The 55,788-nt window shown below is 73.2% G+C and carries 54 protein-coding genes, 1 pseudogene and 1 riboswitch (2 of these 56 running past the window's edge); of the genes and pseudogenes, 15 read left to right on the top strand and 40 right to left on the bottom strand.

Features of this window, described 5'->3' with window-relative positions; all coding sequences use genetic code 11:
• Positions 1–173: the beginning of an SDR family NAD(P)-dependent oxidoreductase gene (locus ACGFZL_RS18945; RefSeq protein ID WP_393693035.1), read on the bottom strand. The gene continues 565 nt to the left of window position 1, outside the view; 173 of the gene's 738 nt are visible here — the first part of the coding sequence; it begins with the start codon at positions 171–173; its stop codon lies off the left edge, out of view.
• Positions 174–265: 92 nt separating this feature from the next.
• Between ACGFZL_RS18945 and ACGFZL_RS18950 the strand changes: the two genes are divergently transcribed.
• Positions 266–883, top strand: coding sequence for a TetR/AcrR family transcriptional regulator (locus ACGFZL_RS18950; protein WP_393693037.1), 618 nt, complete (start codon positions 266–268; stop codon positions 881–883).
• Here the strand turns inward: ACGFZL_RS18950 and ACGFZL_RS18955 are convergent.
• On the bottom strand, positions 873–1,595 hold the full coding sequence (locus ACGFZL_RS18955) for a DUF4190 domain-containing protein (RefSeq protein WP_393693039.1): 723 nt from the start codon (positions 1,593–1,595) through the stop codon (positions 873–875). The genes ACGFZL_RS18950 and ACGFZL_RS18955 overlap by 11 nt on opposite strands.
• A gap of 3 nt (positions 1,596–1,598) precedes the next feature.
• Between ACGFZL_RS18955 and ACGFZL_RS18960 the strand changes: the two genes are divergently transcribed.
• Both ACGFZL_RS18960 and ACGFZL_RS18965 read left to right on the top strand, forming a co-directional pair.
• A complete protein-coding gene (locus ACGFZL_RS18960) occupies positions 1,599–2,759 on the top strand; it encodes an adenosine deaminase (RefSeq protein WP_393693041.1) in 1,161 nt (386 codons plus the stop codon).
• 14 nt (positions 2,760–2,773) lie between these two features.
• On the top strand, positions 2,774–3,466 hold the full coding sequence (locus ACGFZL_RS18965; protein WP_393693043.1) for a glycerophosphodiester phosphodiesterase: 693 nt from the start codon (positions 2,774–2,776) through the stop codon (positions 3,464–3,466).
• Here the strand turns inward: ACGFZL_RS18965 and ACGFZL_RS18970 are convergent.
• The 4 genes from ACGFZL_RS18970 to ACGFZL_RS18985 all read right to left on the bottom strand — a co-directional run bounded on the left by ACGFZL_RS18970 (position 3,411) and on the right by ACGFZL_RS18985 (position 8,130).
• Positions 3,411–3,992: an HXXEE domain-containing protein gene (locus ACGFZL_RS18970; protein ID WP_393693045.1), complete on the bottom strand. Its 582-nt coding sequence runs from the start codon at positions 3,990–3,992 to the stop codon at positions 3,411–3,413. The genes ACGFZL_RS18965 and ACGFZL_RS18970 overlap by 56 nt on opposite strands.
• Positions 3,993–4,006: 14 nt before the next feature.
• Complete coding sequence (locus tag ACGFZL_RS18975) at positions 4,007–5,122, bottom strand: acetyl-CoA carboxylase biotin carboxylase subunit family protein (protein WP_393693047.1); 1,116 nt, start codon at positions 5,120–5,122, stop codon at positions 4,007–4,009.
• 219 nt (positions 5,123–5,341) lie between these two features.
• A complete protein-coding gene (locus ACGFZL_RS18980; protein ID WP_393693049.1) occupies positions 5,342–6,535 on the bottom strand; it encodes a PotD/PotF family extracellular solute-binding protein in 1,194 nt (397 codons plus the stop codon).
• 155 nt (positions 6,536–6,690) lie between these two features.
• The gene (locus tag ACGFZL_RS18985; protein ID WP_355175182.1) at positions 6,691–8,130 is read right to left on the bottom strand and encodes a gamma-aminobutyraldehyde dehydrogenase; all 1,440 of its coding nucleotides are present in this window, start codon (positions 8,128–8,130) and stop codon (positions 6,691–6,693) included.
• Between the two features lie 165 nt (positions 8,131–8,295).
• Between ACGFZL_RS18985 and ACGFZL_RS18990 the strand changes: the two genes are divergently transcribed.
• The 7 genes from ACGFZL_RS18990 to ACGFZL_RS19020 all read left to right on the top strand — a co-directional run bounded on the left by ACGFZL_RS18990 (position 8,296) and on the right by ACGFZL_RS19020 (position 15,085).
• The gene (locus ACGFZL_RS18990) at positions 8,296–8,811 is read left to right on the top strand and encodes an Lrp/AsnC family transcriptional regulator (protein WP_355175184.1); all 516 of its coding nucleotides are present in this window, start codon (positions 8,296–8,298) and stop codon (positions 8,809–8,811) included.
• Positions 8,812–8,813: 2 nt separating this feature from the next.
• Complete coding sequence (locus ACGFZL_RS18995) at positions 8,814–10,181, top strand: aspartate aminotransferase family protein (RefSeq protein WP_355175186.1); 1,368 nt, start codon at positions 8,814–8,816, stop codon at positions 10,179–10,181.
• Positions 10,182–10,376: 195 nt separating this feature from the next.
• The gene (locus tag ACGFZL_RS19000; RefSeq protein ID WP_393693052.1) at positions 10,377–11,162 is read left to right on the top strand and encodes an ABC transporter ATP-binding protein; all 786 of its coding nucleotides are present in this window, start codon (positions 10,377–10,379) and stop codon (positions 11,160–11,162) included.
• Positions 11,144–12,520, top strand: a complete 1,377-nt coding sequence (locus tag ACGFZL_RS19005) for a hypothetical protein (protein WP_393693054.1) — start codon at positions 11,144–11,146, stop codon at positions 12,518–12,520. Before ACGFZL_RS19000 ends, ACGFZL_RS19005 begins: the two co-directional genes overlap by 19 nt.
• A 114-nt stretch (positions 12,521–12,634) precedes the next feature.
• Positions 12,635–13,042 carry a VOC family protein gene (locus ACGFZL_RS19010; RefSeq protein ID WP_355175193.1) on the top strand — a complete coding sequence of 136 codons (408 nt, stop codon included), beginning with the start codon at positions 12,635–12,637 and terminating at the stop codon, positions 13,040–13,042.
• Between the two features lie 29 nt (positions 13,043–13,071).
• The gene (locus ACGFZL_RS19015) at positions 13,072–14,205 is read left to right on the top strand and encodes an LOG family protein (RefSeq protein WP_393693056.1); all 1,134 of its coding nucleotides are present in this window, start codon (positions 13,072–13,074) and stop codon (positions 14,203–14,205) included.
• Positions 14,206–14,350: 145 nt separating this feature from the next.
• The gene (locus ACGFZL_RS19020) at positions 14,351–15,085 is read left to right on the top strand and encodes an LAETG motif-containing sortase-dependent surface protein (protein WP_393693058.1); all 735 of its coding nucleotides are present in this window, start codon (positions 14,351–14,353) and stop codon (positions 15,083–15,085) included.
• Between the two features lie 80 nt (positions 15,086–15,165).
• Here ACGFZL_RS19020 and ACGFZL_RS19025 read toward each other — a convergent pair whose 3' ends face one another.
• From ACGFZL_RS19025 to rlmN, 5 genes are all read right to left on the bottom strand, one after another.
• Positions 15,166–15,960 carry a maleylpyruvate isomerase family mycothiol-dependent enzyme gene (locus ACGFZL_RS19025; RefSeq protein ID WP_393693060.1) on the bottom strand — a complete coding sequence of 265 codons (795 nt, stop codon included), beginning with the start codon at positions 15,958–15,960 and terminating at the stop codon, positions 15,166–15,168.
• 24 nt (positions 15,961–15,984) lie between these two features.
• Positions 15,985–17,004 (bottom strand): ABC transporter ATP-binding protein, encoded by a 1,020-nt coding sequence (locus ACGFZL_RS19030; RefSeq protein WP_355175201.1) that lies wholly within the window; start codon positions 17,002–17,004, stop codon positions 15,985–15,987.
• A 55-nt stretch (positions 17,005–17,059) separates the two neighbouring features.
• Entirely contained in the window at positions 17,060–18,661 is a 1,602-nt protein-coding gene (locus ACGFZL_RS19035) for an ABC transporter permease (protein WP_393693063.1), read from the bottom strand.
• Positions 18,662–18,705: 44 nt separating this feature from the next.
• A complete protein-coding gene (locus tag ACGFZL_RS19040; RefSeq protein WP_393693065.1) occupies positions 18,706–19,788 on the bottom strand; it encodes a thiamine ABC transporter substrate binding subunit in 1,083 nt (360 codons plus the stop codon).
• Between the two features lie 75 nt (positions 19,789–19,863).
• Positions 19,864–19,971: riboswitch (TPP riboswitch) on the bottom strand.
• Between the two features lie 33 nt (positions 19,972–20,004).
• Positions 20,005–21,111 carry a 23S rRNA (adenine(2503)-C(2))-methyltransferase RlmN gene (gene rlmN / locus ACGFZL_RS19045; protein WP_393693067.1) on the bottom strand — a complete coding sequence of 369 codons (1,107 nt, stop codon included), beginning with the start codon at positions 21,109–21,111 and terminating at the stop codon, positions 20,005–20,007.
• Between the two features lie 125 nt (positions 21,112–21,236).
• On the opposite strand from rlmN, the gene ACGFZL_RS19050 reads away from it, so the two are divergent.
• The gene (locus ACGFZL_RS19050; protein WP_393693069.1) at positions 21,237–22,436 is read left to right on the top strand and encodes a cytochrome P450; all 1,200 of its coding nucleotides are present in this window, start codon (positions 21,237–21,239) and stop codon (positions 22,434–22,436) included.
• A 90-nt stretch (positions 22,437–22,526) separates the two neighbouring features.
• Here ACGFZL_RS19050 and ACGFZL_RS19055 read toward each other — a convergent pair whose 3' ends face one another.
• From ACGFZL_RS19055 to rpsB, 5 genes are all read right to left on the bottom strand, one after another.
• Entirely contained in the window at positions 22,527–23,639 is a 1,113-nt protein-coding gene (locus ACGFZL_RS19055; protein WP_355175209.1) for a phosphatidate cytidylyltransferase, read from the bottom strand.
• Positions 23,639–24,196 carry a ribosome recycling factor gene (frr, locus tag ACGFZL_RS19060; protein ID WP_145867003.1) on the bottom strand — a complete coding sequence of 186 codons (558 nt, stop codon included), beginning with the start codon at positions 24,194–24,196 and terminating at the stop codon, positions 23,639–23,641. Before frr ends, ACGFZL_RS19055 begins: the two co-directional genes overlap by 1 nt.
• 139 nt (positions 24,197–24,335) lie before the next feature.
• Entirely contained in the window at positions 24,336–25,094 is a 759-nt protein-coding gene (gene pyrH, locus ACGFZL_RS19065; protein ID WP_393693337.1) for a UMP kinase, read from the bottom strand.
• A 155-nt stretch (positions 25,095–25,249) separates the two neighbouring features.
• The gene (gene tsf, locus ACGFZL_RS19070; protein WP_355175211.1) at positions 25,250–26,086 is read right to left on the bottom strand and encodes a translation elongation factor Ts; all 837 of its coding nucleotides are present in this window, start codon (positions 26,084–26,086) and stop codon (positions 25,250–25,252) included.
• Between the two features lie 92 nt (positions 26,087–26,178).
• The gene (gene rpsB / locus ACGFZL_RS19075) at positions 26,179–27,129 is read right to left on the bottom strand and encodes a 30S ribosomal protein S2 (RefSeq protein WP_393693072.1); all 951 of its coding nucleotides are present in this window, start codon (positions 27,127–27,129) and stop codon (positions 26,179–26,181) included.
• Between the two features lie 326 nt (positions 27,130–27,455).
• Here rpsB and ACGFZL_RS19080 point away from each other — a divergent pair, with 326 nt between their 5' ends.
• The gene (locus ACGFZL_RS19080) at positions 27,456–27,992 is read left to right on the top strand and encodes a peptidoglycan DD-metalloendopeptidase family protein (protein ID WP_393693339.1); all 537 of its coding nucleotides are present in this window, start codon (positions 27,456–27,458) and stop codon (positions 27,990–27,992) included.
• A 22-nt stretch (positions 27,993–28,014) separates the two neighbouring features.
• On the opposite strand, the gene ACGFZL_RS19085 is transcribed toward ACGFZL_RS19080, so the two are convergent.
• The 17 genes and pseudogenes from ACGFZL_RS19085 to ACGFZL_RS19165 form a co-directional block, all read right to left on the bottom strand.
• Positions 28,015–28,572: a helix-turn-helix domain-containing protein gene (locus tag ACGFZL_RS19085; RefSeq protein WP_355175355.1), complete on the bottom strand. Its 558-nt coding sequence runs from the start codon at positions 28,570–28,572 to the stop codon at positions 28,015–28,017.
• Positions 28,573–28,626: 54 nt separating this feature from the next.
• Positions 28,627–29,469, bottom strand: a complete 843-nt coding sequence (gene whiG, locus ACGFZL_RS19090; protein ID WP_393693074.1) for an RNA polymerase sigma factor WhiG — start codon at positions 29,467–29,469, stop codon at positions 28,627–28,629.
• Positions 29,470–29,754: 285 nt separating this feature from the next.
• Entirely contained in the window at positions 29,755–30,897 is a 1,143-nt protein-coding gene (dprA, locus tag ACGFZL_RS19095; protein WP_393693076.1) for a DNA-processing protein DprA, read from the bottom strand.
• Positions 30,898–31,235: 338 nt separating this feature from the next.
• Entirely contained in the window at positions 31,236–32,861 is a 1,626-nt protein-coding gene (locus ACGFZL_RS19100; protein WP_393693078.1) for a YifB family Mg chelatase-like AAA ATPase, read from the bottom strand.
• The gene (locus tag ACGFZL_RS19105) at positions 32,861–33,223 is read right to left on the bottom strand and encodes a YraN family protein (RefSeq protein ID WP_393693081.1); all 363 of its coding nucleotides are present in this window, start codon (positions 33,221–33,223) and stop codon (positions 32,861–32,863) included. The genes ACGFZL_RS19100 and ACGFZL_RS19105 overlap by 1 nt, the downstream gene beginning before the upstream one ends.
• Positions 33,224–33,329: 106 nt before the next feature.
• Positions 33,330–33,638 (bottom strand): DUF2469 domain-containing protein, encoded by a 309-nt coding sequence (locus ACGFZL_RS19110; RefSeq protein ID WP_014675276.1) that lies wholly within the window; start codon positions 33,636–33,638, stop codon positions 33,330–33,332.
• Between the two features lie 56 nt (positions 33,639–33,694).
• The gene (locus ACGFZL_RS19115; RefSeq protein WP_393693342.1) at positions 33,695–34,198 is read right to left on the bottom strand and encodes an NUDIX hydrolase; all 504 of its coding nucleotides are present in this window, start codon (positions 34,196–34,198) and stop codon (positions 33,695–33,697) included.
• 16 nt (positions 34,199–34,214) lie between these two features.
• Positions 34,215–34,967 (bottom strand): signal peptidase I, encoded by a 753-nt coding sequence (gene lepB / locus ACGFZL_RS19120; RefSeq protein ID WP_393693083.1) that lies wholly within the window; start codon positions 34,965–34,967, stop codon positions 34,215–34,217.
• A 61-nt stretch (positions 34,968–35,028) separates the two neighbouring features.
• Complete coding sequence (lepB, locus tag ACGFZL_RS19125; RefSeq protein ID WP_393693085.1) at positions 35,029–36,042, bottom strand: signal peptidase I; 1,014 nt, start codon at positions 36,040–36,042, stop codon at positions 35,029–35,031.
• A pseudogene (lepB, locus tag ACGFZL_RS19130) lies at positions 35,933–37,033 on the bottom strand (signal peptidase I); the annotation flags it as partial. The gene lepB (ACGFZL_RS19125) and the pseudogene lepB (ACGFZL_RS19130), both read right to left, overlap by 110 nt.
• On the bottom strand, positions 37,026–37,757 hold the full coding sequence (gene lepB, locus ACGFZL_RS19135) for a signal peptidase I (protein ID WP_393693087.1): 732 nt from the start codon (positions 37,755–37,757) through the stop codon (positions 37,026–37,028). The pseudogene lepB (ACGFZL_RS19130) and the gene lepB (ACGFZL_RS19135), both read right to left, overlap by 8 nt.
• Positions 37,758–37,802: 45 nt before the next feature.
• A complete protein-coding gene (gene rplS / locus ACGFZL_RS19140; RefSeq protein ID WP_393693089.1) occupies positions 37,803–38,153 on the bottom strand; it encodes a 50S ribosomal protein L19 in 351 nt (116 codons plus the stop codon).
• A 136-nt stretch (positions 38,154–38,289) separates the two neighbouring features.
• Entirely contained in the window at positions 38,290–39,123 is an 834-nt protein-coding gene (gene trmD, locus ACGFZL_RS19145; protein ID WP_393693091.1) for a tRNA (guanosine(37)-N1)-methyltransferase TrmD, read from the bottom strand.
• Positions 39,120–39,680 (bottom strand): ribosome maturation factor RimM, encoded by a 561-nt coding sequence (rimM, locus tag ACGFZL_RS19150; protein WP_393693093.1) that lies wholly within the window; start codon positions 39,678–39,680, stop codon positions 39,120–39,122. The genes trmD and rimM overlap by 4 nt, the downstream gene beginning before the upstream one ends.
• Positions 39,681–39,781: 101 nt before the next feature.
• Positions 39,782–40,021 carry an RNA-binding protein gene (locus tag ACGFZL_RS19155; protein WP_005479813.1) on the bottom strand — a complete coding sequence of 80 codons (240 nt, stop codon included), beginning with the start codon at positions 40,019–40,021 and terminating at the stop codon, positions 39,782–39,784.
• A 1-nt stretch (position 40,022) separates the two neighbouring features.
• The gene (gene rpsP, locus ACGFZL_RS19160) at positions 40,023–40,442 is read right to left on the bottom strand and encodes a 30S ribosomal protein S16 (RefSeq protein WP_355175235.1); all 420 of its coding nucleotides are present in this window, start codon (positions 40,440–40,442) and stop codon (positions 40,023–40,025) included.
• Positions 40,443–40,648: 206 nt separating this feature from the next.
• Positions 40,649–41,245 (bottom strand): hypothetical protein, encoded by a 597-nt coding sequence (locus tag ACGFZL_RS19165; protein WP_355175237.1) that lies wholly within the window; start codon positions 41,243–41,245, stop codon positions 40,649–40,651.
• 458 nt (positions 41,246–41,703) lie between these two features.
• Here ACGFZL_RS19165 and ACGFZL_RS19170 point away from each other — a divergent pair, with 458 nt between their 5' ends.
• On the top strand, positions 41,704–42,546 hold the full coding sequence (locus tag ACGFZL_RS19170) for an SAM-dependent methyltransferase (RefSeq protein ID WP_393693096.1): 843 nt from the start codon (positions 41,704–41,706) through the stop codon (positions 42,544–42,546).
• Between the two features lie 31 nt (positions 42,547–42,577).
• On the opposite strand, the gene ftsH is transcribed toward ACGFZL_RS19170, so the two are convergent.
• The 6 genes from ftsH to ACGFZL_RS19200 all read right to left on the bottom strand — a co-directional run bounded on the left by ftsH (position 42,578) and on the right by ACGFZL_RS19200 (position 52,254).
• A complete protein-coding gene (ftsH, locus tag ACGFZL_RS19175; RefSeq protein ID WP_393693098.1) occupies positions 42,578–44,524 on the bottom strand; it encodes an ATP-dependent zinc metalloprotease FtsH in 1,947 nt (648 codons plus the stop codon).
• A 103-nt stretch (positions 44,525–44,627) separates the two neighbouring features.
• The gene (gene ffh / locus ACGFZL_RS19180) at positions 44,628–46,190 is read right to left on the bottom strand and encodes a signal recognition particle protein (RefSeq protein ID WP_393693100.1); all 1,563 of its coding nucleotides are present in this window, start codon (positions 46,188–46,190) and stop codon (positions 44,628–44,630) included.
• A gap of 108 nt (positions 46,191–46,298) precedes the next feature.
• Entirely contained in the window at positions 46,299–48,764 is a 2,466-nt protein-coding gene (locus ACGFZL_RS19185; RefSeq protein ID WP_393693102.1) for a [protein-PII] uridylyltransferase, read from the bottom strand.
• A 26-nt stretch (positions 48,765–48,790) separates the two neighbouring features.
• Positions 48,791–49,129 (bottom strand): P-II family nitrogen regulator, encoded by a 339-nt coding sequence (locus ACGFZL_RS19190; protein ID WP_355175247.1) that lies wholly within the window; start codon positions 49,127–49,129, stop codon positions 48,791–48,793.
• Complete coding sequence (locus ACGFZL_RS19195; protein WP_355175249.1) at positions 49,126–50,469, bottom strand: ammonium transporter; 1,344 nt, start codon at positions 50,467–50,469, stop codon at positions 49,126–49,128. Before ACGFZL_RS19195 ends, ACGFZL_RS19190 begins: the two co-directional genes overlap by 4 nt.
• 309 nt (positions 50,470–50,778) lie before the next feature.
• Positions 50,779–52,254 (bottom strand): hypothetical protein, encoded by a 1,476-nt coding sequence (locus tag ACGFZL_RS19200; RefSeq protein WP_393693344.1) that lies wholly within the window; start codon positions 52,252–52,254, stop codon positions 50,779–50,781.
• Positions 52,255–52,702: 448 nt separating this feature from the next.
• Between ACGFZL_RS19200 and ACGFZL_RS19205 the strand changes: the two genes are divergently transcribed.
• On the top strand, positions 52,703–53,374 hold the full coding sequence (locus tag ACGFZL_RS19205; protein WP_355175253.1) for a bifunctional DNA primase/polymerase: 672 nt from the start codon (positions 52,703–52,705) through the stop codon (positions 53,372–53,374).
• Between the two features lie 116 nt (positions 53,375–53,490).
• Here ACGFZL_RS19205 and ftsY read toward each other — a convergent pair whose 3' ends face one another.
• Positions 53,491–54,705: a signal recognition particle-docking protein FtsY gene (ftsY, locus tag ACGFZL_RS19210; RefSeq protein ID WP_393693105.1), complete on the bottom strand. Its 1,215-nt coding sequence runs from the start codon at positions 54,703–54,705 to the stop codon at positions 53,491–53,493.
• Positions 54,706–54,879: 174 nt separating this feature from the next.
• Here ftsY and ACGFZL_RS19215 point away from each other — a divergent pair, with 174 nt between their 5' ends.
• On the top strand, positions 54,880–55,788 hold the 5' portion of the coding sequence (locus ACGFZL_RS19215; protein WP_393693107.1) for a cytosine permease. 546 nt of this gene lie beyond the right edge of the window; only the first 909 of its 1,455 coding nucleotides appear in the window; it begins with the start codon at positions 54,880–54,882; the stop codon falls past the right edge of the window.

Here is a 55,788-nt window from a genome sequence, read left to right on the forward strand (position 1 = left end):
ACGCCGGTGGCCGCGGGGCCCAACTCCTTGACCGCCGCTTCGAGTCGGTCGGCGTCCCGGCCGGTCACGAAGACCCGGGCACCCTCCTGGACGAAGCGGTGGGCCGCGGCCAGACCGATCCCGCTGGTCCCGCCGGTGATCACGGCCACCTTCCCGTGCAGCACGCCTGTCATGTCGAACCCCTTCGGTCAGTTGTGGAACGGATCGTCCAGAACCTAGGCAAGCAGTAATGGACGATCGAGTCAAGAATCAGTACGCTGAGGTCATGGCTAGACCACGCGCGTTCGACGAACGCCACGTCCTGGAGCGGGCCCGGGAGCAGTTCTGGGCGACCGGCTACGCGGGCACCCGGATGGACGACATCGCGGCGGCGACGGGCCTGGGCAAGGGCAGCCTCTACGGCGCGTTCGGCGACAAGAACAAGCTGTTCCACCGCGTGTTCGGCGACTGGTGCACCGCGGTCGTCGAGGTGGCCGAGGATCAGCTGGCAGGGGGCCCGGACGCCGAGGCGCTGGCCCGGCTGTCCGGGTACGTGCGTCTCATGGCGGAGAACACCGCCGCCGACACCGAGCGCCGCGGGTGCCTGCTGGCCAAGGGCGCGGCGGAACTCTCCGGGCAGGACCCGACGGTGGCCGCGCGCTCGGCCGAGACCATGACGGCGCTGCTGACCGTGTTGCGGACGGAGATCAGCGCCGCCCAGCGCCACGGCGACATCGACGGCGCCGCGGATCCGGAGCGGCTGGCGGCACTGCTGCTGACGGTGGTCCGCGGCATCGAGGCGGTGGGCAAGGCCGGCCTGGCCCCGAAGGCGCTGCGGGACGTGGCGGACACCGCGCTGGCGGTGCTGCCCGTACCCGAGGGGCGCGGACGCCTCACGCCGTGAGCATCAGCACCCCGAACCCCACCCCCAGCACGATGCCCGCGATCCCGCAGATGAGGCCGGCCAGGGCCTGGCCCGGGTTGGTGGCCTCCTGGCGGGTCGCCTTCGCGCGGCCGACGGCGCCGAAGACCACCGCGAGGACGCCCAGGACGATGGCGAGCGGCCAGAGGCAGAAGACGGCCGCGGCGATGATGCCGAGGATGAGGGCGGCGGTGCCCAGGCCGTTGCTCGGGACGGGGCCGACGCCGGGCCAGCCGTAGTAGCCCTGGGGCTGGGGCGAGGGGCCGTAGCCGCCGGGGTAGCCGTAGGGGACGACGCCGGGGCCGTCGGGGGCGACCGGGGGCGGCGGGACCGCCTCCGGCGGGCCGGCGTGGGCCGGCGGCGGGGCGAAGGGGTCGGTCGTGCCGTACGCCGGCGCCGCCCAGGGCTGCGGCGTGGGCATCGACGTGACCGTCTGCTGGTCGTGGACGGAAGGGGCCGCCCAGCCGATCACCGTCGGGGTGGGACCCGTACCGGCGGCGTCCGCGGGCGGGGCCCACGGGTCGGCGGGGGTGGCGGCTGCGACGCCGTGCGCCGGCTTGCCGAGGTCCACCGGACCGGGCACGGCGTCGGTGACGCCCTCGTCCCCCAGGTCCCCACCGGGTGCCGGCCACGCCCGCGCGTCGTCCGTCATGCCCTGGATCCCCCTCGTGCCGAGCGTGCGGTAGAACGTCACGTCATGCTACGGCCGTCCGCCCGCCCCGGGGCCCGGGCCTACGATGATCCCCGGACCACCGATCAGCCGATCACCCGCGCCTCCGGGGAGGAAGCACCCTTGACCGAGCCCCTCGTCACTCCCGACGTCCCGCGCGACCTGCACGCCTTCATCGCCGGGCTGCCCAAGGCCGAGCTGCACGTGCACCACGTCGGCTCCGCCTCCCCGCGCATCGTCTCCGAGCTGGCGGCGCGGCACCCCGACTCCAAGGTGCCCAGCGACCCCGAGGCCCTGGTCGACTACTTCACCTTCACCGACTTCGCGCACTTCATCCAGGTCTACCTCTCCGTGGTCGACCTGATCCGCACCCCGGAGGACGTCCGGCTGCTCACCTACGAGGTGGCCCGCGACATGGCCCGGCAGCAGGTGCGGTACGCCGAGCTGACCATCACCCCGTTCTCCTCCACCGTCAGGCGCGGCATCGACGAGTACGCCTTCATGGAGGCCATCGAGGACGCCCGCAAGTCCGCCGAGACCGACTTCGGGACCGTCCTGCGCTGGTGCTTCGACATCCCCGGCGAGGCCGGTCTGGAGTCGGCCGAGGAGACGGCCCGGCTGGCCACCGACGACCGGCTCCGCCCCGAGGGCCTGGTCTCCTTCGGGCTCGGCGGGCCCGAGATCGGCGTCCCGCGCCCGCAGTTCAAGCCGTACTTCGACCGCGCCATCGCCGCAGGACTGCACTCCGTGCCGCACGCCGGCGAGACCACCGGCCCCGAGACGGTCTGGGACGCCCTGACCGACCTGCGCGCCGAGCGCATCGGGCACGGCACCAGCTCCGCGCAGGACCCGAAGCTGCTCGCGCACCTGGCCGAGCACCGCATCCCGCTGGAGGTGTGCCCGACCTCCAACATCGCCACGCGCGCGGTGCGCACGCTGGACGAGCACCCGCTCGCGGAGTTCGTGCGGGCCGGCGTGCCGGTGACGATCAACTCCGACGACCCGCCGATGTTCGGCACCGACCTGAACAACGAGTACGCCGTCGCCGCCCGCCTCCTCGGCCTGGACGAGCGCGGCCTCGCGGACCTGGCGAAGAACGCCGTGGCGGCGTCCTTCCTCGACGCGGCCGGCAAGGCGCGGATCGGGGACGAGATCGACGCGTACACCGCCGCCTGGCGCACGCGGTGAGCGGGGTGTCCGCGGTGACGAGGGTGACCGCCGTCGCCCACCGCGGCGACCCGTACCGCGTCCGCGAGAACACCCTCGGCTCCCTGCGCTCCGCCGTCGCGCGCGGCGCGGACGCGGTGGAGGTCGACGTACGCCTCACCGCGGACGGCGTGCCCGTCCTGCTGCACGACGCGACGCTGAAGCGCCTGTGGGGCCTCGACCGGCCGCTCGGCTCGCTGACGGCGGCGCGGTTGGCCGAGCTGACGGCGGGCGGCGTGCCCGCGCTCGCCGAGGCACTGGCGGCCACCGAAGGGACCCGGCTGATGCTGGACCTGCCCGGCGCGTCCGAGGTGGCGGCGGTGCGCCCGGTGGTGGACGCGGTCCGGACGTGCGGGGCGGCGGACCGCGTCTACTACTGCGCCGGCGCCACCGCCATGCTCGCCGTACGCGCCGCCGACCCGTCCGCCGAGATCGCCCTCACCTGGACGACGACCGCGCCGCCCCGCCCGGCGCTGCTCGCGGCGGTCGGACCGCGCTGGCTCAACTACCGCTTCGGCCTGGTGGACCGTGCGCTGGCGGACCGCGTCCACGCCGACGGCCTCCTGGTCTCCGCCTGGACCCCGGACACCCGCCGCTCGATGCGCCGCCTCATCGCCGCCGGCGTCGACTCGATCACGACGAACCGCGTCGACGTCCTGCACGCCCTGCGCCCCGCCCCACCCCCCTGACGCCCCGCGCCACCATGTGCGAGCCGACCGTCGCGGCGCCCGCGAGGCCGAGGCCGAGGGCCAGGTCGCGTGGGCGGGCCGGCGCCAGGACACCGGCCCGGCGCAGCCGCCCGCGCGCCCACAGGGTGAACGGCACGACGACCAGTGGCGAGGTCGCCGACCCGGGTGTGTAGCCCCGTACGGCGGCCGACTGCGCGAGGTGGACGAGCCCGTGCAGGCCGAAGGCGTTCAGCGCGGTCTGGTAGGCGGCCGACCGCCCGCCGGTCAGCCATCCGGCGGCGGACAGGGACGCCACCACCGAGCCCATCACCCCCACGGCGACGGCGAACTCCCGCCCGTCGACCGCCTCGGCCCGCCGCCACACCGCCTCCGGCACCCCGGGGAACCGCTCGCGCAGCCCCGGCACATTGCGCCGCAGCCACCCCGGCAGCAGCGCCATCTCCTCGGCGTCGTGCACCGCCCAGGCCGCCAGCAGCCCGAACGTGACGGCGGCGCCGGCCGCTTCCCCACCCTGTCGATCTCCCATGCCGAGCCAGTCTCCTACACCCGGGCGGCGGCCGAGGAGGCGATGCCCACCGTCGGACCGGGTGCCAGCCGGTCCAGTGCCGCGTGGCAGTCGACCGCGGTGGCGCCCGTGACGACCCGGTGCGCGGGCCGGCCGGTGACGGCGGGGTGGGCGAAGTGGACGGCGGCCGCCCGCTGGCGGGTCGGGGTCAGGTCAGGGGCGCGGCCGACGGCCAGGTCGGCGGCCACCTGCGGCAGGTCGATGCCGGTGGCCCGTTCGACCAGGAGGGGGATCACGTCCTCGGCGAGGAGGGCGGTGACGTCGGTGACGTACGGTCCTCGGGAGGTGAGCGCCAGCTCTATGTGGAGCGTGCCGAGCGTGACGCCGAGGGCGTCCACCGCTCGGGCGGCCGTCTGCCGCAGCAGGCGGTTGTGCAGCAGGGTGTCGTGGGCGTAGACGCAGTGCCGCACCGGTTCCCGGGCCGGCGCGGGCCCGAGGACGGTGCGGGTGACGGCCACGATCCGCACGTCGCCGTCCTCCACGACGGTCTCGGCGGACACCCGCTGCCCCTCGGGCAGTTCCTCCACCAGCAGGCCGCCCGGCGGGTACGGCCACGCGGTCCCCGGGTGCGCCACCCGCGCGCAGACGGCCGGCACTTCACCGCGCTCGCGGGCCAGCCCGGTGCGGCCGCCTCCGGTGCGGGACTTGATGACGACCGGGTACCCGAGCAGCAGACCGTGGCGGGCCGCCGCCTCGGGGTCGGGGGCGGCTGCCCAGCGCGGCACCGGGACCATGCCGTCCTCCAGGCGCCGACGCACCTCCAGGCGGTCGACGCAGACGGCCTGGGATCCGACCGGGCCGCCACGGAGCCCCAGTTGGCCGGCGAGGCGGGCCGCGGTGACGAGGTGTTCGCTCTCGCAGGTCAGCACGCCGCTCACGTCATGGACGGCGGCGTACTCCCGCACCACGGCGGTGGTGGCCGCCGCGTCACCGGGATCGACGGCGAGATGACCGGCCAGATAGGGACGCGCCCAGGCAGGGGCGGTGCCGTTCGCCAGGATCACCGGGTAGCCGGCCGCGATCCGCGCCAGCGGGAACTCGCGGTACTCCGCCGTGCCGCCGAGGCCGAGAAGCAGTAAGGGCGAGGGCATGCGAGTACCTCCAGGAAGGAGAGCAGCCGGAACGAGGTTCTTGTCGACCGCGGTCCGGGATGCCGCCCCCCACAGACGGCACCCCGGACCTGTCACGGATCGCCTCCGCTGCCGGAGATCCTGCTACCTCCGGGCGGTAGGTGTCAACGATCGCTTTCGAGACTCAACGATCGTTGTCCAGCGGCTACTTGACCGTTTTCCGCCCCTGGGCGCCGCTCGCTACACTCCCACGATCCCGTTCCACCGCTTCGCGAACTCCGCCCGCTCCCCCGCCCCGATGTCCCGCGCGATGGCCAGCCGCTCGCGCATCGCGTCGTCCGGGAAGATCAGCGGGTCCTCGGCCAGGGCGGCGGTGTCCTCGTCGGAGGAGGAGGCGAGGACGTCGCGGGCGGCGGGGACCGGGCAGACGTAGTTGACCCAGGCGGCCAGCTCGGCGGCGACCTCGGGGTCGTAGTAGAAGTCGACGAGGCGCTCGGCGTTGGCCTTGTGGGCGGCCAGGTTCGGGATCATCAGGGACTCCGCCCACAGCTCGGCGCCCTCCTCGGGGACGACGAACTCGATGTCCGGGTCGTCGGCCTGGAGCTGGATGACGTCGCCGGAGTACGCCTGGCAGGCGAGGACGTCGCCGCTGGAGAGGTCCTTGATGTAGTCGTTGCCGGTGAAGCGGCGGATCTGGCCGCGCGCGACCTGCTTCTCGACCTGGTCGCACATCCGGTGGAAGTCGTCGGCCTTCCAGCGGGTGATGTCCACGCCGTCGCCCTGCATCAGCAGGGCGAACGCCTCGTCCAAGCCGGAGAGCAGGGTCACCCGGCCCTTGAGGTCCTTCGCCCACAGGTCGGAGAGGTGGCGCAGCTCCCGGCCGAGGCGGCGGCGGTTGTAGGCGATGCCGGTGATGCCGGACTGCCAGGGGACGGTGTACTTGCGGCCCGGGTCGAAGGCCGGGGAGCGGAGCAGCGGGTCCAGGTACTTGGTGACGTTCGGCTGCCGGGAGCGGTCCATCTCCTGCACCCAGCCGAGCCGGACGAACCGGCCGCACATCCAGTCGCTGATGACGATGAGGTCGCGGCCGGTGGACTGGTGGTTCATCAACGACGGGCTGATCTTGCCGAAGAACTCGTCGTTGTCGTTGATCTCCTCGATGTAGTCGACGGAGATGCCCGTCCGCTTGCCGAACGCCTCCAGGGTGGGCCGGCGGCTCGGGTGGTCCTCGTCGGTGTCGATGTACAGCGGCCAGTTCGCCCAGGTCAGCCGCTTCTCGGTGGCCGAGCGGTCGGTCGCGGCGCGCTCGCCCGGCGCGACGTAGGCGGCCGGCACGCCGCAGCCCGCCAGGGCACCGAGCGCGGCGGAGCCGCCGAGCGCGCGCAGCAGGGACCGGCGGGAGACCCTGGGCGGCGTCTTCGAGGGGAGGGGCATGCGCGCAGGATGCCCGCTCGGGCGTACGGCGGACAATCGACGCTGCGTCGACCCGCGCCGCCCAGGCCCGACACCCTGTCGAGCCGCACACGCGTGACCCCGGGCAGGTCACCCCGCCCGGGGTCACGCGGTTCACTCGCCGGAGCGCCGGAGGCTCACGCGTCCAGGGACGTCATCACGTGCTTGATGCGCGTGTAGTCCTCGAAGCCGTAGCCCGAGAGGTCCTTGCCGTAGCCGGACTTCTTGAAGCCGCCGTGCGGCATCTCGGCGACCAGCGGGATGTGGGTGTTGATCCACACGCAGCCGAAGTCGAGCTTCTTGGACATCCGCATGGCGCGGCCGTGGTCCTTGGTCCACACCGAGGAGGCCAGCGCGTACTCGACGCCGTTGGCCCACTCGACCGCCTGGTCCTCGTCGCGGAAGGACTGCACGGTGATGACCGGGCCGAAGACCTCGTTCTGGATGATCTCGTCGTCCTGCTTGAGGCCCGAGACGACGGTCGCGGCGTAGAAGTAGCCCTTGTCGCCGACCTGGTGGCCGCCGGCCTCGACCTTGGCGTGGGCGGGCAGCCGCTCGATGAAGCCGGCGACCTGCTTGAGCTGGTTGGGGTTGTTCAGCGGGCCGAAGAGCACGTCCTCGTCGTCCGGCTGCCCGGTCTTCGCCTCGGCGGCGGCCTTGGCGAGCGCGCTGACGAACTCGTCGTGGATCGCCTCGTGCACCAGCACGCGGGTGGCCGCCGTGCAGTCCTGGCCGGCGTTGAAGAAGCCCGCCACCGAGATGTCCTCGACGGCCTTGGGGATGTCGGTGTCCTCGAAGACCACGACCGGCGCCTTGCCGCCCAGCTCCAGGTGGACCCGCTTGAGGTCCTTGGAGGCGGACTCGGCGACCGACATGCCGGCCCGCACCGAGCCGGTGATGGAGGCCATCGCCGGGGTCTCGTGCTCGACCATCAGGCGGCCGGTGTCGCGGTCCCCGCAGACGACGTTGAAGACGCCCTTGGGCAGGACCGAGCCGATGATGTCGGCGATCAGGACCGTGGACGCCGGGGTGGTGTCGGACGGCTTCAGGACGACCGTGTTGCCCGCGGCGAGCGCCGGGGCGAACTTCCACACGGCCATCATCATCGGGTAGTTCCACGGCGCGACCTGCGCGCAGACGCCGATCGGCTCGCGGCGCACGATGGAGGTGAGGCCCTCCATGTACTCGCCGGCCGAGCGGCCCTCCAGCATCCGCGCCGCGCCCGCGAAGAAGCGGATCTGGTCCACCATCGGCGGGATCTCCTCGGAGCGGGTGAGCCCGACCGGCTTGCCGGTGTTCTCCACCTCGGCCGCGATCAGCTCCTCGGCCCGCTCCTCGAAGGCGTCCGCGATCTTCAGCAGGGCCTTCTGGCGCTCCGCGGGGGTGGTGTCGCGCCAGGCGGGGAAGGCCGCGGCGGCGGCCGCCATGGCGGCGTCGATGTCCGCCTCCCGCGACAGCGGGGCGGTCGCGTAGGTCTCACCCGTGGCGGGGTTGACCACTTCGGTGGTCCGTCCGTCGGCGGCGTCCCGGAACTCACCGTCGATGTGGTTGCGCAGACGACGCAGCTCGGTGCTCACTGCCGGCCCTCCAAGGTTTGGTGTCCATTCGCTGAGACACCCACCCTAAACGGAAGCCCGACGTTTTCAACACCCCCGACGCCCTCTTGGGTGCGAAATCCGCAGAGTTTGAGTACTCAAACAACGAATTACATCGTCGCCGGGTTGCAAAAGTGTCGATACCTCGTGCACAGTGAAGACGTGGCCAGTCGAAGCGCAGACCCAAGGGACTCCCGCGAGTCCAGGAACGGCGGTCCCGTGTTGGACGCCGTCTCCCTCGCCATCATCGAACAGCTCCAGGAGGACGGCCGCCGGCCGTACGCCGCGATCGGCAAGGCCGTCGGCCTGTCGGAGGCGGCCGTGCGCCAGCGCGTCCAGAAGCTGCTCGACCAGGGCGTGATGCAGATCGTCGCCGTCACGGACCCGCTCACCGTGGGCTTCCGCCGGCAGGCGATGGTCGGCGTGCACGTCGAGGGCGACGTGGAGTCCGTCGCGGACGCGCTGACGGCCATGTCCGAGTGCGAGTACGTGGTGATGACCGCGGGTTCGTTCGACCTGATGGTGGAGGTCGTCTGCGAGGACGACGACCACCTCCTGGACGTCATCAACCAACGCATCCGGGCCGTCCCCGGCGTGCGCTCCACCGAGAGCTTCGTCTACCTCAAGCTCAAGAAGCAGACCTACATGTGGGGAACCCGATAATCGTGAGCACCGACAAGGACCTCAGCAGGACCGCGTACGACCACCTGTGGATGCACTTCACCCGCATGTCGTCGTACGAGAACGCGCCCGTCCCCACCATCGTCCGGGGCGAGGGCACCCACATCTTCGACGACAAGGGCAAGCGCTACCTCGACGGCCTCGCCGGCCTCTTCGTGGTCCAGGCCGGGCACGGCCGCACCGAGCTGGCCGAGACCGCCGCCAAGCAGGCCGCCGAGCTGGCCTTCTTCCCGGTGTGGTCCTACGCCCACCCGAAGGCCGTCGAGCTGGCCGAGCGCCTGGCCGACGAGGCCCCGGGCGACCTGAACAAGGTCTTCTTCACCACCGGTGGCGGCGAGGCCGTCGAGACCGCCTGGAAGCTGGCCAAGCAGTACTTCAAGCTGACCGGCAAGCCGACCAAGTACAAGGTCATCTCCCGCGCGGTCGCCTACCACGGCACCCCGCAGGGCGCCCTGTCGATCACCGGTCTGCCGAGCCTGAAGGCCCCCTTCGAGCCGCTGGTGCCGGGCGCGCACAAGGTGCCCAACACCAACATCTACCGCGCCCCGATCTACGGCGACGACCCCGAGGCCTTCGGCCGCTGGGCCGCCGACCAGATCGAGCAGCAGATCCTCTTCGAGGGCCCGGAGACGGTCGCCGCCGTCTTCCTGGAGCCGGTGCAGAACGCCGGCGGCTGCTTCCCGCCCCCGCCCGGCTACTTCCAGCGGGTGCGCGAGATCTGCGACCAGTACGACGTGCTGCTCGTCTCGGACGAGGTCATCTGCGCCTTCGGCCGCCTGGGCACCACCTTCGCCTGCGACAAGTTCGGCTACGTGCCGGACATGATCACCTGCGCCAAGGGCATGACCTCGGGCTACTCCCCGATCGGCGCCTGCATCGTCTCCGACCGCCTGGCCGAGCCGTTCTACAAGGGCGACAACACCTTCCTGCACGGCTACACCTTCGGCGGCCACCCGGTCTCCGCCGCGGTCGGCGTCGCCAACCTCGACCTGTTCGAGCGCGAGGGCCTCAACCAGCACGTGCTGGACAACGAGGGCAACTTCCGCGCCACCCTGGAGAAGCTCCTCGACCTGCCGATCGTCGGCGACGTCCGCGGCAACGGCTTCTTCTACGGCATCGAGCTGGTCAAGGACAAGAACACCAAGGAGTCCTTCACCGACGAGGAGACCGAGCGCGTCCTGTACGGCTTCCTGTCGAAGAAGCTCTTCGAGAACGGCCTGTACTGCCGGGCCGACGACCGCGGCGACCCGGTCATCCAGCTCGCCCCGCCGCTGATCTCCAACCAGGAGACCTTCGACGAGATCGAGTCGATCCTGCGCGCGACGCTGACGGAGGCGTGGACGAAGCTCTGACCGTCCCCCGCGGATTCTGCGGAATCCTCCGCGTGACCGGCCCCGGGCCGCCGTTCGAGTGAGAACGGCGGCCCGGGGCCGTGTGCCGTCCAGGGCGCTCCCGGCTGCCGCCCTAGCCTGCCGAGTGACCTGTCGGCCGCACCGTCGTTGCCCCCGCAAGGGGGAGGACACGGATCAGAACCGAGGTGTACGCCCATGGAGGCCCCGCCGGACAACGACGTGCTCTGGGCCCGTGCCCTGCACTTCCAGCACCACGACGGCTCCCCCGCGCTCCAGGGCGTCTCGCTCGGCGTCCGGGAGGGCGAGATCCTCGCCGTCAGCGGCCCGCGCGGCAGCGGCAAGACCACCCTGCTGCGCTGCCTGTCCGGCATGGTCAGGCCGGGCGACGGCGAGGTCTGGTTCAACAGCGTGCCGGTGCACCGCATGGGCCCGCTCGGCCGCGAGCGGCTGCGCCGCGACCGCTTCGGCTGGATCGACCCCGCGCCGGTGCTCGTGCCGGAGCTGAACGTCTGGGAGAACGCCGCTCTCCCCCTCATGCTGCGCGGCACCGGCCGCCGCCGGGCTCGCACGGCCGCCCTGGAGTGGCTGGAGCGCCTGGACGTCGGTGACCGGGCGCGCCGGCGCCCGCACGAGCTCCAGCAGGCCGAGCGGCAGCGGGTCTGCATCGCCCGCGCCCTCGCGGTGACGCCCTCGGTGCTCTTCGCCGACGAGCCGACCGCGCCGCTGCACCGCGCCGACCGCGCGCACGTGCTGCGCACGCTCACCACGGCGGCCCGCTCGCACGGCATCACCGTCGTCCTCGCCACCCACGACGCGCAGACCGCCGCGCTCGCGGACCGCACGGTCGCCCTGCTCGACGGGCGGCGGGTGCGCACCGTGCATCTGCCGCCGGTGCAGGAGACGGCCGGCGCCGACGGGGCCGCCGCGCTCCCCGGCACCCCGGGCACGGAAGGCCGGGCGGCGTGCTCGCTCTCCGTCTGACCCGCGCGGCCCGCCTCGCCGTCCAGCTGCGCCGCCTCACGGTCGCGGCGGCCTCGGCGGGCACGGGCTTCCTGCTGCTGTGCGCCCTCGGCCACGCGCTGGCCCACCCGGACGCCCCGGGCGACGGCGCGCTGCGGCTCGCCTGGTGCGCCGCGCCGCTGGCCGCCACCGCCTACCTGGCCGTCGCCGTGGCCCGCACCGATCCGGGGACCCGGCCGCGTCCGGGGCTCTCGGCGATCGGCCTGGGACCCGGCCGCCTGATGGCCGTGTCGGTGGTGACGACGGCGCTGTCCGCCGTCCTCGGCTCGCTGGTGGCCCTCCTGGTCTTCCTGCATCTGCGCGGCGATCTGGCCGGCCTGCCCTTCGACGGGGACGCCGCCGACTCACTCGCCGCCGGACTGCCCCTGCCGGCCCCGGCGACCGCGACGCTGCTCGCCCTGGTGCCGGCCACCGCCTGCGCCGCGGTGGCGCTCGCGCTGCGGCCGACGGAGCCGCGCAGGCCCGCCCCCACCTCGGCCGGACGGCGCTTCGGGCGGTTCGGCGCGTACGGGTGGGGGGCGGCGCGGGAGACGTTCGGGACGTACGGGCGCTACGGGGCCCGGCTCCGGCCCCGGGCGGCGTCGGCCCCTGCCCCCGAGGCCCCCGCGACCATGGCCGCCACCGAGCCGGCCGGCGCGGTCGGCACCCTTGAGGCCACCCTGGAGGCCCCCGCTCCCCCGGCGCCGGACCCCACCGCCGATCCCGCCCCCGCCCCGGCGCCCCGCCGCCCGCAGGGCACCGGCGTCCTCCCCTGGGGCGTCACGGTGCTCGCCGCCGGCCTCGCCGTGGAGACCTACGCCGGCCGCTCCGCCGACCCCGCGGCGAACGGCGTCCCCGCGGCCGGCGTCCTCGTCGGCTGGGCGCTCACCGCGCTCGGCCTCGCCCTGGCCGGACCCGGCCTCACCCACCTGTGCGGCCGGCTCGTCCAGGCCGTCCGGCCCGGCGCCCTCAGGCTGCTCGCCGGCCGGATGCTGATGGAGGAGTCGGGGCGGCTGGGGCGCCCGCTGGGCGTGGTGTGCGCGGTGGCCTCCGCCGCCTGGGCGGCGACGGTGCTGTACGACGCGGGCGGACCGCCCTTCGGCCCGCTCGGCGTCCTCGGCGGCGCGGTCGTGGCGGGCTGCACGGTGGCGGCCCTGCTCACCGCGGCGGTCGAGGCCAGGCAGGAACGGGCCGACACGACCCAGGCGCTGGTACGCCTCGGGGCGCCCCCGCGGATGCTGCGGACGGCCGCCGCCGTGCGGGCGGGCGCGCTGCTCGCCCTGTTCGGACCGCTGACGGTGCTCGTCGCGGCGCTGGCGGCGCTGCCGCTGGCACGCTGAGCGATCTTCCGAAGAAAGTCCGCGCGGCGGCGATGAGTTCCGCGGCCCTCGGTCGTCTATCCCTGCGAACGCATGACGACGACCGCACCGCTTCCACGGGAGAGAAGAACACCCATGTACCAGCAGATGATCTTCGTGAACCTGGCCACCAACGACCTCGGCGCGGCCCGCACGTTCTTCACCGAGCTGGGCTATGAGGCCAATGCCCAGTTCAGCGACGACACCACCGTCTCCTTCCCGCTCAGCGACACGATCGTGGCGATGTTCCACACCCACGAGAAGTACGCCCAGTTCACCAAGAAGCCGATCGCGGACTCCACGCAGAGCAGCGAGGTGCTGCTGGCGCTCAGCTCCGAGAGCCGCGAGAAGGTGGACGAGCTGGTGGAGAAGGCGCTCGCCGCGGGCGGCTCCCCCAGCGGCGAGACCCAGGATCTCGGCTTCATGTACGGCCGCTCCTTCGACGACCCGGACGGCCACACCTGGGAGGTCGTCTGGATGGACCCGGCGGCCGTCCAGGGCTGAGCCACGGGGCCAGTGCCTAGTCTGGGCGGGTGACTTCGACACCCGCCCAGCCCGCCCAGTCCCATCACGCCTCGCACGACCGGGAGATAGAGACCCTCGCCGAGTTCGACGAGGTCGTCTCCGTCCGCGGCACCCTCGCCCACCACCGCGTCCAGGCCGTCGACCTGACGGCCCGCACCAGCGCCTTGCTCTCCCTCGACCCCACCGGCGCCGTCTTCCTCGGCTGCCCGATGGACCCCGAGGCCGCCACCCGCGTCCGCGCCGCCGGCGCCCTGGTCTTCCCGCCCGTGCCTGGCCTGCCCTTCGACCCGTACCGGGCCCACGTGTACTCCCCCGACGAGCTGTACGCCGGCCTCGACGCCGGCTACGAGGCGACGCCGGACGCCCAGTCGTACGCCTGGTTCCAGCGGACCAGGGCCGACGGGGACGTCTTCGCCTCGATGCTGCGGGCCATCCACGACGACGCGGTCTCCGACGCGCTGGACGAACTCCTCACCGGCGCACGGGTGGTGGGCGTCATGGGCGGCCACGCCATGGCCCGCGGCACCGGCGCCTACGCGGGCGCCGCCCGCCTCGGCCGGGAGCTGACCCGCGCCGGGTACACGGTGGCCACCGGCGGCGGCCCCGGCGCCATGGAGGCGGCCAACCTCGGTGCCTACGCCGCCCCGTTCGAGGACGGCATGCTGGACGAGGCGCTGCTGCACCTGGGCACGGTCGCCTCCTTCACGCCCTCCATAGCCGACTGGGCGCGGGCCGCCCTGGAGGTGCGCGCCCGGCGTCCCGGGGGCGGCGCCTCGGTCGGCATCCCCACCTGGTTCTACGGGCACGAGCCGCCCAACGCCTTCGCCGCGCACCTCGCCAAGTACTTCGCCAACGCCACCCGCGAGGACGGCCTGTTGGCCCGCTCCAACGCGGGTGTGGTGTTCCTGCCGGGGGCCGCCGGGACCGTACAGGAGGTCTTCGACAACGCGACGCCCAACTACTACGAGTCGCGAGGCGAGCCGACGCCCATGGTGCTGGTGGACCGGGACCACTGGACGCGGCGGCTGCCGGCCTGGCCGCTGCTGACGGCGCTCGCCGAGGGGCGGTCGATGGAGGCCCGAATCGCCCTGGTCGACCGGATCGACGAGGTTCCTGAAGCGTTGAAACGTCTCGGCGGTTAACAAGTGGGTAACGCCAACACCGTTGGGGTTTTTGCGCGTTGACACTTCTGATGAACCGCTTATAGACCTGTGAGGCTCGTGGGTGTGCTGATGTCCGTCGGCACCTCCCCCACCCCGCATCCAAGCCCTTCCGTAAAGGACAAACGTGGCAGTCCTGCCCATATTCAGCCGCACGGCGTCCCGCCGTGGCGTGCAGGCCCTCGGCGTCGCATCCGCCTCGCTGGCCCTGGCGGTCGGCGCCGCCGGCTCCGCCCTCGCCTGCAACATCAGTGAGTTCAGTGCCGAAGCGACGTGCAACGGTGACAACGGTGTCATCACGGTCCTCGACAAGGACCCGTCCGGGGTCCACGCCACCGTGACCCTCTTCCGGGGCACCGAGGAGGTCGGCCGGCAGGAGGTCGTGGGCACCCGCGAGGGCGCCACGGTCACCTTCACCGAGGACTGGAAGCCGGGCACCTCGTACCGCGTCCACGTCAAGGCCGGGAACTACGTCGACGAGGAGATCAAGGGCGGCGTCACCCTCCCGTCCACCCCCTGCAAGCAGGCGGAGCCCGAGACGCCTGCGGCGACCACCCCGGCGACCACGCCGACGACGCCTCCCGCCACGCCTCCGGCGTCGGAGACCGCCGCTCCTCCCGCCGAGGAGACCCCGGCCCCGTCGGCGACCCCGTCCGCTGCCGCTCCCGCGGCCGAGAGCAGCTCGCCCGCCGCGGCCGTGCCGGGCAACGACGCGTCCCCGGCCGGTGAGTCCAACCTCGCCGAGACCGGTGCCGGCTCGAACACCGGCATGATCGCCGGCATCGCGGCGGCCCTGGTCGTCGTCGGTGGTGGCGCGGTCTTCTTCGGCCTGCGCCGGCGCGGGGCGAACAGCGCCCGCTGACGCCTCGTCGTAGGTGAGCGAACAGGTGGCCCGTCCCCCGGTGGGGCGGGCCACCGTCCGTCGGCCAGAGGGCCCGCCGGTCAGAAAGCCGCCGTGGCCAGCCAGGAGTCCAGCACCGCGCTCTCGCCCAGCACCTCCAGGCCGGGGGCCTCGGGAGGCAGCCGGCGGTAGAAGGCGAGCAGCACGCTCGTCAGGGGCCCCCGGAGCGCGGCCGTCGCCTTCTCGTGACCCCGCCGCCAGGCGAAGCCGCCCTCGGCCGCCTCGATCAGCCACTCGGCGTCCAGTTCCGCGGCGGTGTCCGTGGCGTGCAGGTGCAGGGACCGGCCGTCGGCGAGATCCCACCCTCCCAGGTCGCGCGGCCGCCTGCGCTGGACGGAGCCCACGAGGTCCAGCCACTCGTCGATCGCGTCGCAGGCCACCTCCGCCGCGACCTCGAAGGGGGCGCCCACGGCGAGGGCCGCGTCCGCGCGGTGCACCAGTACCTCGTGGACCATGCGCCGGGCCCAGAAGTCCGCGGTGCGGGCGTCGGTCCAGGTCCACACCGCGGCGTCGGGACCGGCCTTGCGCAGGGCGCCGACGACGGCGGCGGCCGAGTTGGTCAGCCACGCCTCCAGCGCGGCCGGGTCGCCCCACCCGTCGGGCCCGTCGATGCCGGGCACCTCGGAGTCGTCGACGTCGGCCCGCGCCCGGGTGCGTACCAGCAGCTCCGCCCAGCGCATCGCGCCGCCGGTGTGCCGCACCAGCTCCTCCAGGGACCAGGCGGGGCAGGTCGGCACGCGGGCGGCGAGATCGGCCCCGGACAGCAGCAGTCGCGCCAACTGCTCCGTCTGCCGGGTGATCTCCGTGCAGTGATCGTCGTACGAAAGTGTCGGCATGCGCCGCATCCTACGAGCGGACGATCATCCCAACACCACGGTTTCCGCCGCGTCGAACTCCACCCCGACCGCGTCCCCGACCTCGGGCGCCGCCCGCAGCGCGCACGCCGCCTCCAGGGGCGGGCCGTCCGCCGGCCGCAGGCGCACCGCGACATGGGTGCCGCGGAAGGTGCGGGCGGTGACCGTACAGCGCAGGCCCTGGTCGGCGGGGACCAGGCGGACGCCGGCCGGCCGGACGAGCAGGTCGTACGTGCCCTGCGGGGCGTCCTCCGGGACCGGCACCTTGCCCCACGGGGTGTCGGCGGCCTGCCCGGCGACAGCGGCCGGCACGACGTTGTCGAAGCCGAGGAAGCGTGCCACGAAGGCGTCGGCCGGGCGCTGCCAGACCTCGAGCGGCGTGCCGGACTGGGCGATCCGCCCGTCCCGCATCACCACGACCCGGTCGGCGAGGGCGAACGCCTCGCCCTGGTCGTGGGTGACGGCGAGCACGGTGGTGCCGAGCCGGCCGAACAGCTCCCGCAACTCCACCACCAGGCGTTCGCGCAGCGAGCGGTCGAGCTGGCCGAGCGGCTCGTCCAGCATCAGCAGCCGGGGCGAGGCGGCGAGCGCGCGGGCCAGCGCGACGCGCTGCTGCTCACCGCCGGACAGCGCGGCGACCGACCGGCGGGCGGCGCCGGGCAGGCCGACCAGGTCGAGCAGTTCGGCCACCCGCTCGCGCTGCTCCGTCCGGGAGGCGCCGTGCATGCGCGGGCCGAAGGCGATGTTGCCGACGACGTCGCGCTGCGGGAAGAGCTGGTGGTCCTGGAACATCAGGCCGACCTCGCGCCGGTGCGCCGGCACCCGCCCCTGGTCGCGGCCGTCGAGCAGCACCCGCCCGGCGTCCAGCGGCTGGAGGCCGGCGACGGCGCGCAGCAGGGTGGACTTGCCGCTGCCGCTGGGGCCGAGCACGCACACCACCTCGTGCTCGGCGACGTCGAGGCCGACGGCGTCCAGGGCGGCCCGCCCGCCGAAGCGGACGGTGGCGCCCTCCAGGCTGAGCAGCATCCCTAGAACTCCCGCATCCCTAGCCGTTCCCGCATTCCCAGCCGTTCCCGCATCCTCAGAACTCCCCGCTCCGGTCGGTGCGCAGCCGCTCGAGGACCAGCAGGGCCGCCGCGCACACCAGCATCAAAATCGTGGACAGGGCCATCGCCTGCCCGTAGTTGAGGTCGCCTGGCCGGCCGAGCAGCCGCGCCACCGCGACCGGCAGCGTCGGGTTGTCGGGCCGCGCGATGAACACCGTCGCCCCGAACTCGCCCAGCGACACCGCGAAGGCGAACCCGGCCGCGACCAGGAGCGCCCGCCGCACCAGCGGCAGGTCGACCTCGCGCCACACCCGCCAGGGCGACGCCCCGAGCACGGCGGCGGCCTCGCGCAGCCGGACGTCCACGGCCCGCAGCACCGGCAGCATGGTCCGTACGACGAACGGCACGCCGACCAGCGCCTGCGCCAGCGGCACCAGGATCCAGGAGGCCCGCAGGTCCAGCGGGGGCTCGTCGAGGGCGATGAGGAAGCCGAAGCCGACGGTCACCGCGGACACCCCGAGCGGCAGCATCAGCAGCGCGTCGAAGCCGCGCACGAAGCGCCCCGCGTCCCGGCGGGCCAGCGCCGCCGCCGCCAGGCCGCCGATGACCATCGCGATGGCGGTCGCGGCGAGGGCGTACTGGAGGGAGTTGCCGATGGCGTCGATGGGCGGGACGAGGAAGGTGCCGCCGTCGGCGCGGGTGAGCGCGCGGTAGTAGCCGAAGCCGGAGGCGCCCAGCGACCGCTGCACCAGCACGGCGAGCGGCAGCACCAGCAGTACGGCGATGGTGGCGAGCACCCCGGCGAGCAGCGCCCACTGCCCGGCGCCGCGCGGCCGGCGGGCGGTGCGGGCGGCGTCCACCAGGCGCAGGGCGCTCTCCCGGCGCCGCACGGTCCAGGCGTGCACGGCGAGCACGGCGCCGACCGCGGCGAACTGCACCAGGGTGAGGACGGCGGCCGTGGACAGGTCGAAGAGCTGCGAGGTCTGCCGGTAGATCTCCACCTCGAGGGTGGCGAAGCCCGGCCCGCCGAGGATCTGCACGACGCCGAAGGAGGTGAAGGTGAACAGGAACACCATCAGCGCGGCGGCGGCCACGGCGGGCGCGAGGGCCGGCAGGGTGACCCGCCGCCAGGCGCCGAACGGGGAGGCGCCGAGCATCCGCGCGGCCTCCTCCTGCCGCGGGTCGAGCTGCGCCCACAGGCCGCCGACGGTGCGCACCACGACGGCGTAGTTGAAGAAGACGTGCGCGAGCAGGATCGCCCACACCGTGGTGTCCAGGCGGACGCCCCACAGCTCGTCGAGGAGCCCGCCGCGGCCGAGCAGCGCGAGGAAGGCGCTGCCGGCGACGACGGTGGGCAGCACGAAGGGGACGGTCACCACGGCGCGCAGGGTCTGCTTGCCGGGGAAGTCCAGGCGGGCGAAGACGTAGGCGCCGGGCAGGGCGACGAGCAGGGTCAGCGCGGTGGAGGCGAGCGCCTGCCAGGTGGTGAACCACAGCACGTGCCGCACGTCGCTCTGCGCCAGCACGTCCGTGATCCGGCCGAGCTGCCAGTCGCCGCCGGTGCGCAGGCCGCGGGCGACGATGGCGGCGACGGGGTAGGCGAAGAAGAGGGCGAAGAAGGCGACGGGCACGGCCATGAGGGCGGGCCGCGCCGCCCGCCGCTCTCTCCTGGCCCGTCCGGCTACTTCAGTACGAGCGAGGTCCACGTCTTGACCCAGTCGTCGCGGTGGCCGGCGATCCGGTCCGGCGTCATGGTCTGCGGGTCCTTGGCCTGCGGCCCGAACTTCGCGAACGCCGCGGGCACCTCGGCGCCCTCGCGGACCGGGTAGACGAACATGTTCAGCGGCATGTCCTCCTGGAACTGCTTGCCGACCAGGAAGTCCAGCAGCGCCTTGCCGCCCTCGCTGTTCTTGGCGTTGCTGAGCAGGCCCGCGTACTCGACCTGGCGGAAGCAGGTGCCGGCGGCGACGCCGGTGGGCGCGGTGGTGGGCTGCGGGTCGGCGTAGATCACCTCGGCGGGCGGCGAGGAGGCATAGGAGACGACCAGGGGCCGGTCGCCGCCGGCCTTCTTGCCGCCGGAGGAGCCCGAGAACTCCTCGTTGTACGCCTGCTCCCAGCTGTCGACGACCTTCACGCCGTTGCCCTTGAGCTTCTTCCAATAGTCCGACCAGCCCTGGTCGCCGTACTTCGCGGCGGAGCCGAGCAGGAAGCCGAGACCGGGCGAGGAGGTGCCGGCGTTCTCGGTGACCAGCAGGTTCTTGTACGCCGGCTCGGCGAGGTCGTCGAAGGAGGCGGGCGGGGTCAGCTTGTGCTCGCTGAAGTACGCCTTGTCGTAGTTGACGCAGATGTCGCCGGTGTCGATCGGGGTGACCCGGTGCTTGTCCTGGTCGGCACGGTAGGCGGGGGCGATCCGGTCGGCGTCCTTGGGCTGGTACGACTGGAACAGCCCGTTGCCGAGGGCCCGGGAGAGCAGGGTGTTGTCGACGCCGAAGAAGACGTCGCCCTGGGGGTTGTCCTTGGTCAGGATCGCCTTGTTGACGGCCTGGCCGGCGTCGCCGTCCTCCAGCACCCGGACCTTGTAGCCGCTGCTCTTCTCGAAGGCGGCGAGGACGCCCTTGGAGACGGCCCACGAGTCGTGGCTGACCAGGGTGACGGTCTTGGAGCCGCCGTCGGACGCGTCGCCGGAGGACGACCCGCAGCCGGCGAGGGCACCGGCCATGCCGAGGCCGAGGCCCAGAGCGGTGGCCTTCTTGATGATGCTCACTGATTCCTCCTGGGTGACCAGGAGAAGACGCGGCCCCGCCCGGGACCCCTGGGGGACCCGGGCAGGGCGCAACAGCTCGAGTGGTGACCGATCTCCCTACCCAGAATGACCTGGGCCAGGTTCGGAGGGTCTGCGGGCCGGTTGCCGCACTCTCAGCGCTGTGGCGCTCCCCTGTCGGAATATGAAGATGTGATGTGGCTGGATACAGCGGTCAGACTACCTCTCGCCGGCGGCGAGCTGCCCGCACGCCCCGTCGATCTCCTGACCACGGGTGTCCCGGACCGTCACCGGCACCCCGTGCGCGGCGATGGCCGCCACGAACGCCTTCTCGTCCTCGGGCCGCGAGGCGGTCCACTTCGAGCCGGGCGTCGGGTTGAGCGGGATCAGGTTGACGTGCACCGGCTTGCCCTTGAGCAGCCGCCCGAGCCGGTCACCGCGCCACGCCTGGTCGTTGATGTCCCGGATCAGCGCGTACTCGATGGACAGCCGCCGCCCCGACTTCGCGGCGTACTCCCACCCGGCGTCCAGCACCTCGCGGACCTTCCACCGGGTGTTGACCGGTACGAGGGTGTCGCGCAGCTCGTCGTCGGGGGCGTGCAGCGAGATGGCCAGCCGGCACTTGAACCCTTCGTCGGCGAACCGGTGGATGGCGGGCACGAGCCCGACCGTCGAGACGGTGATCCCGCGCTGCGAGAGCCCCAGCCCGTCCGGCTCGGGATCGGTGAGCCGCCGAATGGACCCGACCACCCGGTTGTAGTTGGCGAGCGGCTCGCCCATCCCCATGAACACGATGTTGCTGAGCCGCGCGGGCCCGCCGGGCACCTCGCCGTCCCGCAGCGCCCGCATGCCGTCCACGATCTGGTGCACGATCTCGGCGGTGGACAGGTTCCGGTCGAGACCGGCCTGCCCGGTCGCGCAGAACGGGCAGTTCATCCCGCACCCGGCCTGGGAGCTGATGCACATGGTCACCCGGTCCGGGTAGCGCATCAGCACCGACTCGACCAGCGTCCCGTCGAACAGCTTCCACAGCGTCTTGCGGGTGGTCCCCTGGTCGGTCGACAGATGCCGCACGACGCTCATCAGGTCGGGAAGCAACGCCTCCCGCAGCCCCGCCCGCGCCCCGGCGGGGATGTCGGTCCACTGCTCGGGGTCGTGCGCGTACCGCGCGAAGTAGTGCGTGGACAGCTGCTTCGCCCGAAACGGCTTCTCACCGATGGCGGCAACGGCCTCCTTGCGCTCAGCAGGCGTGAGGTCGGCAAGGTGCCGCGGCGGCTTCTTGGCTCCGCGGGGGGCGACGAATGTGAGTTCTCCGGGCTTAGGCATGGCTGTACCAGTGTCGCAGATCCACGGGACACCCCTCGGCGAGGTGGAACCCATCCGTTTGCCGGGGTGCGGCAGGAGGTGTGTGCTGAGGGAGGGGCGTGGACCGAGGACGGGTGGTGAGGGCCGTGGGCGGGTCCGCTCTCTTCGACGAGGCGATGCTGGAGGATCCCTACGCCCGCTACGCGCGGCTGCGCGAGAGCGACCCCGTATGCTTCGACGAGCGGGTCGGCGCGTGGATCGTCACCCGGTACGCCGATGTCGAGCGGGTGCTGCGCGATCCGTCGTTCTCGTCGGTGATCGGCGCCGACGCCTCCTCGGGGGCGGGTGACGCGCTGCGGCACCTGTACGCGTTCGTCCACTCCAGCCTGGTCTTCTCCGACCCGCCCGACCACACCCGGCTGCGTGCGCTGGTGAGCCGGGCCTTCACGCCGGCGCGGGTGGAGGGGCTGCGGCCGTGGGTCGGGGAGACCGTGGACCGGCTGGTCGACGCGGTGGAGCCCCAGGGCCGGATGGACTTCGTCGCCGACCTCGCCGCGCCGCTGCCGCTGAGCGTCCTCGCCGGGGTGCTGGGCATGACGGCCGACCCCGGGGAGCAGCGCCGGCTCAAGGCGGCCTGCGACGACTTCCTGCTGCCCTTCGGGCGTGATCCGGCCACTCTGACGGCCGAGGAGGAGGCGCGGGCCGCCCGGGCGGGCGAGGTGCTGGCCGGGACCGTGCGGGAGGCGCTCGCGGAGGCAGCCGACCGGCCCGGCAGCCTGCTGGCCGTCCTGTCCGGGGCGTCCGAGGACGGGGACCGGCTCAGCCGCGAGGAGCTCTTCGCGACCGTGGTGCTCTTTCTCATCGCCGGCCATGAGAACCTCACCAGCCTGCTCTCCAACGGCCTGGTGGCCCTGCTCGGCCGTCCCGACCAGGTGCGGGCGCTGCGGGCGGACGTCGGGCTCTGGCCGGTGGCGGTGCGGGAGCTGCTGCGGCTGGTGGCGCCGAACCAGTTCGTGCGCCGGGTGGCCGGCGCCGACGTCCGGCTCGGTGACGCGGAGGTGCGGCGGGGCGACGCCGTCCTGCTGGTGCTGGCCGCGGCCTGCCGGGACCCCGAGGTGTATCCCGATCCGGACCGCTTCGACCTCACCCGGCCGCGGCAGTGGCCGATCGCCCTCGGACGCGGCATCCACTACTGCGTCGGCGGTCCGCTGGCGCAGCTGGAGGCGGAGACCGTCTTCGCACGGCTCTTCGCCCGACTGCCGGGGCTGCGTCTGGCGGAGGACCACATCGAGTACGTCCCGAACTTCAACGTCCGGCTCGTCAAGCGGCTCCCGGTCACCTGGTGAGCAGGCGGCGCGCGACGGGCCGGCGCCATGGCGGGAGCGCAGCGGGCCCCCGTCCGCAGGGGAACGGGGGCCCGACACGAGGCGCGGAGGTCAGCCCTGGCCGACGAACAGGACCAGGAGCAGCCACACCACCGGCGCCGTCGGCAGCAGGGAGTCCAGGCGGTCCATGATGCCGCCGTGGCCCGGGAGGAGGGTGCCCATGTCCTTGATGCCCAGGTCGCGCTTGATCATCGACTCGCCGAGGTCGCCCAGCGTGGCGCTGGCCGCGACCGCGAGGCCGAGGAGGAGACCCTGCCACCAGGCGCCGCCGTCGATGAGGAAGTGCGTGCACAGGGCACCCGCCACCATCGCGAAGGCGACCGCGCCGAGCAGGCCCTCGCGGGTCTTGCCGGGGCTGATGCGCGGAGCGAGCTTGTGCTTGCCGAAGCGCCAGCCGACCGCGTAGGCGCCGGTGTCGCTGACGACCGTGAGGATGAGGAAGGTCAGCACCCGCCAGGGGCCGTCGTCGGCCATCAGCATCATCGCGACGAAGGTGGCCAGGAACGGCACGTAGAACGCGGCGAACACGCCCGCCGTGACGTCCTTGAGATAGCCCTCGGGGGGTTGCGTCATCCGCCAGACCAGCACCGCGAGCGCGGTCAGCGCCATGGCGATCCAGGCGCCCTCGGCGCCCCGCAGGTAGCCGGCGACCACCATCGCCGCGCCGCCGACGGCGAGCGGGACCAGGGGCGCGCGGATGCCCTTGCGCTCCGCCAGGCGGCTGGTCAGCTCCCACAGGCCGACCACGACGGCGACCGCGACGACGCCGACGAAGACGGCCTTGACGACGAACAGCGACGCGATGATCACCACGCCGAGCCCGACCCCGACCCCTATCGCGGCACCCAGATCGCGCCCCGCGGTCTTCTTGGGTGGCGGGGCGGCGGCGGGCATGGGCTCCGGATTCTGCGGCACCGCCGCGTACGGCTGCGCCGCCGGGGTCTCGTCGCGGAACAGGGGACCGCTCAGCCGAGCGGTCCCCGGGTCGTCATCCTGGTCTCCGCCGTGTTCGGGTACGTCGGGCACGATGGGCATGGGGCGAGTCTGCTGCGCGTACTGCGCATCGTACGCGGGACCCGCCGGGGCAACCCCCTGGACAGGTCCCTGGTCGGACGGCCCCCAGTACCCGGCTTGTGGCGGCGCTCCCCAGGAAGAGTCGTTCATCAGACCTCGAGCAGCTCCGCTTCCTTGTGCTTGAGGAGTTCGTCCACCTGGGCGACGTACTTCGCCGTGGTGTCGTCCAGCTCCTTCTCGGCGCGGCGGCCCTCGTCCTCGCCGACCTCGCCGTCCTTGATCAGCTTGTCGATCGCGTCCTTGGCCTTGCGGCGCACGGAGCGGATGGACACCTTGGCGTCCTCGCCCTTGCCCTTGGCGACCTTGATGTAGTCGCGCCGGCGCTCCTCGGTCAGCTCGGGGAACACCACCCGGATGATGTTGCCGTCGTTGCTGGGGTTGACGCCCAGGTCGGAGTCGCGGATGGCCTGCTCGATGTTGCGCAGGGCGCTCTTGTCGAAGGGCGTCACCACGGCCATGCGGGGCTCGGGCACGGAGAACGAGGCCAGCTGGTTGATCGGCGTCGGCGCGCCGTAGTAGTCCGCCACGATCTTGTTGAACATCGCGGGGTGGGCCCGGCCGGTGCGGATCGCGGCGAAGTCCTCCTTGGCGACCACGACGGCCTTCTCCATCTTCTCCTCGGCCTCGAGGAGGGTCTCTTCGATCACCACTTGCTCCTGCGTGTCTTGAAGTAGGCCCGGCCACGGTGCCCTGGTGGGGCGGGGGCCGGCTGCGTCGCGTTCTTCCTGCACGGTTCCCGACCGCCAGGACATTGTCCATCCCCCGGACGGGGAGCGGGAGACGAGGTCAGTCCCGGCTGCCCTGGTCGCCCACGAGCGTGCCGATCTTCTCACCCTTGACGGCGCGGGCGATGTTGCCCTCCTTCAGCAGCTCGAAGACCACGATCGGGAGGCTGTTGTCGCGGCAGAGCGTGACGGCCGTGGCGTCGGCGACCTTCAGGTCCCGGGTGATGACCTCGCCGTAGCCGAGCGCGTCGAACTTCACCGCGTCCGGGTTGGTCTTCGGGTCGGAGTCGTACACCCCGTCGACGCCGTTCTTGCCCATCAGGAGCGCCTCGGCGTCGATCTCCAGGGCGCGCTGGGCGGCGGTGGTGTCGGTGGAGAAGTACGGCATGCCCATGCCGGCGCCGAAGATGACCACGCGGCCCTTCTCCAGGTGCCGGACGGCGCGCAGCGGGATGTACGGCTCGGCGACCTGGCCCATGGTGATGGCGGTCTGCACGCGGCAGTCGACGCCCTCCTTCTCCAGGAAGTCCTGGAGGGCCAGGCAGTTCATCACGGTGCCGAGCATGCCCATGTAGTCGGAGCGGGCGCGGTCCATGCCGCGCACCTGGAGCTCGGCGCCGCGGAAGAAGTTGCCGCCGCCGATGACGACGGCGATCTCGGCGCCGTCGCGGACGACGGCCGCGATCTCGCGGGCGATGGCGTGCACCACGTCGGGGTCGACGCCCAGGCCCCCGCCGCCGGAGAAGGCCTCTCCGGACAGCTTCAGCATGAAGCGGCCGCGTACTTTGCCGTCGTCGCCCTTCTCGGGCTTGGTGGACATGGAGGTCATGGGGATCTCGCCTCTTTTGCGTGGGTCACACATACGAAGAAGGCCATTGCCGTGGGGAACGTGTTCACATCCCGTACGCGGCAATGGCCTCCTCGTCAGATCTGCTGTCGACCCTACCGGGGTCGGGCGTCCGTTGCGGGACGGACTCAGATGCCGACCTTGATGCGCGCGAAGCGCTTCAGGCTGACACCGGCCTCCTCCAGCACCTTCTGGACGGACTTCTTGTTGTCCAGGGCGTAGGGCTGGCCGAGCAGGGTGGCGTCCTTGAAGAAGCCGTTGAGGCGACCCTCGACGATCTTCGGCAGGGCGGCCTCGGGCTTGCCCTCGGCGCGGGTGGTCTCCTCGGCGACGCGGCGCTCGGACTCGACGACCTCGGCCGGGACGTCCTCCTTGGCGAGGTACTTCGGCGCGAAGGCGGCGATGTGCTGGGCGATGCCCTTGGCGACCTCGGCGTTCGGCTTGTCCAGCTCGACCAGGACACCGATCTGCGGGGGCAGGTCGGGCATGGTGCGGTGCATGTACGCCGTCACGTAGCCGTCGGAGTACTGCGCGAAGCGGTCCAGGACGATCTTCTCGCCCAGGTTGGCGTTGGCCTCGTCCACGAACGCCTGGACGGTCTTGCCGGGCTCGATCTCGGAGGCGAGCAGCGCCTCGATGTCGGCCGGGGCGACCTTGGCGACGTGCTCGGCGATGGCGCGGGCCACGGCCTGGAACTTCTCGCCCTTGGCGACGAAGTCCGTCTCGCACTTCAGCTCGACCAGGACGCCGGAGGTGTTGTCGTCGGCGATGATCGAGACGACCGCGCCGTTCTCCGCGGAGCGGCCCTCGCGCTTGGCGACGCCCTTCTGGCCCTTGATCCGCAGCTCTTCGACGGCCTTCTCGACGTTGCCGTCGGCCTCGTCCAGCGCCTTCTTGCAGTCCATCATGCCGGCGCCGGTGAGCTCGCGGAGCTTCTTGACGTCGGCGGCGGTGTAGTTCGCCATGAGTCAGTAAGTCTTTCTCGAAGGGTTCGAAGGTGTGGACGGCGGGAGCGGAGCACCGTGGCCCGCTCCCGCCGTCGACGCTGACGGGAGGGTCAGGCCTGCTCGGCCTCGGCGGCGGGGGCCTCGGCGGCCGGGGCCTCCGCGGTCTCCGCAGCGGGGGTCTCCGCAGCGGGGGTCTCCGCAGCAGGGGTCTCCTCGGCCTTCGCCTCGGTGGCCTCGGCCTCGGCGGCGGCCGGGGCGGCCTCCTCGGCGGGCTTCTCGTCGGCCTTCTTGTCGCCCTCGAGCAGGTCGCGCTCCCACTCGGCGAGCGGCTCGCCGGCGGCCTTCTCGCCCTTGTCACCGGCGTTGACGCCGGAGCGGGACATGAGGCCCTCGGCGACGGCGTCGGCGATCACGCGGGTGAGCAGGGTGACGGAGCGGATCGCGTCGTCGTTGCCCGGGATCTTGTAGTCGACCTCGTCGGGGTCGCAGTTGGTGTCGAGGATCGCGACGACCGGGATGTTGAGCTTCCGGGCCTCGCCGACCGCGATGTGCTCCTTCTTGGTGTCCACGATCCAGACGGCGCTGGGCACCTTGGACATCTCGCGGATACCGCCGAGGGTCTTCTCCAGCTTGGCCTTCTCGCGGGAGAGGACCAGCAGCTCCTTCTTGGTGAGGCCGGAGGCGGCCACGTCCTCGAAGTCGATCTGCTCGAGCTCCTTCAGGCGCTGCAGGCGCTTGTAGACGGTCGAGAAGTTGGTGAGCATGCCGCCCAGCCAGCGCTGGTTGACGTAGGGCATGCCGACGCGGGTGGCCTGCTCGGCGATGGCCTCCTGCGCCTGCTTCTTCGTGCCGACGAACATGACCGTGCCGCCGTGGGCGACGGTCTCCTTGACGAACTCGTAGGCGCGGTCGATGTACGACAGCGACTGGAGCAGGTCGATGATGTAGATGCCGTTGCGCTCGGTGAAGATGAAGCGCTTCATCTTCGGGTTCCAGCGACGGGTCTGGTGACCGAAGTGGACGCCGCTCTCCAGCAGCTCCCGCATCGTGACGACGGCCATGGCCGTTCTCCTTGGGTTTCTCGGTTGTGCCGCGGGTACCGGACGGTTCCCGCGCCTGACGCCCGCGGTGCGCCTGCCCATGAGGACCGAGGGGCGCTGATACCGGGGCACCGACTCTCGTCGGCCCTGATACCGGGGCGTGCGAAGTCGACCCGGTGACCCGGATCGCCACCAGAAGTGTACGGGACCCGGGGAGCGCCGGGTGACGCGGTTGTCCACAACCGGAACCCCGTCCACAGGGCCCGCGGGGCGGGGGCGGGGTGCGGGAGGGTGCGGGCATGTGGACGAGGCGATGCGGGTGGGTTGCGCGGGGCGCGTTGACGTGGATGATCGCGGTGGCGCTGCTGGCGGTCGCGCCCGTCACCGGTGGGGCGGCGGGTGTCTCGGAGGTACGGGACGCGGACCCGTCCGTGCCGGCCCTGGGGCGGGCCTGGCCGGTCGGCCACCGGCCCGTGGTGCTACGGGGCTTCGATCCGCCGGTGAATCCGTACGGGCCCGGCCATCGCGGGGTGGACCTGGCGGCGGCGCCCGGTGCGGCGGTGCGGGCCGTGGCGGCGGGGCGGGTGGTGTTCGCGGGGCAGGTGGGCGGGCGGGGGGTGGTCTCGGTGCGGCTGGCGGGCACCGGGCTGCGCACGACGTACGAGCCGGTGGACGCCGAGGTGGGCGAGGGCGACGAGGTGAGCGCCGGTGCCGCCGTCGGTACGGTCTCGGGCGCCGGGCGTTCCCACTGCGCGGTCACCTGCCTGCACTGGGGGCTGCTCCGGGACGACGTCTACCTCGACCCGCTGGCCCTGCTGCCGCCCTGGCTCCTCGACCACGGGCCGTCGCGCCTGCTGCCGGTCCTCGGTGTGCCCCTGCCCTGACCGGTCGGCCCGGTCGGCCCGGTCAACCCCGGACGCCGCGCAGGGCCATGGAGACGGCCGCCTCGGTGATCGCCGCGGGCACCTCCGCCGCGCCCAGTTCGATGCGCCGCACCGCCGCGTCCACGACGCCCTGGAGCAGCATCGCCGCCAGCCGGGGCTGCTCGTGGCCCAGGTCGCGCAGGGCCTCCACGATCATGGCGATGAGGCCGCCGTGCGCCGCGCGGATCTTCTCCCGCGCCCCGGCGTCCAGTTCGCTGGCGGAGATGGCCACCACGGCCCGGTGCCGCCGGTCGCCGACCAGGTCGAGCTGGGCGCGTACATACGCCTCGACCTTGGCCTCCGGCGTGGGCACGCGCTCCATCGCCGCCTCGACCTCCGCCGCCCAGACGGGGAAGTCGACGGCGCACAGCTCCTCGACGACCGCGGCCCGGGACCGGAAGTACTCGTAGACCGAGGAGCGGGCGAGGCCCGTCCGCTCGGCGAGGGCGGGGAAGGTCAGCGCCTCCGTACCGCCCTCGGACAGCAGGGAGCGTGCCGCGTCCAGCAGGGCGGCACGCTGCATCGACCGGTGCTCGGCCACGGAGGCCGCTCGAATCCTTGGCACGCCACCACTGTACGGCCGCGCCCACCGCGCTCAACGGCCGAACGCGGCCAGCTTCGCGCGCAGCTGGAGCACCGACTTGGTGTGGATCTGGCTGACCCGGCTCTCGGTCACGCCAAGCACGTTGCCGATCTCGGCGAGGGTCAGCCCCTCGTAGTAGTAGAGCGTCACGACCGTCTTCTCCCGCTCGGGCAGCGTGTTGATCGCCCGCGCCAGGAACCGCCGCAGCTCCCGGTCCTCGGCCACCTCCACCGGGTTGTCGGCGGCGGTGTCCTCCAGCGTGTCCATCAGGCTGAGCCGGTCCCCGCCCTCGCCGCCGGCGTGCAGCAGCTCCTCCAGAGCCACCACGTTGGCCAGGGAGAGCTGGCTGAAGACGGCGTGCAGGTCCTCCACGGCGATCCCCAGCTCGTGGGCGACCTCCCCCTCGGTCGGCGTGCGCCGCAGCCGCGCCTCCAGGGTGGCGTAGGCGCGCTCGACGTTGCGCGCCTTCTGCCGGACCGAGCGCGGGATCCAGTCCAGGGCGCGCAGTTCGTCGATCATCGCGCCCCGGATGCGGGTGATCGCGTAGGTCTCGAACTTGATCTCCCGCTCCACGTCGAACTTCTCGATCGCGTCGATCAGTCCGAACACCCCCGAGGAGACGAAGTCCGCCTGCTCGACGTTGGGCGGCAGCCCCACGCTCACCCGGCCGGCCACGTACTTCACGAGGGGCGAGTAGTGGAGGATCAGCTGCTCCCGCAGCCGCTCGTCCCCGGTCGCCTTGTACGACCGCCACAGCTCGTCGAGCGTCGAGGGGGCGGGCGGTCGCACGCTGCCGCCGTCGCGAGCGGCTGGGGGGATCGCCGCCCGGTCGGACCCGGAGGTGTGCTGGGGCATTCGTCGCCTAGTGCCGTTCTGCCGTGAGGTGGTGCGCCTGGGTGCGCCTTTGGAGGGCCGCCGGTCTGCTGTCCGGATGTTGCCTGTCCGGGTGGGGGTTCTCGTGAGCGTAGCGTGACTGGATGGTCGCGATGCGCGAAGGAGGGGCCGCGGGGGTACGCAGATACGTTCCGCTGAACGCCCTACAGAGGGGATGATGATCGCTCTGGGTGATCACCCGACTGCCTCAACTGCGGGAAATCCCAAGGGCGTAGAGGTTTCCCTCAGACGGCCGAACACGGTGGGTCAGGACGGATTCCGGCCACCGCGCACCGAGATCATCGTCTGGCGTGTCAACTTCCAGCCGTCGCCGTGTCGTTCGACGTAACCGAGTGCTCGAAGCTCGTACAGCCTCGCGACCGCGTCGTCCTCGGAGGTCTGCGCCCGGCGGGCGATCTCGGCGACGCTCGCGCTGGTCCGGGCCGGGAGGCCGGCCAGGACGTGCCGGGTGCGGGGCTCCAGGAGGTCGGTGGGCAGGACCGGACCGCGCCGGTCGGGCGGCAGCTCCCCCATGGCGCCGGTCAGCTCGGCGACCTCGGCGGCGTCCGTGACGAGCGTCGCACCGGCCCGCAGCAGCTCGTGCACCCCGGCGGAGAGCGCGCTGGTGGCAGGACCGGGCACGCCCATGGTGTGCCGGCCCAGGCGTTGCGCCGCCCGCGCGGTGACCAGGGAGCCGCTGCGGTGGGCGGCCTCGACGACCACGGTGCCCCGGGTGAGCGCGGCGATGACCCGGTTGCGCAGCACGAATCTGCTCGGCGTCGGGTGGTCGCCCGGCGGCAGCTCCCCGACGACCAGCCCCTGCTGGGCGATGCGGGCGATCAGCCCGGCGTGCCCGGGCGGGTAGGGCCGGTCGACGCCGCAGGCCAGCACGGCGGCGGTCGCCCCGCCCGCGCCGAGGGCGCCCCGGTGGGCGGCGCCGTCGACGCCGTAGGCTCCGCCGGAGACCACTACCCAGCCGCGTTCGGCGAGGCCGGCGGCGAGCGTGGCCGCCATGTGGGCGCCGTACTCGGTGCAGGCGCGGGCGCCGACGACGGCGACCGAGCGCAGCGCCCACATCCGCAGGCTGGGCCGGCCGCGCACCCACAGCCCGAGCGGCCGGGCGTCGCCGAGGTCGTCCAGCTGGCGGGGCCACTCCGCAGTCCCCGGCACCACGAACCGCACCTCCGCCGCACGGGCCACCGCGAGGTCCGCGCGCGGGTCGGCCCGCGCGGCCCGGGCGCAGAGCCCGGCCCAGCGCCGCCCGCTGACCCCGGGCAGGGCCCGCCCGCCCCGGCGCAGCCACCGCGCCACCTCCGCGGCCCCCCGCTCCCGCACCCACCGCCCGCCGACCTCGTCCCCGGGCTCGAGCACCCGGGTGAGGAAGACCCGGTGCAGCACCTCGTCACCCACCTCCCCACCGTCGCCCGAGCCCTCACCCTCGGTGGCCGACGCCTCGGGGCCCGGGGCCTGGCCCCGGCCGCCGGCGGCGCCGCCCGCACCGTCGGCGCCCGCTCGCCCCGCACCGGCCTCCGCCTCCGCCTCCGGTGCGCCCGCCTCGACGACACGGGCGCGGGGGCCCGGCTCGCGCGGGCCGCCGTCTTCGCCGGGCTCCCGATCACCCGGCCCGCCACCCGAGCACCCGGGCGGGCCCCCGCCCGGCGCCGGCTGCCGGTCAGGCGGCTCCCGGTCAGGCGGCTGCCGGTCAGGGTCCCGGGCCAGATCCTCGGGCCACCGCCCCTCCCCCGCCCTCATGTCAACGCCCCCAGCGCCATCGGCACCCCCCGCGGCACCCCCGTGCGCAGTTGCAGGGCGAGGGCGACGTCCGTGGCGTCGGGGCGGTGGTGGGCCACGAGGTCGGCGATGGTCCAGGCGACGCGCAGGACGCGGTCCAGGCCGCGGGCGGTGAGGACGCCCCGCTCCAGGCTGCGCTCGGCCTCCTCCAGGGCGCCGGGGGCCGCGTGCCAGCGACCGCGCAGCTCGCGGCCCGGCACCTCCCCGTTGGAGCGCCAGGGTGTGCCGGCGAGGCGGGCGGCGGCCCGCTCCCTGGCGGCCCGCACCCGGTCGGCGACCGTCGCGGTGGAGTCGCCCCGGCTGCCGTGGCCGGCCAGCTCGCCGCGCGTGACGCGGTCCACCTCGACCCGCAGGTCCACCCGGTCCAGGAGCGGCCCGGAGAGCCGGGCCTGGTAGCGGCGGATCGCGGAGGGCGGGCATTCGCAGAGGTCGTCCGTGCGGGAGTACCGGCCGCAGGGGCACGGGTTGGCGGCGAGGACCATCAGGAACCGTGCCGGGAAGCGCACCACCCCCGCGCTGCGGGCGATCACCACGTGCCCGGCCTCCAGCGGCTGGCGCAGGGCGTCCAGCGCCTGGCTGCCGAACTCGGGGGTCTCGTCCAGGAACAGCACACCCCGGTGGGCCAGCGAGACGGCGCCGGGCCGGGCGATGCCGGGGCCGCCGCCGACGAGGGCCTGCATGGTGGCGGAGTGGTGCGGCGCGCAGTAGGGAGCCGTGTCGATCAGCGGCTTGCCCGGCGGCAGCAGGCCCGCCACCGAGTGCACGGCGGTGACCTCCAGGGAGTCGGCCCGGTCCAGGCGGGGCAGGACGGCCGGCAGCCGCTCGGCCAGCATCGTCTTGCCGGCGCCCGGCGGACCCTCCAGGAACAGGTGGTGTCCCCCGGCCGCGGCGACCTCGACCGCCGTGCGCGCCGACAGCTGCCCCACCACGTCGGCCAGGTCGTGCCCGCTCTCGTACTGGGCCGCGCCCACGCTGTGCATCCCGGTGGCCGCCCCCGTGCCCGGCATGCGCAGCCCGGCCAGGAGCGGGTCGGGGCGGCCCTGCTGGTCGGGCTCCTCCTCGGGCACCGGCTCGTCGGCGAGGACGGCGATCAGCTGGCGCAGGCTGCGCACGCCGAGCACCGACACCCCGGGCACCAGGGACGCCTCGGCGGCGGCGCACTCCGGCACCACCACCTGCTCGTACCCCGCCTCCGCCGCGGCCAGGACCGCCGGCAGGATGCCCCGCACCGGGCGCACCCGCCCGTCCAGGCCCAGCTCCCCGATCATCACGATGTCGGCCAGCGCCCGGGGGTCGATCCGCTCGGCGGCGCCGAGCACGCTGGCCGCGACGGCCAGATCGAAGCCGCTGCCGCTCTTGGGCACCGAGGCCGGGCTGAGGCCCACCGTCAGCTTCTTCTGCGGCCAGTCGGCGCCGGAGTTGACCACCGCCGCCCGCACCCGGTCCCGGCTCTCGGTCAGGCTCTTGTCGGGCAGCCCCACCAGCGTGAACGCGGCCACGCCCGGCTCCAGGTCGGCCTGGACCTCGACCACCACGCCCTCGACGCCGACCAGCGCCACGGAGCACGTACGCGCGAATCCCATCACGCCACCCCCTTGGCGTGCTCGACCACCGGGGCGCCGCGCTGCGGCAGCAGCACGCCGATCAGGTCGATCCGGACGCCGCCGGGCGGGGCCCCGCCATGGGTCTGGATCCAGCGCTCGGCCAGCCCGCGCAGCCGCTCCGCCTTCTCCGGCGTCACCGCGGCCATCGGATGCTCGAACGACCCGCCCCTGCGGGTCTTGACCTCGCAGACGACGATCACGTCCCCCTCGCGGGCGACGATGTCGATCTCCCCGGTCCGGCCGCAGCGCCAGTTGCGCTCCAGCACCATCAGACCCGACTCCACCAGCCGGCGGGCGGCCAGCGTCTCGCCGTACCGGCCCATCGCACCTCGTGCGTTCATCTCGGCACCACCTCCGGCGCCAACGATGCGCGAGGTCCGAGATGCTGGTGGATCTTGGTGGACTACGGGCGGATTGTGGACAACTCCGTCACCCACATGGGTGGGATCAGCCGCCCGGCAGCTCCAGGTCGCTCTTGTTCAGCTCCTCGATGTTCACGTCCTTGAACGTGAGCACCCGCACCTGCTTGACGAACCGGGCCGGCCGGTACATGTCCCACACCCACGCGTCGGCCATGGTCACCTCGAAGAACACCTCACCCTGGACCGAGTGCACCTGCATCTCGTAGTCGTTGGTGAGGTAGAAGCGCCGCTCGGTCTCGATCACATATTTGAACAGCCCGACGACGTCTCGGTACTCCCGGTAGAGCTTCAGCTCCATCTCGGTCTCGTACTTCTCGAGGTCCTCGGCGCTCATGGCATGTTCCCCTTCAGCCGTGCGATCCCCCCATTGTGCGCCAGCCCCGGCAGCCGCTAGACGATTTCGGTGTCCAGGGTCACCGGACCGGCCGGGGGACCCTCGTCGAGCAGCGTGCGCAGCAGCCCGGCGAGTCTGGTCGGGTACACCGTCTCACGGGTGCGGGCCAACTCCCGGCAGGTCCACCAGCGCGCTCCGGCGACCGTGCGCCGTTCCAGCTCGGTCAGTCCGGTGGCCACGGTCGCGGTCTGGGCGGTGCGGGCCAGGTAGTACCACTCGTCCTGGTCCCAGCGGCGGCCCGCGAAGGGGAAGGAGCACCGGCGGCGCCACAGGACCGGGCCCAGCTCCACCTCGGTGATGCCGGTCTCCTCGCGCAGCTCGCGCAGGGCGGCCCCCGCGCGGCTCTCGGCGCCCTCCAGGCCGCCGCCGGGGGTGAACCACCAGTCGTCGGCGGGGTCGTCCGGCTCGTGGCCGTGCAGCAGCAGGACGCGGTCCTCGGGGTCGAGCAGCACGACCCGGGCCACCTTGCGCAAGGCGCCGCCGGCCGCCTCGACGGGCATCCGGTCGTCGGAGGGCTCAGCGGGCACCCGCCGGCTCCTTCGTCCGCGTCCGGGCGGCCCGCGCCGCCGCGGCCCGCTTGGCGAGGGAGCCGTAGGCGGCGCCGCCGAGGACGAGCACCATGCCGGCGATCACCAGCGCGACGACCGTCCGCAGCGGGCCCGGCGAGGACAGCGGCCCCAGTGCCTCGAAGCCGGTGGGCCGCGCCAGCATGCCGTCCATCGGCCAGACCACGGCGTCGACCCGGGCGCTGACCGCCGCGCGCGCCACCGTGCCGCGGGCGGCGTCGGTGAGGTGGGCGGTGGAGTCCACGGAGTTGTCGCGCTCGTCGCCGAGCAGGAACAGGCGGCCGTCGGGGACGGTCACGGTCGGGAAGTCCATGATCTCGGCCGGGGTGCCGGAGGGCAGGTACGGCTCCTCGATGACCTTGCCGTTGACCTTGAGCTTGCCCTTCTGGCAGCAGGCGACGGTGTCCCCGCCGACGGCCACCACGCGCTTGACCATGGGCGCGTTGGCCCAGCTGCTGTCCTTGAAGACGACGACGTCGCCGCGGCGGACGTCGGCGCCGTCGACGCGCTGGGCGAGGACCCGGTCGCCGATCTTGATCGTCGGCACCATCGAGCCGGTCGGCACGGTGTACGGCCGGTAGACCACCGCTCCCCAGGCGAAGCCGCCGAGGAACAGCACCAGGCCGAGGGCCACCGCGATTCCGGAGATCCGCTGCGCGGCCCGGCCGCCCGGGGCCGTACGTGTCGTGCTCTCGCCACTCATGGATCCGCACCCTACCCGGCGGTACGGGGGCCGGTCAGCCCTCGCCGGCCTGCGGACCCGCTCAGGCGGAGGGCTCTTCGGCCGTCCTCCGCCGGCGGCGCCACCACACGACCGGCACGACGCCCGCGACGGCCAGGCCCTGGGGGGCCACGGTGAGGGCCGCGGCGGCCGACTGGTCCTTCAGGCCGCCCTGGTCGAAGGTGTCGGGCACCGGCAGGGTGTCCCAGTGGTTCATCGGCCAGGCGACCACGATGGCGCGGCCGACGACCTCCTTCACCGGCACCATGCCGCCGTTCTTGTCGGCCTGGTTGTACCGCGAGTCCCGGCTGTTCTGGCGGTGGTCGCCCATGACCCAGATCGAGCCCTTGGGGACCTTGACCTTGAACTGCCCGCCCTGGTCGTCGACGCTGCACGGGGTGTTGCCCGCGTAGACGTACGACCCCTCGTTCAGCGCCTTGCCGTTGACCTTCAGCGGGCCGGTGCCCTTGCACTCGACCGTGTCGCCGCCGACCCCGATGACCCGCTTGATCAGGTCCTTCTCGTCCGCGGACGGCATCAGGCCGATCCAGCTGAGCACCGTCTGGACGGCGTTGGGCTCCGGCGTCGGCTCGCCCGCCAGCCACTGCGCCGGGTCGTGGAAGACGACGACCTCGCCGCGCTCGGGCTCGGAGCCGAACCAGGGCGTCAGCTTGTCGACCAGGACGCGGTCACCCTCGGTGAGGGTGTTCTGCATCGAGGCGGACGGGATCGAGAACGCCTGCACCAGGAAGGTCTTGATGAGCAGCGCCAGCACCAGCGCGATGCCGATCAGCAGGGGCAGCTCCTTCCAGAAGGAGCGGGGCTTCTTGGGGGCGGGTGCCGGGCCGTCCGGCTCCCGGTCGCCCGTCGCGTGCTGTTCGTCCGTCACCATGCCGCTCATGCCGTCCTCGCTCCTGGGGCCGTTCCCCGAGTCGCCCACCGAGTCGGTCCCGGAGGCCGGGGCGCCGTCCGCGGCCGGGGCGGCCGCGTCGTCTGGGCGTCCGCGGTGTTCCTCGCCGCCGGGTCCGGACCGTGCGCCCACCGCCACATCCCCCACGCCAACTCCTCATTCTGTGCCGCCGCCCGCTCCGCACCCGGTGCAGGCCCACCACTCCCATAACGAGCGGGAGTTCCGCAGGGGTCGGGAGTCGCCTCACCGTGTTCGGGGCGCCGGGGGCAACCCTATGCGACGGCCCCACGCCCACGGCCGACCCGATGGCCGCGTCGGCGCCGGAGCCCGCGTCCGGCACCGAGGCGTACGTCCCCGGCTCGTCCAGGCCGCGCCAGTGGCCGAAGGGCCAGGCGATGACCCGGGCGCGGCCCACCACCTCGTCCTCGGAGACCGTGCCGGAGTCGGTGCCCAGGTGGGAGCGGGAGTCGGCCGAGTTCGAGCGGTGGTCGCCCATCACCCACAGCCGCCCCCGGGGCACCGTGATGTCGAACGGCGTGGTGGAGGGGGTGTCGCCGGGATACAGGTAGTCCTCGTCCAGCGGCTGCCCGTTGACGGTGATCCGCCCCTGGACGTCGCAGCACTTGACGTGGTCGCCGCCGATGCCGACGACCCGCTTGATCAGGTCCTGCTCGTCGTCGGAGGGCAGCAGGCCGATGAAGGCCAGGCCCTCCTTGACCTGCTTGACGACGACCGGGTCCTCCTTCCGGTCGGTCTGCTCGCCGCGGAGCCAGCCGCCGGGGTCCCGGAAGACGACGACGTCCCCGCGCTTCGGCGTGGAGCCGAACCAGGGGGTGAGCTTGTCCACCAGGACGCGGTCGCCGATCCGGATGGTCTGCTCCATGGAGCCGGACGGGATCACGAAGGCCTGGACGAGGAACGTCTTCAGGACCAGCGCGATGAGCACGGCGACCCCGACGAGCAGCGGGATCTCCTTGACCGCGCCGCGTCGTCGGCGGCGCTTGACCTTGCGCTGGAGCTTGCGCCGCTCGGCTCGCGAGCGCCCGCCGGACGGGGCCGAGGTGCGCCGGGAGCCGGTGGGCAGCAGGTTCTCCGCCGGGCTGTCGGCCGCCCCGCGCGGCTTGCCCCGGTTACCCATCGCCGCCCTTGCCGGCGGAGGCGGGCGCCGGCACGCGCGCGTACGCGTCGGGGCGCTCGATGCGGGTGGCGTGGCCGGGGGGCCAGACGATCCAGTCGGCGCGGCCGATCACCCGGTCCACCGGGACCATGCCGCCGCCCGGCGACCCCAGGTGGTCGCGGGAGTCGCTGGAGTCGCCCCGGTGGTCGCCGAGCACGAAGAGGGTGCCGTCGGGCACGGTGACGTCGAAGCGCACCGTAGAGGGGCGGTCGCCGGGATACAGGAACGCCGACTCGTCGACCGGCTCGCCGTTCACCCGCACCCTCCCGTCCTCGCCGCAGCACTCCACGCGGTCCCCGCCCACTCCGACAACGCGTTTGACGTAGTCTCCGTGCCCGAAGATCTCGGTGCCGTCGAAGACGACGACGTCGCCCCGCCGCGGCCGGCCGTCGAAACGGTACGCCACCTTGTTCACGAGAACCCGGTCACCGATCCTCAACCCCTGCTCCATCGAGCCGCTGGGGATCTGGAACGGCTGGACGACGAAGGTGGCGAGCAGTACCAGCAGGAGCAGCGGCAGGAGCCCGGTGAGGGTGAGCCGCCCGCCGGGCACCCACTCCGCGACCCGGGCCGAGAACGCGGAACGCGACCGTCCCTCCGGCTCCTCCCCGGCCGCCGAGCCGGGCTCGGGGCGGGAGGAACGGGAGGAGCGGTCGCGCTCGGCGGGCTGTGCTTCGGTGTCCATCGGGGCCAGATGCTATCCGGCCCACCTGTGGACTCCGGGAAGCGCTCAGCTCTCGCGCTTCTCCTTGATCTTCGCGGCCTTGCCGCGCAGCTCGCGCAGGTAGTACAGCTTCGCGCGGCGGACGTCACCGCGGGTGACCAGCTCGATCTTCTCGACGATCGGGGTGTGCACCGGGAAGGTGCGCTCGACGCCGACGGAGAAGGAGACCTTGCGGACCGTGAAGGTCTCGCGCACGCCGGCACCCTGGCGGCGGATCACGACGCCCTTGAACTGCTGCACACGGGAGCGGTTGCCCTCGATGACGCGCACGTGGACGTTGACGGTGTCGCCGGGGCGGAAGGCCGGGACGTCGGTGCGCAGCGACGCGGAGTCGACGGTGTCGAGCAGGTGGGACATTTCGTCTGCTTTCCTCGCCGATGCCACAGGTCATCGACGGAAACTAGGTCGTGAGTACGGTGAGCGGTGCGGGTCGGGACGGGCGTCGTGTCCCCCTGTGGCAGGGGCGCGCTCCGGACGGACGCACAGCAGCGGCCTATTCTTCCACGCCGGGTGTCCTGCGCCAAAATCGGCCGTGGGGCTCGCCCTCGGGGTGGGGTTCCCAGCCCAGGATGGAGAGCATCTCGCGGTCCTTCTTGTCGAAGGCGGCCGGCGCGCAGCGCTCGATCAGGTCGGGGCGGTGTGCGGTGGTGCGGCGCAGCGCCTCGTCGCGCCGCCAGCGGGCGATCTTCCCGTGGTGGCCGCTGAGCAGCACCTCGGGGATCTCGCGGTCGCGCCAGCTCGGCGGCTTGGTGTAGACGGGGCCCTCGAGGAGGCTAGCCATCGCGCCGGGCGCGAAGGAGTCGTCGCGGTGGGACTCGGCGTTGCCCAGGACGCCGGGCAGCAGCCGGGCGACGGCCTCGGTGACGACCAGCACGGCGGCCTCGCCGCCGGCGAGCACGTAGTCGCCGATGGAGACCTCGTAGACCGGCATCCGGGTCGCGTACTCGTCGGTCACCCGCCGGTCGATGCCCTCGTAGCGGGCCGGTGTGAAGATCAGCCAGGGACGTTCGGACAGCTCGACGGCGAGTTCCTGGGTGAACGGGCGGCCACTGGGCGTGGGCACGATGAGCGCGGGGCGGCCGGCGCCCGACTCGTAGCCGTCGGCGAGGACGGAGTCCAGGGCGTCGCCCCAGGGCTCGGTCTTCATCACCATGCCCGGGCCGCCGCCGTAGGGGGTGTCGTCGACCGTGTTGTGCCGGTCGTACGTCCAGGCGCGCAGGTCGTGCACGTGCACGCCGAGCTGTCCGCGGGCGCGGGCCTTGCCGACGAGGGAGACGTTCAGCGGTTCCAGGTACTCGGGGAAGATCGTGACGACGTCGAGCCTCATGCGCCGCCGTCCTCCGCCGAGGCGTCCCGCGCGGAGGCGATCTCGGCCCGGTCGTCGATCAGGCCCGGCGGCGGCGTGATGACGGCCCGCTGCGCGTCCAGGTCGATCTCGGTGACGATCTCCGACACGAACGGCACGTACACCTCGCTGCCGTCGGCGCGCTCCACCACGAACAGGTCCTGGGTGGGCAGGTGGGAGATCTCGGTGATGCGGCCGACCTCCGTGCCGTCCGCGGTGACCACGTCGAGGTCGATCAGCTGGTGGTCGTAGTACTCGTCCTCCTCCTCGGGCCGCTCGTCCGGGTCGACGTCGGCGATGAGGAGGGTGTTGCGGAGCGCCTCGGCGCCGGTGCGGTCGTGGACGCCCGCGAAGCGCAGCAGGAGACGGCCGCTGTGCACCCGGCCGGTCTCGATGGTCAGCGGCCCGACGGCGGCGGGGTCGGTGGCGAGGACGGCGCCGGGGCCGAGCCGCAGCTCCGGCTCGTCGGTGCGGACCTCCACCGTGACCTCGCCCTTGATGCCGTGGGCGCGGCCGATGCGCGCGACTACCAACTGCACTGTGCCTGTTCTCCTGTTCTGCGGCCTGGGGCCTACGACTGCGGGCCGGGGACGGCCCAGTGGCCCTCCCCGGCCCGAGCCGGTGTGCTGCGTGCGACGCGTCAGCGGACGTGGTCCACGTCGACGAGGTCGACCCGGACGCCGCGCCCGCCGATGGCGCCCACGACGGTGCGCAGCGCGCGTGCGGTGCGGCCGTTGCGGCCGATCACCTTGCCGAGGTCGTCGGGGTGGACCCGGACCTCGAGCACGCGCCCGCGGCGCAGGTCGCGCGAGGCGACCTGCACATCGTCAGGGTTGTCGACGATGCCCTTCACGAGGTGCTCGAGAGCCTCCTCGAGCATTTCAGGCCTCGGTCGACTCGGACTCGGCGGCGGCCTCGTCCTTCTTCTCGGCCTTCTTCTTCTGGGTGATGGCCTCACCCTTGCCCTCGTCGTCGCCACCGAGCGCCTCGAAGGACGGACGGGCCGACTTCTCGGCGGCCACGAGCAGCGGCGCCGGGGCGGGCTCGCCCTTGAACTTCTGCCAGTCGCCGGTCTTCTTCAGGATGGCGAGCACGGGCTCGGTCGGCTGGGCGCCGACACGCAGCCAGTAAGCCACGCGGTCGGCGTCGACCTCCATGACCGACGGGTTGTACGTCGGGTGGTACTTGCCGATCTCCTCGATGGCCCGGCCGTCACGGCGGGTACGGGAGTCGGCGACGACGATGCGGTAGTGAGGCGAACGGATCTTGCCCAGACGCTTCAGCTTGATCTTGACTGCCACGGGAGTGGGTTCTCCTGAAATCTGACGTGGATGGGCACGGCGGAGGTTGCCGCGTGGGGTTGCGGTACCCGAGTGCCCGATGGACGCGTCAGCCGGAGGAGAGAGGGGTCCTGTGCGACTGTCGAGTACAGCTAGCCATTGTGCCACACGCCCCCGGACGCTCTGGACCGGGGACGAGGTCCCGGCTGCCACGAGCAGCCGGGGCCTCAGCCCGCCGCCGCGCCGACCACCTCCGGGATGCGGAACGGCTTGCCGCAGCCGCCGCACATGATGGGCGCCTGGGCGAGGACGGACGGGACGACGCGGACATTGCGCCCGCAGTCGCAGACCGCCTTCACCCGCACCCCGCCCCCGGAGGAGCCGTGGCGCGCGGCGGGCCCGCGGAAGCTGCGGGCGGAGTCGGTCGCGGTCGCCGCGGTGTGCGCCTTCAGGGCGCGCTGGAGGCGCTCCATCGTCGGGCGGTAGCGGCGCTTGGCCTCGGGGCTGAGCGTGACCAGCGAGAAGCCGCTGCTGGGATGCGGCTCCTCGGGGTGGTCCAGGCCCAGCTCCTCGGCGATCGCGAGGAAGCGTCGGTTGTGGTAGCGGCCGGCGCGGGAGGTGTCGCGCACCCCACGCGCTGCGGCGATGCCGTGGACTGCCTCATGGAGCAGTCGCTCGAAGGAGAGCTCGTGCCCGCAGGCGGACGACGACTCTCCGATCAGGGACTCGGGCGCGGCAAGATCGGGCAGCTCGGGGTGGTGCCGCTGAATGTCGGCCCACGCCTGCGCCAGCTCTGCGGCGAGAACAGGTGGTGTCGTGCTCACGTAATGACAACGAGCCGGGGTGTCGCTGTGTTCCTATTCCGGGGCATCCCAAATATTTTGCACGTACCCGTCAGTTCCCACTGATGCGTCACGACGAGGGCGGGTGCGCTGATCTGCGGAGAAGCCGCCCAGTCCGTACCAAGCCGGTACGTAGTCGGCGCTACGGCCGCCGTACGGCGCCGGGCGCCAGACCCTACCGGCTGGGCCCGGGCGCCGACGCACCGGCCCCTGGCATCTGCCGTGGGAGTACCACCCGGCGCGCGCCACGTTGCCGGGAGGTGAAATCTCGCCATGCGGGCCGGGATCGGGCAAATCGGCCCCCGTTACCCCTGGACGACATGGCGGCCCCGGAGTTACCTGGCATACGGAGGGCGAGCAGGCGCGACCCACCGTGGCCGCGCCCCACGGGGGCCCGCGACTCCCGGTACGGCGACACTCGGCGATTGGGGCGCTTTCCTATGACACCTACGCTCGTGCGGCAGCACTCGCCCTCCACGCGGGCCCCGGCCCCCGTGGACCCGCGTGCACGCGCGCGTGACTGGTCGGAGATCCAGGAGCGGATGCTCGTACCGCTCCACGAGGCCGTCTACGAGCGACTCGACGTGGGCGTCGGCGCCCACGTGCTGGGGCTGGGCTGCGGTTCCGGGCTCGCCCTGCTGATCGCGTCCGCGCGGGGCGCCGCGGTGACCGGCGTGGAGGCGCGCTTCCCTGAGCGCCTGGCCCACGCCCGGCAGCGACTGCGCCCCCAGGGGCCCGGTACCGCGCCGCTGAAGGACGCGCGGGCGGACGAGGAGCTCACCCCGGGCACGCCCGCGTACACGGTGGTGACCGCCTTCGAGCCGACCGGCTGCCTCGCCGGCGACGCCGAGGGCCTGGACGACGCGCTCGCCGAGGCGGTGCCGCTCGCCCGGCGGGGCGCCGCCGTGGTGCTGGCCGGCTGGGGGCCGCCCGAGCGGTGCGCGACCGCGTCGGTGCTGCGGGTGGCCGCCAAGCCGGCGGACCCGCTGCGCGGCCCGGCCGGCTGGCGCCCCGCCCTGCGCGACGACCTGGAGGAGGTCGCCCAGCGGGCCGGCCTCCGCCCGGACGGCTCGGGCCGGGTGGCCTGCCCGTTCGGCTACGCCGACACCGCGAGCGCGGCGCGCGGGCTGCTGTCGACGGGTCTGCTGGACGCGGCGGTCGCGGCGGCGGGGCAGGAGCAGGTGGCCAAGGAGCTGGCCGAGGCCCTGCACCCGTACCGCCGCCGGGACGGCACGGTGTGGATGCCGAACGTCTTCCGGTACCTGATCGCGCGGGTGCCATGAGCCGGTGCCCCGGGCCCGCCGCTCGGCGGGCTCAGGCCCCCGGGTCGTCCTTCGTCAGGCGGGGGATGCCGGCGATGCGGTACGCGTCCGACTCCTCCAGGGTCTCGTTCGCGAGCAGCGCCTCCGCCAGCGCGTCCAACCGGGGGCGGTGGTCGCGGAGTTTGCGCAGGGCCTCCTCGTAGCACTCGTCGACGATCCGGCGCATCTCGCCGTCGACCGCGTCCAGCGTCCCGGGGGCGGCGGCGAGGCCGTACGCCTGCTGGGTGTCGCCGGGGACGGCGGAGAGCCGGCCGACGCGTTCGCTCATGCCCCAGCGGGCCGCCATGCCGCGGGCGATCCGGGTGACCTGCTCCAGGTCGCTCTCCGAGCCGGTGGTGATCACCTGGTAGACCACCTGCTCGGCGGCCATCCCGCCGAGCGCGCCGATGATCCGGCCGCGCAGGTACTCCTCGGTGTACGCGTACTTGTCCGCGTCCGGCGTGGACAGGGTGACGCCGAGGGCGCGTCCGCGCGGCACGATGGTGATCTTGCGGACCGGGTCGGCGCCCGGCTGGAGCATGCCGAGCAGGGCATGGCCGCTCTCGTGGTACGCGGTGCGCCGGCGCTCCTCCTCGGGCATCACCAACGGGCGCTCGGCGCCGAGTTGGACCTTCTCCAGGGCGTCTGACAGGTCGCGCCCCGTCACCCGCTCCTGCTTCCGCTTCACCGCGAGCAGGGCCGCCTCGTTGGCGAGGTTGGCCAGTTCGGCGCCGGTCATGCCCGGGGTGGTGCGGGCGACCTGGGCGAGGTCGACGTCGGGGGCGAGCGGGATCTCCCGGGTGTGGATGTCCAGGATCGCCTCGCGCCCCGCGCGATCGGGGGGCGAGACCGTGACGACCCGGTCGAAGCGGCCCGGCCGGGTCAGCGCCGGGTCGAGCACGTCGGCGCGGTTGGTGGCGGCGACCACGACCACGCCCTCGGCACCGGAGAAGCCGTCCATCTCGGTGAGGATCTGGTTCAGCGTCTGCTCGCGCTCGTCGTGGCCGCCCAGGCCGCCGCCCCCGCCGCGGGCCCGGCCGATGGTGTCGATCTCGTCGATGAAGATGATCGACGGCGCCAGCTTGCGGGCCTCGGCGAACAGGTCGCGCACCCGGGAGGCGCCCACGCCGACGATCATCTCGATGAACTCGGAGGCGGACGCCGAGAAGAACGGCACGCCCGCCTCGCCGGCCACCGCGCGGGCCAGCAGCGTCTTGCCGGTGCCCGGAGGGCCGGACAGCAGCACGCCGCGGGGCATCTTGGCGCCCATCCGGCGGTAGGCGGCCGGGTTCTTCAGGAAGTCGACGACATCGCTCAGCTCGCCCTCGACCTCGTCGATCCCGGCCACGTCGGCGAAGGTGGTGCGCTGCCTGCCCGGCTCCAGCTCGACCGGCTTCGGCGGCGGCTTGCGGCCCAGCATGCCGCCCGCGCCGCCGCCCATCGCCCGGCTCATGCGGCGCGCGATGAAGATCCACAGCACCACCAGGAGCAGCATCGGGGCCAGCGAGATCAGCAGGTTGGAGAGCAGGCTGCGGTGCTGCACCACCGGCTCGGCGGTGACCGTGACGCCGTTCTTCGTCAGGTCCGCCCACAGCCGGTCGTCCGCGAAGGTCGGCCGCTCGGTCTTGAACTTGGTGTACGTGCCGTCCCCGCCGGGCTTGTCGCGGGCCTTCTTCAGCTGGCCCTGGATCGCGTCGCCCTTGGCGTAGATCTTCTCGACGTTGCCCGCGCCGACCTGCTTGCTGAACTCCGTGTAGGAGATGGTCGGCTCGTCGCCCTGGTCGAAGAAGGACAGCACCACGTTGGCGAGGATGAACACGACCAGCGCGGTCAGCGCCAGCCGCCACCAGCCGCCGCGCATCCGGCCGCCGCCGGGTGCCGGGCGCGGGGGTTCCTCCTCGGGCGCGCCCTCGGTCCGCCAGGGCGGCTCGTCCTTGCGGGGCGGAGCGGGGTCGGTCATATCCGGACGTTACGACACGGAAGCCGCACGGGCATGTGCGCGTACGACGCCGGGGGCGCCCCTCGCGAGAAGGAGCGCCCCCGGCGGACGGGTCGCAGGGGCGTCAGCCCATGAACTTCTTGAACTCGTCCGGCAGCTCGAAGTCCTTGCCACCCTGCTGCGGCAGCCCGAAGGCACCGCCGCCCGCGCCCCCGTTCTCGGCCGCGGCGGCACGCCGGGCGGCCTCCTCCTGCTCCTGCTGCTTGCGCTTCATCGGGTTGCCGGAGCGCTGCTTGCCCTTGGCCTGCTTGGGCTGCTTCTTCTGCCGGCCCGGACCGCCGCCCATGCCGGGGATCCCGGGCATGCCCGGCATGCCGCCGCCCTGGGCCATCCGGGACATCATCTTGCGGGCCTCGAAGAACCGCTCGATCAGGCCCTTCACCGCGCTGACGTCGACGCCGGAGCCCTTGGCGATGCGGGCGCGGCGCGAGCCGTTGATGATCGTCGGCTCCTGGCGCTCGGCCGGGGTCATCGACTTGATCATCGCCGCGATGCGGTCGACCTCGCGCTCGTCCAGGTTGTTGATCTGGTCCTTGATCTGGCCCATGCCCGGGAGCATGCCGAGCAGCTTGGAGATGGAGCCCATCTTCCTGACCTGCTCCATCTGGGCCAGGAAGTCGTCCAGGGTGAAGTCCTGGCCCTTCTTGGACGCCAGCTTGGAGGCCATCTTCTCGGCCTCTTCCTGGCTGAACGTCTTCTCCGCCTGCTCGATCAGGGTGAGCAGGTCACCCATGTCGAGGATGCGGGAAGCCATCCGGTCCGGGTGGAAGGCGTCGAAGTCCTCGAGCTTCTCGCCGTTCGAGGCGAACATGATCGGCTTGCCGGTCACCGAGGCGATCGACAGGGCCGCGCCGCCGCGCGCGTCGCCGTCGAGCTTGGAGAGCACGACGCCGTCGAAGCCGACGCCGTCCCGGAACGCCTCGGCGGTGTTGACCGCGTCCTGGCCGATCATGGCGTCGACGACGAAGAGGATCTCGTCGGGCGAGACGGCGTCGCGGATGTCCGCGGCCTGCCGCATCAGCTCCTGGTCGATGCCGAGGCGGCCGGCGGTGTCGACGATGACGATGTCGTGGACCTTGGCCTTGGCGAACTCGATGGAGTCCTGGGCGACCTTAATCGGGTCGCCCACGCCGTTGCCCGGCTCGGGGGCGTAGACCGCGACGCCGGCGCGGTCGGCGACGACGCTGAGCTGGTTGACCGCGTTGGGGCGCTGGAGGTCGCATGCGACCAGGAGCGGGGAGTGGCCCTGCTCCTTGAGGTGCCGGCCGAGCTTGCCCGCGAGGGTGGTCTTGCCGGCGCCCTGGAGGCCGGCCAGCATGATGACGGTCGGCGGCTGCTTGGCGAAGCGCAGCCGACGGGTCTCGCCGCCGAGGATGGTGACCAGTTCCTCGTTGACGATCTTGAGAACCTGTTGCGCCGGATTGAGCGCCCGGGACACCTCGGCGCCCATCGAGCGCTCCTTGACGCTCTTGATGAACGCGCGCACCACGGGCAGGGCGACGTCGGCTTCGAGGAGCGCGATGCGGATCTCGCGGGCCGTGGCGTCGATGTCCGCCTCGGACAGCCGTCCCTTGCCCCGGAGGGATTTGAAGGTGGCTGACAGGCGGTCGGAGAGAGTATCGAACACGGCGGCGTAGGTCCTCGCGTCGGCGGTGGTGTGGGTCGCCCTCCAGGGTATCTGGCCCGGCAATCAAATCGTCCCTGCCCGCCGCGGAGAGCCTGCCGGGCAGCGGGGTCACCCCCGCAGCGCCTCCTCGAGCACCCCCGCGACCTCGCCCGCCTCCACCCCCGGCAGGGGCGCCCCCTCCGGGCCGGTGACGTAGAAGGCGTCCACCGCGTTCGCGCCCAGGGTGCTGACATGGGCGCTGCGGACCCGTACGCCCGCCTTCTCCAGGGCGTGGCCGATGCGGAACAGCAGGCCCGGGGCGTCCTGCGCGCGGACCTCGATCACCGTGGCCAGGTGCGAGGCGGCCGGGGCGACCGTGACGCGGGCCGGCGGTGCGAGCAGGCCCCGGCGGCGCGGGTAGGCCGCGTCGCGCTCGGCGAGCCGGCCGGCCACGTCGAGGGTGCCGTCCAGGGCCCTGACCAGGTCGGCGCGGAGCCGGCCGGCCTGCGGCAGGGAGCCGTACTCGGCGGCGACCCGCCAGTCGAGCAGGAGCACGGAGCCCTCGACGCCGTCGGGCAGGGTGAGGGCGCGCAGCTCGGCGGTGCGGACGGTGAGGCGGTGCGTGGCGAGGACGCCGGCCACGGCGGGCAGGACGCCCGGCTGGTCCGGCACCGCGACGAGCAGCTCCACGCCCAGCGGCTCGGATCCCGCGGACGGTTCGGTGTCGGGCGCCGGCTCGGTCTGCGCCCGCAGCGCGAGGACCGGGCCGCCGGTGCGGTGGGCCTCCAGGGCCAGCCGCTCCTGCTCGGCGGTGGGCGCGGCGTCCTCGGGGTCGGGCGGCGCCTCGCCCGCGAGCACCGCGGAGACCCGTTTGACCAGGTCGGCGACGAGCGAGCCGCGCCAGGCCGACCAGGCGGCCGGGCCGGTGGCCAGGGCGTCGGCCTCGGTGAGGGCGTGCAGCAGCTCCAGGGTGCCCGTGGTGCCGACCGCCTCGGCGACGGCCCGCACGGTGGCCGGGTCGTCCAGGTCGCGCCGGGTGGCGGTCTCCACGAGCAGCAGGTGGTGGCGGACCAGCGTGGCCAGGACGGCCGCGTCGGCGGGGTCGAAGCCGACCCGGGCGGCGACGTCCCGGGCGATGGTCTCCCCCGCGACCGAGTGGTCGCCGGGCCAGCCCTTGCCGATGTCGTGCAGCAGCGCCGCCACCAGGAGCAGGTCGGGCCGGTGCACCCGGCGGGTCAGCTCCGAGGCGCGCACCGCGGTCTCGACCAGGTGCCGGTCGACGGTCCACAGGTGCACGGCGTTGCGCTGCGGGCGGCAGCGCACCCGCTCCCAGTCCGGCAGCAGCCGGGTGACCAGGCCCTCCGCCTCCAGCGCCTCCCAGACGCCGACCGTGGGCCGCCCGGAGCCGAGCAGGGTGACGAGCTGCTCGCGCGCCTCGGCCGGCCAGGGCGCGGGCAGCGGGCGCACCGCCTCGGCCAGGCGGCGCACGGCGTGCGGGGAGAGCGGGAGCCCGGCCTGTGCCGCGGCGGCGGCGGCGCGCAGCGGCAGCACCGGGTCGCGCTCGGGGCGCGCGGTGCGGGCGAGCACCACCTCGCCCTCGTGCTCGACGACGCCCTCGGCGAGCGGGGTCCGCTCGGCGGCGGGCCGGCCGCCGCCCAGCATGGCGCGCAGCCGGGGCCGCATCGACCGCGAGCGCAGCACCCGCCCGACCTCGCGCCAGGTGACGTCGCCGGCGTAGGAGATCAGCCGGGCCGACTCGTAGACCTGGCGCAGCAGGGTGTCGGCGTCGAGGAGGCCGAGTTCCTCGGCGACCTGGTCCTGCTCCTGGAGGGCGAGGCGGTCGGTGGCGCGGCCGGTGGCGAGGTGCAGGGCGTCGCGGACGTCGAGGAGCCGGCGGCGGGCGCCGGCGAGGCCCTCGCGGGGGGCGTCGGCCAGCCAGGAGGCGGCGACGGCGCGCAGCGCGGTGGCGTCGCGCAGGCCGCCGCGGGCCTCCTTGAGGTCGGGTTCGAGGAGGTACTGCAACTCGCCCTGCCGCTCGGCGCGTTCGGCGCACAGCTCGCGCAGCTCGGGCAGCCGCTTGGGCGCCTGGTTGCGCCAGTCGGCGAGGACGGCGGAGCGCAGGGCGGCGGTCAGGCCCGCGTCGCCGGCCAGGTGGCGGCCGTCGAGCAGGCCGAGCTGGACCTTGAGGTCCTCCCCCGCGGTCCTGCGGGCCTCGGCGGGGGTGCGCACGGAGTGGTCCAGGGCGAGGCCGAGGTCCCACACCGGGTACCAGAGCCGGTCGGCGAGGGCGGCGACCGCCTGCTCGTCGCTCCCGTCGTGCAGCAGGAGCAGGTCCAGGTCGCTGCGGGGCGACAGCTCGCCGCGCCCGTAGCCGCCGACCGCGACGAGGGCGACGCCCTTGATCCCGGCGGCGCCTCGCAGCTTCTCGGCACCCGCGCTGAACAGGTCGTCCAGCCAGTCGTCGGTCAGCCGGGCGAGGGCCTCACGGCGCGACGGCCCGGACCGCGCCCCCTCGGTGAGGAGGCGCAGCCGGGCCGCCGCGTAGCCGCCGGGTCCCGCGTCGTCTGCTTCTGTCGTCACGTCGGTGCGCGTCACCCGGTGGCTCCCGTTCCGTTCCTGACTCAGAGCGCGTCCGGACCGCGCTCGCCGGTGCGGACCCGTACGGCCGTGTCGACCGGGACGGACCAGACCTTGCCGTCGCCGATCTTGCCGGTGCGGGCCGCCTTCACCACGACCTCGATGAGCTGCTCGGCGTCGTCGTCCTCGACCAGCACCTCGATGCGGATCTTGGGCACCAGGTCGACGGTGTACTCCGCGCCGCGGTAGACCTCGGTGTGGCCGCGCTGGCGGCCGTAGCCGCTGGCCTCGGTCACGGTGAGGCCGTGGACGCCGAAGGCCTGGAGGGCCTCCTTGATCTCGTCCAGCCGGTGCGGCTTCACGACGGCGGTGATGAGCCTCATGCGTCCACCTTCTTGTTCACGGCGCCGGCCACCGGGGCCTGCGGGGTGGCGGTCGTCCGGGCGGCGCCGCCGCCGGCGCCGCTGAAGTCGTATGCCGTCTCGGCGTGCTCGGCGGAGTCGATGCCGGACACCTCCTCGTCCTCGGAGACCCGCATGCCGATCGTCTTGTCCAGCAGGAAGGCGAGGATCGCGGAGGCGACGAGAGAGTAGCCGAGGACGGCGAAGACGCCGGCGCACTGCTTCCAGAACTGGTCGAGTCCGCCGCCGTAGAAGAGGCCCTCGACGTCGGACTGGCCGTGGCCGGTGGCGAAGAAGCCGATCAGCAGGGAGCCGAGGACGCCGCCGACGAGGTGGACGCCGACGACGTCGAGGGAGTCGTCGTAGCCGAGCTTGTACTTCAGGCCGACCGCCATGGCGCAGACCACGCCGGCGATGAGGCCGATCGCGATGGCGCCGAGCGGGGAGATCGCGCCGCCGGACGGGGTGATGGCGACCAGGCCCGCGACCGCGCCGGAGGCGGCGCCGAGGGTGGTGAACGCGCCGTGCCGGATCTTCTCGTAGGCGAGCCAGCCGAGGACCGCGGCGGCGGTGGCGACCTGGGTGTTGACGAACATCAGCGCGCCCACGCCGTCGTCGTTGCCCAGCCAGGAGCCGGCGTTGAAGCCGAACCAGCCGAACCACAGCAGGCCGGCGCCGAGCATGACCAGCGGCAGGCTGTGCGGGCGCATCGGGTCCTTCTTGAAGCCGACGCGCTTGCCGATGACCAGGATGACGCCGAGCGCCGCGGCACCGGCGTTGATGTGCACGGCCGTGCCGCCGGCGAAGTCGATGACGCCCAGGTCGAAGGCCCAGCCGCCGGTGCCCCAGACCCAGTGGGCGACGGGGAAGTAGACGACGGTGACCCACAGCGCGACGAACAGCGCCCAGGCGGTGAACTTCACCCGGTCCGCGAGGGCGCCGCTTATCAGGGCCGGGGTGATGACGGCGAACATCAGCTGGAAGACCAGGAAGACGAAGACCGGGATCGTGTAGCCGTCCCACAGCTCGGTCAGGCCGATGTTGCTGAGGCCGAGCCAGTCGGAGTTCCAGCCGACGACGCTGCCCTTGTCGGTGCCGAAGGCCATGGAGAACCCGTACAGGGTCCACAGGACGGTGACGATGCCGAGGCTGATGAAGCTCATCATCAGCATGTTCAGGGTGCTCTTGACGCGGACCATGCCTCCGTAGAAGAAGGCCAGGCCCGGGGTCATGAGCATCACCAGGGCGGAGCAGATGAGCATGAAGCCGGTGTTGGCCGGGGAGAGCTGGGTCCCCGCGGCGAGCGTGATGGCTGGTGCCATCGGCGTCTCCTCGTCGTTGTACGGCCCCGTGCGGGCGAAGCCTGAGCGGAATGAGGGGTGGGCCGGTTATGCGCCAGAGACTGGCGCAGCGCGGTTTCCGTGGGGGCCCCTCGTTGTTTCGCCGCCGTGACGAAGGCGTCGTGCGTGTTACGCGTGGGTGAACCGGGCGACCCGCGGCCGGCCGGCCGTCGCCGTGGCGCGACCGGTGGGCCGATTGGGCCGACCGCGGCAGACCCTCCGAGTGACCTGGCATGGGGGAGCCGAGTCGGGCAGTTCGGGAGGGCCGGCCGCGGCCGGGGCTTGTGGGGGTCAGACCGCCTCGGCGGTCTCCGGCAGTTCGGCCGCGAGGCGTTCGGTGAGGTCGACGACCTCGCCGAGCCCGCCGAAATCGCGTACGGCCGTGTCGACGGTCTTGCGGATGCGGGTGTTGACCCGTTCCGACCGGACCTTCTTGGCTATGCCCATGGCCTCGGTCACCAGGGAGGTGCTCGCCTCGGGCTCGCGCCGCAGCAGGTGCACGGTGGCCATGCCGACCAGGTTGAGGGCGTAGGAGCGCTGGTGCTCGTCGTCGCCGGCGAACAGCTCGACGGCCCGCCGCATCAGGGGCTCGGCGAGCGAGGCGTAGGCGGGGCTGCGACCGGCCACGTAGGCGAGGTCGCGGAAGGAGTGGCTGTTCTCCCCGTACAGCTCGGCCTCGGAGAAGAAGCGGATCCAGTCGGGCTCGGGCTCGTCCCAGTCGGCGGCGTCGGTGAAGGTGTCCTCGGCCATGCGCACCGCGCGCTTGGTGCGCCCGGGCTGGCCCATGTTGGCGTAGGCCCGGGCCTCCATCGCATACAGCATCGACTGGGTGCGGGGGCTCGCGCAGTCCCGGCTGCCGTACTGCGCGAGGTGGATCAGCTCCAGGGCGTCGTCGGGCCGGCCGAGGTGGATCATCTGGCGGCTCATGCTGGAGAGGATGTACGAGCCGAGGGGCCGGTCGCCGGCCTCCTTGGCGGCGTGCAGCGCGAGGACGAAGTACTTCTGGGCGGTGGGCTGGAGCCCCACGTCGTACGACATCCAGCCGGCCAGTTCGGCCAGCTCGCCGGCGACCTTGAACAGCTTGGCGCGGGTGGCCTCCGGCTGGGGTTCCTGGAGCAGGTCGGTGACCTCGTGCAGCTGGCCGACGACCGCCTTGCGGCGCAGGCCGCCGCCGCACTGGGCGTCCCAGCGGCGGAACATCACGGCGGTGGACTCGAGCAGCTCCAGCTCAGGCCCGGAGAGCCGGCCGCGCGGGCCGCCGGCCGACGTGTCCTCCGGGGCCGCCCGGTCGCCGCCGGGCGTCGGGACGAGCCAGCGCTGCATGGGCTCGATCAGGGCCGGCCCGGCCGAGAGGGCCAGCGCGCTGCCGAGGAAGCCGCGCCGGGCCAGCATCAGGTCGCTGCGGGAGAACTCGCTGAGCAGGGCGACGGTCTGCGGGCCGGTCCACGGCAGGTCGACGCCGGTCGCGGAAGGCGAGGGGCGGCTGCTGCGCAGGCCGAGGTCCTCCACCGAGACGACGACGCCGAAGCGCTCGGAGAACAGCTCGGACAGGATCCGCGGGATGGGCTCGCGCGGGTTCTCGCCGTCGAGCCAGCGGCGCACCCGGGAGGTGTCCGTGGAGACGTGGTGGGCGCCGAGCTGGCGCGCCCGGCGGTTGACCTGCCGGGCCAGCTCGCCCTTGGACCAGCCGCTGCGCGCGAACCACGAGGTGAGCAGCTCGTTGGGACGCTTGTCGGCACCCGTGCCGCCTCCACCGTTGCCGCTCACGGTCACGCCCCCATTCCCTTCGGACTCTCTGTCGCCGAGTGCGCCCAGCCCTATCAGCATGCCGGTGCGTGCCGCCCCCCGTCCGGCGTTTGCCACCCATCGAACGGAGAGCCGGATTGTCCCCGGCATACCAGAGCTGGCATGTGCCATCGAGTACCGTGCACACAAAGTAATCCTACGATCACCCGCCCAGCCATGGCGATCCCTCAAACGCCACCATTCGCCACCCCTTCGAATGAACTCCCGGTGGCGTCCGCGCGATTCACTTGACATGCGCCGATCGGGCGTCGGCGCAACGGTGTGCGCGGGAGCGTGCGGCGCGGCGCGCACCACCCGCCGCACTTCGATGCGCCGCCTGAAGCGCACGGCATCCGGGCAGTCGACAACAGAGCGTCACGCGTCACGTCCGCTGCGTAACCGTCACCGCGCCGGACCCGTTGGAGGGGGCATGGGCTTCACGATCGGCATCGGCAGCAGTCGCGCGGTGCGCGACCCCTGGTCCGGCGCGCGCCGCCGCGGACGCGCCTCGGAGCGCACGGTGGTCGCCGAGTTCACCGGACTGTGGGGCTGGGACGTGGTCCCGGGCGCGCGGGCGGCGGCCGGCGCCTGCTCCTGCGGCCGGTCCGACTGCCCGGCGCCGGGCGCGCATCCGCTGGGCTTCGCCCCCGAGGTGCCGGCCGGCGCCACCCTTGACGAGGCCGGCGAGGCGTGGGGCGCGTTCCCGGGCGCCGCGGTGATGCTGCCGGTCGGGCGGCGCTTCGAGGTCCTGGAGGTGGCCGAGCCCGCCGGGCGCCGGGCGCTGGCCCGCTTGGAGCGGATGGGCCTGCCGCTGGGCCCGGTCACCGCGACGCCGGACGGCCGCGCCCAGTTCTTCGTCGCCCCGGGCGCCGCCGCCGAGCTGCCCGCGCTGCTCTACCGCATGGGCTGGGACGACCCGGCGGCCCTGGACCTCGCCGCCCTCGGCCCGGGCACGCACATCACCGCCCCGCCCTCCGACCGCGGCGGCCTCGGCCCGGTGCGCTGGCTGCGCCCGCCGGCCTTCGACTCGGCGGCCCGCCCGCCGGCCGCCCGGCTGCTGCTGGGCACGCTGGCGTACGTGGCGCACCGGTCGCGGGCGTAGCGCCCGCCCCGGAGAGACCCCCCACGGGAAGCAGGACGAAAGGCGCCCGCCCTCGGATGTCGAGGGCGGGCGCCTTTCGTACGCGCTCAGGTGCTGGTGCGGATGAGGCGTGGGCGTCACTCGCCGATGAGCGCGTCCACGAAGGCGGCCGGCTCGAAGGGCGCCAGGTCGTCCGCGCCCTCGCCGAGCCCGATCAGCTTGACCGGCACGCCCAGCTCGCGCTGGACGGCGACGACGATGCCGCCCTTGGCGGTGCCGTCCAGCTTGGTCAGCACGATGCCGGTGATGTCGACGACCTCGGCGAAGACCCGGGCCTGGATGAGGCCGTTCTGGCCGGTGGTGGCGTCGAGCACGAGCAGCACCTCGTCCAGCGGGGCGTGCTTCTCCACCACGCGCTTGACCTTGCCCAGCTCGTCCATCAGGCCGGTCTTGGTGTGCAGGCGGCCCGCGGTGTCGATGAGGACGACGTCGGAGCCGATCTCCTTGGCCTCCTTGACCGCGTCGAAGGCCACCGAGGCGGGGTCCCCGGCCTCGGGACCGCGCACGGTGTGCGCGCCGACGCGCTCGCCCCAGGTCTGGAGCTGGTCGGCGGCGGCGGCGCGGAAGGTGTCGGCGGCGCCGAGGACGACGCTGCGGCCGTCGGCGATCAGCACCCGGGCGAGCTTGCCGGTGGTGGTGGTCTTGCCGGTGCCGTTGACGCCGACGACCATCACGATGCCGGGGCCGCCGCCGGGCGGTTCGGTCTTCACCTCCCGGTCCAGGTCGGGCCCGACCAGGGTGATCAGTTCCTCGCGGAGCAGGGTGCGCAGCTCGGCGGGGGTGCGGGTGCCGAGCACCTTCACGCGCTCACGCAGCCGCTCCACCAGCTCCTGGGTGGGCCGCACGCCGACGTCGGCGGTGAGCAGCGTGTCCTCGACCTCCTCCCAGGTCTCCTCGTCGAGGTGCTCCCGCGAGAGCAGGGTGAGCAGGCCCTTGCCCAGGGCGTTCTGCGAGCGGGAGAGGCGGGTGCGGAGCCGGACCAGCCGGCCGGCGGTGGGCTCGGGGACCTCGACCTGCGGGATCTCGAGCTCTTCGACGACGGGCGGCTCCTCGACGGAGACGGGCGCGGTGCCGCCGTCCGGGAGGTCGACCTCCTCTATCGTGCGGCGCGTTTCGTCGCGCGGTGTCTCGGCCTCGTCGCCGACGTGCGGCTCGGCCGGAGGGGCGGTGAGGTCGGGCGCGGCGGGCGGCGGGGGCGGCACCTGCTTCTTGCGGCGGGTACCGACGACCAGTCCGCTGAGCGCGCCGATCACGACCACGGCGATGACTACAGCAAGGATGACGATTTCCATAACCCGTCCAGTATCGGCCATGGCCCGGCGGGCGCCCCGCTTGTCGCTTCCTCCGAGGGACAAAGGCCGCTGGAGGGGTGGAGTTGGGTCAACGTACGATGGAATCGATTCCATCAACGCGCGTAGAGTCCCCTCATCGCCCCACCCCCCACGAACGAGGCACGGACCCCCCACATGAGCAAGACCGCCGAGGCCGAAGGCGCCCTGGAGACCCGGGGCATCGAGCAGGTGCCCGACCACGAGCGCACCGCGCGGGTCCGCGGCCTCTTCCCGACCTGGGTCGGCGCCAACATCAGCGTGCTGCTGCTCACCATGGGCGCGAGCCTGGCCGTGGCCTACGGGCTGAGCTTCTGGCAGGCGCTGGTCGTGGCCGCCGCGGCGCCCGTGCTGTCGTACGGACTGGTGGGGCTGGTCGGCATCGCCGGCAAGCGCGGCGGGGCGCCCGGCATGGCGCTGTCCCGGGCGGTCTTCGGGCAGCGGGGCAATCTGCTGCCGGGGTCGCTGATCTGGGTGGCCCGCTGGGGCTGGGAGACGATCAACGCGGTGACCGGCGCGTACGCGCTGCTCACGGTGCTGGACATCGTCTTCGGCATCGAGGCGAACAGCGTCCTGGACCTGGTGACGCTGCTGGTCTTCGTGGTCGGCACCTTCGCCATCTCGGGGCTCGGCATCAACGCCGTGCAGAAGTGCAACACGTACGCGGCCTACCTGTTCGGCGCCTTCTCGCTGCTGGTCCTCGGCTACCTGGTCGTGGGCACCGACTGGTCGGCGGTGTTCGACCGTCCGGCCGGGTCGCCGGCCTCGGTGATCACGGGCATCGGGCTGATCGCGGCGGGCGGCGTGAGCTGGATCCCGTCCGCGCCGGACTTCACCCGCTACCTGCCGCGCACGGCGTCCTCGAAGGGCATCGTGGGCGTGACGATCGGCGGCGCCGGCATCGTGGTGCTGCCGATGGTCCTGATGGGCATGGTCATGGCCGTTTCGACGCCGGACCTGGCCTCCGCCGCCGACCCGGTCTCCTTCCTGGGCGAGATCCTGCCGACCTGGATCGCGGTGCCGTACCTGCTCATCGCGCTGATCGGC

Source organism: Streptomyces sp. NPDC048182 (assembly GCF_043202555.1).
In the GTDB taxonomy this organism is placed as follows: domain Bacteria; phylum Actinomycetota; class Actinomycetes; order Streptomycetales; family Streptomycetaceae; genus Streptomyces.

What these genes read in the sequence shown, in the direction of transcription:
- ACGFZL_RS19055 (WP_355175209.1), bottom strand. Translation starts at nt 23,639, where the DNA reads ATGAACGACTCTTCCTGGGGAGCGCCGCCACAAGCCGGGTACTGGGGG.
- ACGFZL_RS19100 (WP_393693078.1), bottom strand. Translation starts at nt 32,861, where the DNA reads ATGGGATTCGCGCGTACGTGCTCCGTGGCGCTGGTCGGCGTCGAGGGC.
- ACGFZL_RS19080 (WP_393693339.1), top strand. Translation starts at nt 27,456, where the DNA reads ATGATCGCGGTGGCGCTGCTGGCGGTCGCGCCCGTCACCGGTGGGGCG.
- ACGFZL_RS18975 (WP_393693047.1), bottom strand. Translation starts at nt 5,122, where the DNA reads ATGCCCTCGCCCTTACTGCTTCTCGGCCTCGGCGGCACGGCGGAGTAC.
- ACGFZL_RS19025 (WP_393693060.1), bottom strand. Translation starts at nt 15,960, where the DNA reads ATGCCGACACTTTCGTACGACGATCACTGCACGGAGATCACCCGGCAG.
- rplS (WP_393693089.1), bottom strand. Translation starts at nt 38,153, where the DNA reads ATGTCCCACCTGCTCGACACCGTCGACTCCGCGTCGCTGCGCACCGAC.
- tsf (WP_355175211.1), bottom strand. Translation starts at nt 26,086, where the DNA reads ATGGCGAACTACACCGCCGCCGACGTCAAGAAGCTCCGCGAGCTCACC.
- lepB (WP_393693083.1), bottom strand. Translation starts at nt 34,967, where the DNA reads ATGAGTGGCGAGAGCACGACACGTACGGCCCCGGGCGGCCGGGCCGCG.
- ACGFZL_RS18980 (WP_393693049.1), bottom strand. Translation starts at nt 6,535, where the DNA reads ATGCCCCTCCCCTCGAAGACGCCGCCCAGGGTCTCCCGCCGGTCCCTG.
- ftsH (WP_393693098.1), bottom strand. Translation starts at nt 44,524, where the DNA reads ATGACCGACCCCGCTCCGCCCCGCAAGGACGAGCCGCCCTGGCGGACC.
- lepB (WP_393693087.1), bottom strand. Translation starts at nt 37,757, where the DNA reads ATGGACACCGAAGCACAGCCCGCCGAGCGCGACCGCTCCTCCCGTTCC.
- ACGFZL_RS19195 (WP_355175249.1), bottom strand. Translation starts at nt 50,469, where the DNA reads ATGGCACCAGCCATCACGCTCGCCGCGGGGACCCAGCTCTCCCCGGCC.
- ACGFZL_RS19155 (WP_005479813.1), bottom strand. Translation starts at nt 40,021, where the DNA reads ATGCTCGAGGAGGCTCTCGAGCACCTCGTGAAGGGCATCGTCGACAAC.
- ACGFZL_RS19030 (WP_355175201.1), bottom strand. Translation starts at nt 17,004, where the DNA reads ATGCTGCTCAGCCTGGAGGGCGCCACCGTCCGCTTCGGCGGGCGGGCC.
- ACGFZL_RS19205 (WP_355175253.1), top strand. Translation starts at nt 52,703, where the DNA reads ATGGGCTTCACGATCGGCATCGGCAGCAGTCGCGCGGTGCGCGACCCC.
- trmD (WP_393693091.1), bottom strand. Translation starts at nt 39,123, where the DNA reads ATGAGGCTCGACGTCGTCACGATCTTCCCCGAGTACCTGGAACCGCTG.
- pyrH (WP_393693337.1), bottom strand. Translation starts at nt 25,094, where the DNA reads ATGTCCACCAAGCCCGAGAAGGGCGACGACGGCAAAGTACGCGGCCGC.
- ftsY (WP_393693105.1), bottom strand. Translation starts at nt 54,705, where the DNA reads ATGGAAATCGTCATCCTTGCTGTAGTCATCGCCGTGGTCGTGATCGGC.
- ACGFZL_RS19010 (WP_355175193.1), top strand. Translation starts at nt 12,635, where the DNA reads ATGTACCAGCAGATGATCTTCGTGAACCTGGCCACCAACGACCTCGGC.
- ACGFZL_RS18970 (WP_393693045.1), bottom strand. Translation starts at nt 3,992, where the DNA reads ATGGGAGATCGACAGGGTGGGGAAGCGGCCGGCGCCGCCGTCACGTTC.
- rpsB (WP_393693072.1), bottom strand. Translation starts at nt 27,129, where the DNA reads ATGGCCGTCGTCACGATGCGGGAGCTGCTGGAGAGCGGCGTCCACTTC.
- whiG (WP_393693074.1), bottom strand. Translation starts at nt 29,469, where the DNA reads ATGCCCCAGCACACCTCCGGGTCCGACCGGGCGGCGATCCCCCCAGCC.
- ACGFZL_RS19035 (WP_393693063.1), bottom strand. Translation starts at nt 18,661, where the DNA reads ATGGCCGTGCCCGTCGCCTTCTTCGCCCTCTTCTTCGCCTACCCCGTC.
- ACGFZL_RS18960 (WP_393693041.1), top strand. Translation starts at nt 1,599, where the DNA reads ATGCTACGGCCGTCCGCCCGCCCCGGGGCCCGGGCCTACGATGATCCC.
- ACGFZL_RS19110 (WP_014675276.1), bottom strand. Translation starts at nt 33,638, where the DNA reads ATGAGCGCCGAGGACCTCGAGAAGTACGAGACCGAGATGGAGCTGAAG.
- ACGFZL_RS19115 (WP_393693342.1), bottom strand. Translation starts at nt 34,198, where the DNA reads ATGCCCGTCGAGGCGGCCGGCGGCGCCTTGCGCAAGGTGGCCCGGGTC.
- rlmN (WP_393693067.1), bottom strand. Translation starts at nt 21,111, where the DNA reads ATGCCTAAGCCCGGAGAACTCACATTCGTCGCCCCCCGCGGAGCCAAG.
- ACGFZL_RS18950 (WP_393693037.1), top strand. Translation starts at nt 266, where the DNA reads ATGGCTAGACCACGCGCGTTCGACGAACGCCACGTCCTGGAGCGGGCC.
- ACGFZL_RS19000 (WP_393693052.1), top strand. Translation starts at nt 10,377, where the DNA reads ATGGAGGCCCCGCCGGACAACGACGTGCTCTGGGCCCGTGCCCTGCAC.
- ACGFZL_RS19190 (WP_355175247.1), bottom strand. Translation starts at nt 49,129, where the DNA reads ATGAGGCTCATCACCGCCGTCGTGAAGCCGCACCGGCTGGACGAGATC.
- ACGFZL_RS19105 (WP_393693081.1), bottom strand. Translation starts at nt 33,223, where the DNA reads ATGAACGCACGAGGTGCGATGGGCCGGTACGGCGAGACGCTGGCCGCC.
- ACGFZL_RS19170 (WP_393693096.1), top strand. Translation starts at nt 41,704, where the DNA reads ATGACACCTACGCTCGTGCGGCAGCACTCGCCCTCCACGCGGGCCCCG.